General features: G+C 52.5%; 56 protein-coding genes and 1 pseudogene (1 of these 57 only partly in view). 16 read left to right on the forward strand and 41 right to left on the reverse strand.

Annotation, left to right across the window (positions count from 1 at the left end; genetic code table 11):
- Positions 1–288: 288 nt before the first annotated feature.
- The 16 genes from IE099_RS18980 to IE099_RS19055 form a co-directional block, all read right to left on the reverse strand.
- A complete protein-coding gene (locus tag IE099_RS18980; protein WP_189573814.1) occupies positions 289–1,341 on the reverse strand; it encodes a glycosyltransferase family 4 protein in 1,053 nt (350 codons plus the stop codon).
- Between the two features lie 24 nt (positions 1,342–1,365).
- A complete protein-coding gene (locus IE099_RS18985) occupies positions 1,366–2,067 on the reverse strand; it encodes a sulfotransferase family 2 domain-containing protein (protein ID WP_189573817.1) in 702 nt (233 codons plus the stop codon).
- 4 nt (positions 2,068–2,071) lie between these two features.
- Entirely contained in the window at positions 2,072–2,929 is an 858-nt protein-coding gene (locus IE099_RS18990; RefSeq protein WP_268244943.1) for a sulfotransferase domain-containing protein, read from the reverse strand.
- Between the two features lie 54 nt (positions 2,930–2,983).
- Positions 2,984–4,483: a hypothetical protein gene (locus IE099_RS18995; RefSeq protein WP_189573823.1), complete on the reverse strand. Its 1,500-nt coding sequence runs from the start codon at positions 4,481–4,483 to the stop codon at positions 2,984–2,986.
- A gap of 5 nt (positions 4,484–4,488) precedes the next feature.
- Positions 4,489–5,538, reverse strand: a complete 1,050-nt coding sequence (locus tag IE099_RS19000; RefSeq protein WP_189573826.1) for an acyltransferase family protein — start codon at positions 5,536–5,538, stop codon at positions 4,489–4,491.
- Between the two features lie 4 nt (positions 5,539–5,542).
- On the reverse strand, positions 5,543–6,649 hold the full coding sequence (locus IE099_RS19005; protein WP_189573828.1) for a glycosyltransferase family 4 protein: 1,107 nt from the start codon (positions 6,647–6,649) through the stop codon (positions 5,543–5,545).
- A 29-nt stretch (positions 6,650–6,678) separates the two neighbouring features.
- Positions 6,679–7,356 carry an FkbM family methyltransferase gene (locus IE099_RS19010; protein WP_189573830.1) on the reverse strand — a complete coding sequence of 226 codons (678 nt, stop codon included), beginning with the start codon at positions 7,354–7,356 and terminating at the stop codon, positions 6,679–6,681.
- Positions 7,357–7,421: 65 nt separating this feature from the next.
- Complete coding sequence (locus tag IE099_RS19015; protein ID WP_189573833.1) at positions 7,422–8,336, reverse strand: DNA topoisomerase subunit B; 915 nt, start codon at positions 8,334–8,336, stop codon at positions 7,422–7,424.
- 48 nt (positions 8,337–8,384) lie between these two features.
- Positions 8,385–9,164 (reverse strand): hypothetical protein, encoded by a 780-nt coding sequence (locus tag IE099_RS19020; RefSeq protein ID WP_189573835.1) that lies wholly within the window; start codon positions 9,162–9,164, stop codon positions 8,385–8,387.
- A gap of 47 nt (positions 9,165–9,211) precedes the next feature.
- A complete protein-coding gene (locus IE099_RS19025) occupies positions 9,212–9,988 on the reverse strand; it encodes a sulfotransferase family 2 domain-containing protein (RefSeq protein ID WP_189573837.1) in 777 nt (258 codons plus the stop codon).
- Positions 9,989–10,017: 29 nt separating this feature from the next.
- Positions 10,018–11,358: a hypothetical protein gene (locus IE099_RS19030; RefSeq protein WP_189573839.1), complete on the reverse strand. Its 1,341-nt coding sequence runs from the start codon at positions 11,356–11,358 to the stop codon at positions 10,018–10,020.
- A gap of 991 nt (positions 11,359–12,349) precedes the next feature.
- The gene (gene cysN / locus IE099_RS19035; protein WP_189573841.1) at positions 12,350–13,594 is read right to left on the reverse strand and encodes a sulfate adenylyltransferase subunit CysN; all 1,245 of its coding nucleotides are present in this window, start codon (positions 13,592–13,594) and stop codon (positions 12,350–12,352) included.
- Positions 13,595–13,638: 44 nt separating this feature from the next.
- Positions 13,639–14,544: a sulfate adenylyltransferase subunit CysD gene (cysD, locus tag IE099_RS19040; protein ID WP_189573843.1), complete on the reverse strand. Its 906-nt coding sequence runs from the start codon at positions 14,542–14,544 to the stop codon at positions 13,639–13,641.
- An 8-nt stretch (positions 14,545–14,552) separates the two neighbouring features.
- Positions 14,553–15,146: an adenylyl-sulfate kinase gene (gene cysC / locus IE099_RS19045; RefSeq protein WP_189574004.1), complete on the reverse strand. Its 594-nt coding sequence runs from the start codon at positions 15,144–15,146 to the stop codon at positions 14,553–14,555.
- A 9-nt stretch (positions 15,147–15,155) separates the two neighbouring features.
- Complete coding sequence (locus IE099_RS19050; protein WP_189573845.1) at positions 15,156–16,775, reverse strand: WecB/TagA/CpsF family glycosyltransferase; 1,620 nt, start codon at positions 16,773–16,775, stop codon at positions 15,156–15,158.
- Between the two features lie 122 nt (positions 16,776–16,897).
- Positions 16,898–17,890, reverse strand: coding sequence for an NAD-dependent epimerase/dehydratase family protein (locus IE099_RS19055; RefSeq protein ID WP_189573847.1), 993 nt, complete (start codon positions 17,888–17,890; stop codon positions 16,898–16,900).
- Between the two features lie 173 nt (positions 17,891–18,063).
- Between IE099_RS19055 and IE099_RS20890 the strand changes: the two genes are divergently transcribed.
- A complete protein-coding gene (locus IE099_RS20890; RefSeq protein WP_229809595.1) occupies positions 18,064–18,336 on the forward strand; it encodes a hypothetical protein in 273 nt (90 codons plus the stop codon).
- A gap of 36 nt (positions 18,337–18,372) precedes the next feature.
- On the opposite strand, the pseudogene IE099_RS21170 reads toward IE099_RS20890, so the two are convergent.
- The 5 genes and pseudogenes from IE099_RS21170 to recN all read right to left on the reverse strand — a co-directional run.
- A pseudogene (locus IE099_RS21170) lies at positions 18,373–18,630 on the reverse strand (transcription termination/antitermination NusG family protein); the annotation flags it as partial.
- Positions 18,627–19,181 (reverse strand): GbsR/MarR family transcriptional regulator, encoded by a 555-nt coding sequence (locus tag IE099_RS19065; RefSeq protein ID WP_189573851.1) that lies wholly within the window; start codon positions 19,179–19,181, stop codon positions 18,627–18,629. The gene IE099_RS19065 and the pseudogene IE099_RS21170, both read right to left, overlap by 4 nt.
- Positions 19,178–22,708 (reverse strand): DNA polymerase III subunit alpha, encoded by a 3,531-nt coding sequence (gene dnaE, locus IE099_RS19070; protein WP_189573852.1) that lies wholly within the window; start codon positions 22,706–22,708, stop codon positions 19,178–19,180. The genes IE099_RS19065 and dnaE overlap by 4 nt, the downstream gene beginning before the upstream one ends.
- Positions 22,709–23,144: 436 nt before the next feature.
- The gene (locus IE099_RS19075) at positions 23,145–23,693 is read right to left on the reverse strand and encodes an ATP-dependent zinc protease family protein (RefSeq protein ID WP_189573854.1); all 549 of its coding nucleotides are present in this window, start codon (positions 23,691–23,693) and stop codon (positions 23,145–23,147) included.
- A gap of 12 nt (positions 23,694–23,705) precedes the next feature.
- Complete coding sequence (recN, locus tag IE099_RS19080) at positions 23,706–25,358, reverse strand: DNA repair protein RecN (RefSeq protein WP_189573856.1); 1,653 nt, start codon at positions 25,356–25,358, stop codon at positions 23,706–23,708.
- 158 nt (positions 25,359–25,516) lie between these two features.
- Here recN and IE099_RS19085 point away from each other — a divergent pair, with 158 nt between their 5' ends.
- Positions 25,517–25,969, forward strand: coding sequence for a GtrA family protein (locus IE099_RS19085; RefSeq protein WP_189573858.1), 453 nt, complete (start codon positions 25,517–25,519; stop codon positions 25,967–25,969).
- Positions 25,970–25,981: 12 nt separating this feature from the next.
- Here IE099_RS19085 and IE099_RS20895 read toward each other — a convergent pair whose 3' ends face one another.
- The 3 genes from IE099_RS20895 to ruvA form a co-directional block, all read right to left on the reverse strand.
- Positions 25,982–26,260 carry a hypothetical protein gene (locus IE099_RS20895; RefSeq protein ID WP_229809597.1) on the reverse strand — a complete coding sequence of 93 codons (279 nt, stop codon included), beginning with the start codon at positions 26,258–26,260 and terminating at the stop codon, positions 25,982–25,984.
- A gap of 136 nt (positions 26,261–26,396) precedes the next feature.
- Entirely contained in the window at positions 26,397–27,647 is a 1,251-nt protein-coding gene (locus IE099_RS19095) for a hypothetical protein (RefSeq protein ID WP_189573862.1), read from the reverse strand.
- Between the two features lie 31 nt (positions 27,648–27,678).
- A complete protein-coding gene (ruvA, locus tag IE099_RS19100) occupies positions 27,679–28,272 on the reverse strand; it encodes a Holliday junction branch migration protein RuvA (protein ID WP_189573865.1) in 594 nt (197 codons plus the stop codon).
- 182 nt (positions 28,273–28,454) lie between these two features.
- Here ruvA and IE099_RS19105 point away from each other — a divergent pair, with 182 nt between their 5' ends.
- Positions 28,455–28,760 carry a hypothetical protein gene (locus tag IE099_RS19105; RefSeq protein ID WP_189573868.1) on the forward strand — a complete coding sequence of 102 codons (306 nt, stop codon included), beginning with the start codon at positions 28,455–28,457 and terminating at the stop codon, positions 28,758–28,760.
- A gap of 83 nt (positions 28,761–28,843) precedes the next feature.
- Positions 28,844–29,218: an NADH-quinone oxidoreductase subunit A gene (locus IE099_RS19110; protein ID WP_189573871.1), complete on the forward strand. Its 375-nt coding sequence runs from the start codon at positions 28,844–28,846 to the stop codon at positions 29,216–29,218.
- Between the two features lie 18 nt (positions 29,219–29,236).
- Here the strand turns inward: IE099_RS19110 and IE099_RS19115 are convergent, their stop codons facing one another.
- The gene (locus IE099_RS19115) at positions 29,237–30,376 is read right to left on the reverse strand and encodes an alpha/beta hydrolase (protein ID WP_189573874.1); all 1,140 of its coding nucleotides are present in this window, start codon (positions 30,374–30,376) and stop codon (positions 29,237–29,239) included.
- A 143-nt stretch (positions 30,377–30,519) separates the two neighbouring features.
- On the opposite strand from IE099_RS19115, the gene rpmB reads away from it, so the two are divergent.
- Complete coding sequence (gene rpmB, locus IE099_RS19120; RefSeq protein WP_189574006.1) at positions 30,520–30,783, forward strand: 50S ribosomal protein L28; 264 nt, start codon at positions 30,520–30,522, stop codon at positions 30,781–30,783.
- A 431-nt stretch (positions 30,784–31,214) separates the two neighbouring features.
- On the opposite strand, the gene IE099_RS19125 is transcribed toward rpmB, so the two are convergent.
- The 3 genes from IE099_RS19125 to IE099_RS19135 all read right to left on the reverse strand — a co-directional run bounded on the left by IE099_RS19125 (position 31,215) and on the right by IE099_RS19135 (position 33,014).
- Positions 31,215–32,066, reverse strand: coding sequence for an ion transporter (locus tag IE099_RS19125; RefSeq protein ID WP_189573877.1), 852 nt, complete (start codon positions 32,064–32,066; stop codon positions 31,215–31,217).
- A complete protein-coding gene (locus tag IE099_RS19130) occupies positions 32,066–32,692 on the reverse strand; it encodes a hypothetical protein (RefSeq protein ID WP_189573880.1) in 627 nt (208 codons plus the stop codon). Before IE099_RS19130 ends, IE099_RS19125 begins: the two co-directional genes overlap by 1 nt.
- Before the next feature lie 97 nt (positions 32,693–32,789).
- Positions 32,790–33,014, reverse strand: a complete 225-nt coding sequence (locus tag IE099_RS19135; protein ID WP_189573883.1) for a hypothetical protein — start codon at positions 33,012–33,014, stop codon at positions 32,790–32,792.
- Between the two features lie 108 nt (positions 33,015–33,122).
- Here IE099_RS19135 and IE099_RS19140 point away from each other — a divergent pair, with 108 nt between their 5' ends.
- From IE099_RS19140 to IE099_RS19150, 3 genes are all read left to right on the forward strand, one after another.
- The gene (locus tag IE099_RS19140) at positions 33,123–33,668 is read left to right on the forward strand and encodes a rhodanese-like domain-containing protein (RefSeq protein WP_229809598.1); all 546 of its coding nucleotides are present in this window, start codon (positions 33,123–33,125) and stop codon (positions 33,666–33,668) included.
- A gap of 79 nt (positions 33,669–33,747) precedes the next feature.
- On the forward strand, positions 33,748–36,960 hold the full coding sequence (locus IE099_RS19145) for an efflux RND transporter permease subunit (RefSeq protein WP_189573886.1): 3,213 nt from the start codon (positions 33,748–33,750) through the stop codon (positions 36,958–36,960).
- Positions 36,961–36,969: 9 nt separating this feature from the next.
- The gene (locus IE099_RS19150) at positions 36,970–38,109 is read left to right on the forward strand and encodes a hypothetical protein (protein WP_189573889.1); all 1,140 of its coding nucleotides are present in this window, start codon (positions 36,970–36,972) and stop codon (positions 38,107–38,109) included.
- Here IE099_RS19150 and IE099_RS19155 read toward each other — a convergent pair.
- Genes IE099_RS19155 through IE099_RS19165 form a run of 3 tightly spaced genes read right to left on the reverse strand, consistent with a single transcriptional unit; the run spans position 38,106 to position 40,892 of the window.
- Positions 38,106–38,957, reverse strand: coding sequence for an NAD(+)/NADH kinase (locus IE099_RS19155; RefSeq protein WP_189573892.1), 852 nt, complete (start codon positions 38,955–38,957; stop codon positions 38,106–38,108). The two genes, IE099_RS19150 and IE099_RS19155, sit on opposite strands and share 4 nt — an antisense overlap.
- A 28-nt stretch (positions 38,958–38,985) precedes the next feature.
- Positions 38,986–39,708 carry a TlyA family RNA methyltransferase gene (locus IE099_RS19160; protein ID WP_189573895.1) on the reverse strand — a complete coding sequence of 241 codons (723 nt, stop codon included), beginning with the start codon at positions 39,706–39,708 and terminating at the stop codon, positions 38,986–38,988.
- Positions 39,705–40,892: an LOG family protein gene (locus IE099_RS19165; protein ID WP_229809599.1), complete on the reverse strand. Its 1,188-nt coding sequence runs from the start codon at positions 40,890–40,892 to the stop codon at positions 39,705–39,707. The genes IE099_RS19160 and IE099_RS19165 overlap by 4 nt, the downstream gene beginning before the upstream one ends.
- Before the next feature lie 19 nt (positions 40,893–40,911).
- On the opposite strand from IE099_RS19165, the gene selA reads away from it, so the two are divergent.
- Together selA and IE099_RS19180 are read left to right on the forward strand one after the other, a co-directional pair.
- The gene (gene selA / locus IE099_RS19170) at positions 40,912–42,228 is read left to right on the forward strand and encodes an L-seryl-tRNA(Sec) selenium transferase (protein ID WP_229809600.1); all 1,317 of its coding nucleotides are present in this window, start codon (positions 40,912–40,914) and stop codon (positions 42,226–42,228) included.
- Positions 42,229–42,257: 29 nt separating this feature from the next.
- Entirely contained in the window at positions 42,258–43,133 is an 876-nt protein-coding gene (locus IE099_RS19180; RefSeq protein ID WP_267462209.1) for a VPGUxxT family thioredoxin-like (seleno)protein, type 2, read from the forward strand.
- A gap of 55 nt (positions 43,134–43,188) precedes the next feature.
- Here IE099_RS19180 and IE099_RS19185 read toward each other — a convergent pair whose 3' ends face one another.
- From IE099_RS19185 to IE099_RS19215, 7 genes are all read right to left on the reverse strand, one after another.
- Entirely contained in the window at positions 43,189–43,980 is a 792-nt protein-coding gene (locus IE099_RS19185) for a CAAX prenyl protease-related protein (RefSeq protein ID WP_189573908.1), read from the reverse strand.
- A 14-nt stretch (positions 43,981–43,994) separates the two neighbouring features.
- Positions 43,995–45,167, reverse strand: coding sequence for an aminotransferase class I/II-fold pyridoxal phosphate-dependent enzyme (locus IE099_RS19190; RefSeq protein ID WP_189573911.1), 1,173 nt, complete (start codon positions 45,165–45,167; stop codon positions 43,995–43,997).
- Positions 45,164–45,649 carry an Lrp/AsnC family transcriptional regulator gene (locus tag IE099_RS19195; RefSeq protein WP_189573915.1) on the reverse strand — a complete coding sequence of 162 codons (486 nt, stop codon included), beginning with the start codon at positions 45,647–45,649 and terminating at the stop codon, positions 45,164–45,166. The genes IE099_RS19190 and IE099_RS19195 overlap by 4 nt, the downstream gene beginning before the upstream one ends.
- Positions 45,650–45,727: 78 nt before the next feature.
- The gene (locus tag IE099_RS19200; RefSeq protein WP_229809601.1) at positions 45,728–46,582 is read right to left on the reverse strand and encodes a 50S ribosomal protein L11 methyltransferase; all 855 of its coding nucleotides are present in this window, start codon (positions 46,580–46,582) and stop codon (positions 45,728–45,730) included.
- A 57-nt stretch (positions 46,583–46,639) separates the two neighbouring features.
- Complete coding sequence (locus tag IE099_RS19205) at positions 46,640–47,386, reverse strand: biotin--[acetyl-CoA-carboxylase] ligase (RefSeq protein ID WP_189573918.1); 747 nt, start codon at positions 47,384–47,386, stop codon at positions 46,640–46,642.
- Positions 47,387–47,391: 5 nt separating this feature from the next.
- Positions 47,392–48,240 (reverse strand): carboxylating nicotinate-nucleotide diphosphorylase, encoded by an 849-nt coding sequence (gene nadC, locus IE099_RS19210; RefSeq protein WP_189573921.1) that lies wholly within the window; start codon positions 48,238–48,240, stop codon positions 47,392–47,394.
- 65 nt (positions 48,241–48,305) lie between these two features.
- Positions 48,306–49,001: an NAD-dependent deacylase gene (locus tag IE099_RS19215; protein WP_189573924.1), complete on the reverse strand. Its 696-nt coding sequence runs from the start codon at positions 48,999–49,001 to the stop codon at positions 48,306–48,308.
- 114 nt (positions 49,002–49,115) lie between these two features.
- On the opposite strand from IE099_RS19215, the gene prfB reads away from it, so the two are divergent.
- From prfB to IE099_RS19240, 5 genes are all read left to right on the forward strand, one after another.
- Positions 49,116–50,229 (forward strand): peptide chain release factor 2 gene (gene prfB / locus IE099_RS19220; protein ID WP_345778133.1). Its coding sequence is split into 2 segments (ribosomal slippage): positions 49,116–49,202 and positions 49,204–50,229, totalling 1,113 coding nucleotides; the frame shifts between segments, so codons are not numbered across the junction.
- Between the two features lie 56 nt (positions 50,230–50,285).
- On the forward strand, positions 50,286–51,293 hold the full coding sequence (gene bioB, locus IE099_RS19225; RefSeq protein WP_189573927.1) for a biotin synthase BioB: 1,008 nt from the start codon (positions 50,286–50,288) through the stop codon (positions 51,291–51,293).
- A gap of 18 nt (positions 51,294–51,311) precedes the next feature.
- Positions 51,312–51,776: a L,D-transpeptidase gene (locus IE099_RS19230; RefSeq protein WP_189573930.1), complete on the forward strand. Its 465-nt coding sequence runs from the start codon at positions 51,312–51,314 to the stop codon at positions 51,774–51,776.
- Positions 51,773–52,444 (forward strand): HAD-IB family phosphatase, encoded by a 672-nt coding sequence (locus IE099_RS19235; RefSeq protein ID WP_189573932.1) that lies wholly within the window; start codon positions 51,773–51,775, stop codon positions 52,442–52,444. Before IE099_RS19230 ends, IE099_RS19235 begins: the two co-directional genes overlap by 4 nt.
- Positions 52,445–52,495: 51 nt before the next feature.
- Positions 52,496–52,831 carry a transposase gene (locus IE099_RS19240; RefSeq protein WP_189573935.1) on the forward strand — a complete coding sequence of 112 codons (336 nt, stop codon included), beginning with the start codon at positions 52,496–52,498 and terminating at the stop codon, positions 52,829–52,831.
- A gap of 79 nt (positions 52,832–52,910) precedes the next feature.
- On the opposite strand, the gene IE099_RS19245 is transcribed toward IE099_RS19240, so the two are convergent.
- The 3 genes from IE099_RS19245 to IE099_RS19255 form a co-directional block, all read right to left on the reverse strand.
- Entirely contained in the window at positions 52,911–53,693 is a 783-nt protein-coding gene (locus tag IE099_RS19245; protein ID WP_189573938.1) for a D-alanyl-D-alanine carboxypeptidase family protein, read from the reverse strand.
- A 191-nt stretch (positions 53,694–53,884) separates the two neighbouring features.
- Entirely contained in the window at positions 53,885–55,285 is a 1,401-nt protein-coding gene (locus IE099_RS19250) for a glycoside hydrolase family 26 protein (RefSeq protein WP_189573941.1), read from the reverse strand.
- Positions 55,286–55,288: 3 nt separating this feature from the next.
- Positions 55,289–56,296, reverse strand: coding sequence for a hypothetical protein (locus IE099_RS19255; protein ID WP_189573944.1), 1,008 nt, complete (start codon positions 56,294–56,296; stop codon positions 55,289–55,291).
- 188 nt (positions 56,297–56,484) lie between these two features.
- On the opposite strand from IE099_RS19255, the gene IE099_RS19260 reads away from it, so the two are divergent.
- A protein-coding gene (locus IE099_RS19260) for a beta-ketoacyl-ACP synthase III (RefSeq protein WP_229809602.1) crosses the window boundary here: on the forward strand, positions 56,485–56,982 show its 5' end (the start). The gene runs 516 nt beyond the window's last position; 498 of the gene's 1,014 nt are visible here — the first part of the coding sequence; its start codon is at positions 56,485–56,487; the stop codon falls past the right edge of the window.

Genomic DNA, 56,982 nt, shown 5'->3' on the forward strand with positions numbered 1-56,982 from the left:
CTGATAAAGCACGTCCGGCATCTCTGTCGTTTTATTCTTCAAAGCAGCGACAGAGTGCCGGAATTTACTGATTTTGAAAAGCTTCCAATTTGTCCACACGGCCTAGAAGCTTTCAAAATGAATACCCGCTTAAAACCATTAACAGAGAAACCCCAGTGAAAACGCCATATGAAGACCACAAACACAGCCAAATCCCGCACATGATCAAGACCAACAAAATACTTATTAGAAGATGGCTTTATTAAAGGTGAAACCCGCTATAAACATTATTCAGGACACAGGAATCAATCAGGAATCAATCACTTCTCGAAAGTGAGCTAAATGCTGGTCAACCACTCGTTCAACAGTAAAGTCTTTAGCCCTCTCCAACCCCAATCTTTCCCAGTGAACTCTATACTCCTTATCTAGCAAGAGCCTAACAACGACGCTTCCTAGTTTGTCATCGCCTGCCAAAACTCCCGCCTTTCCTCCTTGAAGAACGTCGCCGGAACCTGGGTTCCCACTGGCGACGACTACCGTCCCCGAAGCCATAGCTTCCACGTAAGCCATTCCAAAACCTTCATAACTACTTGGATAAAGGAAAACCCAAGATTCTCGGTAAAGATTCCCCAAAACCTCATCCGTCACACCACAAAAGAGCTTCACCTGAGGATGCTCAGGACAAGAGTCGGCAAGAAACCACAATTCCGCATCCGGCACCTTTGGGAGAACCTCGTTCACAAAGATCTCATAGGCTAACTCTCCCCGCTTTCGTCCTTTCCAATACCCATTATAAAACACCACCGGAACCTCCGACTTCTTACCAGGATAGAATTTATCAGGGGAATACCCATTTCCTATATAGTGAGGACTCCCAAAAATTTCCTGGGTATCACTGCCCACACAAAGCAACCGATCCGCTAACCGAGCTGAAGAGCATTCTAACAAATTCCCAATTAAAAGAAGAGCCTTACGAAGCACATTGTCTGTATGGGCACACTCTCTCTTGGAAGCCCCATGCATCGTTCTCACGACCTTAACTCCTCGACGATTCAAAAAGAACCAATCTTCACCATGAAAATGAATCACATCATAACCTGAGAACTGTTTAAAGTTGAGAATGAGAGGATACAAGAAATAGATTCCCAGACGACTTTTGCACAATCGACTCAGAAACCCCGTCCCCACGGGATACCAAACCTCAAAAACATCATCACCATTACCACCACTCAGACAACCAACAGTCACAGAACAACCCGGCACTTGAGAAAAGCCTTCCGCAAGGCGTTTCACCGTGACCGACACCCCTCCAGCCTTCTTTCCTGCGTCGGGCAAACTATGAACCATTTGAAGAATCTTCATACTCATAAACTAAAGACAGCTTTTCTAGAAAGGCCTTTCAAAGCCAAATAGTTCAACATCTTTCCCGTAATATTTTTCTACGAAGGACATACTAAAATCATCAAAGTATCTCTCCAAAGGAATTTTCTCATCCATATACTCTCCAGTCTCAGGAACTCGACTTTTCGACGGGTTTACCGAATGCTGAAGCTGAATCGAAGGATACCCCAATTCCTCCAACCAAGTCGGCAACTCTTGCATGAAAGATTCAATTCTGAAAACCTTGTCTACGACTAATTCCCCCTCTGCACTGGTGACAAACTGGCTTTGAGGAATGACATGACGATAACTATCATAGCCGAGCAAGTAGTTGTCATGAATGCTCTTCGGAAAGCCAGAAGTGAGAAATTCTTTAAACGTCCATGGTCTCTTTTTAACAAGCCTCCAATAGGCATTTTCCCCCCTCCAATTATATTCTGAAACTAAACGCGCCCAAGGACACCTAACGATTGCAAAACTGGGGAACGAAGGCCACTCCTTCCTTGAGAGGTAACCCTTTTTCAACAGCTCCTGTGCGGTCAAATGGGCTAAGCGTGGAGGTCCTCTCCAAGGCACTCGATTTCTCCCCATTCCATGTTGAGCATTCCTTTTGAATTTATACCGGGAATTTTCAAATGCCTTCTCAATAGCCGTGCCGGCACATTTAGGAATATGCACAAAAACAAGCTTGGGGTCATAGCTAATCATCGTTCTAACCTCTGCCCGCAAGTGAAGAAGAATATCCGCAATCACGGTTCAGCTTTTCCAGCCGAGTCGCCAAGAGATGTTTTGACCCTGAGCCCGCAACTTCATTCCAATCCGCTGGCCTCTCATAACCACCTTTACCTCGTCCAAGAACAGCCGTCGAAGATGGCGAAAATTGAGTCAATCTAATCCATCTTCTTTGCCATTTGCTATGAAGCTTAGGAGGAAGAAGCTCTTTTCTTCCAATCGCTCTCTCACCTAGAAAACGAGCAATCTCATCCAAAACAAAGATCGGATTTTTGGTCAAATCTTCGTAACGAACGCGCATCAATTTTCCGGGATTTCTTTCCCCATAATCAGCCCATTCCGAGTAGTGTCGCTCGTAGGAATCAATGGACTCGCCACCATACATCGCGTCAGCCCCCTGAAGAAACCCGAGCAGGTCGTCGTCATTTCGAGCTGGCAACTCTTGGCGCATGAGCTGATAAGAACAAAGAACCTTCCGAGGATCTCTTACGACATGAATAACCTTCGCCGCCTGCAGTATTTCCCCAACAAGCTCTCTCTCAGTTTCATCAAAGAAGCCTAAGCTTGGTCCACTATGAGTCTTACAAACGGGGTGCTCTGCAAGCACAAGACGTTCGAAAGTACGCTCTACCGTATTGGGCCAAGTTGAGAACCTGCTGATTCGGTCAAGGTCAACGAAAGACAACTCTAGATACTGTCCAGGCCAACGAGGAATACGACATTTCTTAAAATTCCTACGAAGGAAATCAATCATTAGATGAGTTCCTGAGCGCGGAAAGGAAGCCACAATTACTGGGACCACACTTTTTGCCCTGACTTTGTCAATCGCTTCCAACATATATTTTTTCACCCCTAAGTCACCAAGTAGAACTCTTGAAAGTTAATTCGGCGCCTAACCGAGCCCTCGCCCAGCCTTCTGCGCCAGAGAAACGACTTCAGATTGAGCAACCTCAGTTTCACTCCCTTGCGTTTCGTTCACAGGCTCCCCCACGGCATTCTCTCGAGAGTAGACAATCGTCGCAAAGACCACCCCTAGACCTGTCGAAAGTAGGTAAGGCATGGGCTGCGCAAAAATCCCCAGACCTCCTGACAAGGATGCTACTGATATCGCCAAAGTAGTTGGCAATATAAAGCCTGCCAACTTACGATCTGGCCCCTTTTCCATCTTCCAAATCTGGAGGTGAGGATAGAGCATGAAAATAGCTGCTCCGGCTACAACCATGACCAATACCAAGCCCCCAGCATTGATGAGGATCCGAGTAAAAGCATCGTGAGATTTCACATCCGTTCCGCGACCCATTCCGAACAAAGTCCAATTCGATGGGTTCGTCAGTTCCATATACCCCTCCAATCGAGGGTTGAAAGTCGAAATCGAATACGCCTCTCCAAAGGTTGACTTCACAAAGGAATTCATGTGTGTCATGTTATCTCGTAGATACTCGGCCCCAAAAATCATCGCGAGTAGCAAGCCGCTGCAGACCCCGTATAAGAACAGAGTCTTGAACTTGCTGCCAATGAGACAAAGTGGAATAATGGTGATAATCGCGATAGTAATTGCACTTTTAATCGCTGATAGAAGAAGGCAGCTGAAGAAAAGGAGTATCACAGTGATATACACCATTTTTTGCTGGGATTTCACTTGCCCATATTGGTAGTAACAAAAAGCCAATCCGATTGCAAAACCGTAAAACCCTACTCGATTTGATCCGAAACCGAGCGGACGGGGCATATTGTTAGGGTAATCCGCCCATTCCGCGATACCTGAAGCTGTAGCAAGACCGGATTGGTGATAAGCAACTTGAAAATCTGCAAATCCGAAGAAGCGTTGCTTGAGAGCCATTACAGCCCATAGAGACATGAGAAACAGTAGAAGATTCATCAGTTTAACGCGGTCTTCCCGAGTGCGATACATTCCAACAATTAAACCACCCGAACCAAGGTAGACCCCCGAATTGAAAGCCCACTGCCCTCCTCTCAGTCCTCCCCCCATGCTAATGAAGACTGCACTCGCAATAATGGCTCCTACGACGTAAAAAACCCATTCTGTCACAATAAACTTGTCGCGACCAACCGTCACTTGGACCAGTCGACCGGCGAAACAGGCTAAGAGAGCCACCATCACGACCCCCATCACCTCCGCGACCGTCTCGTAGGAGAAGGTCCCGTAATATGTGGCCACCTTCTTGAGGAGGTCGGTTGTCATTGCCTCGATCATGACGATCATCACCCCCAACTTGGGTCTCACGAAGCAGAACACGGCAACCCCCAAGCCAATCCATTTCGTAGCGTTGGATACCGCGCTACTTGAATCAGTCAGGGAACTTTGCATCACCGCCATGGCGGCAACAATTCCGAAGAAAATTACGAGAATGGCTAGAAAGTTTTTTTGCATATCCTTTAATTACGAAAGTTTCCCCTCGGGGCTACCTTCGCTCCCTCTAGCGGTATTTCAACCAGTTTGATAATAATGGCAGACAAGAGGAACAGAGGAATGAGACTTACCCCGAATACGATAAATCCCGCGAATGGTATAGGTAAAGAACGGTACCATTCCTGGCTCACCAACGCCCTCTCAGTCATCAAGCCAAGGGGAATATGTAGCAAATAAATAAGATAGCTATAGCGACCTATTACTTTATCCCACTTTCTCCAGCCACTACTTGGACGCTGGTAATATAGTGCTACCGTCGCCGGAGCGGCTAATACCACCGTCAGATAAAGGAAGACAACCTTAAAATTGTGACCTAGATATTCCAAGACAGCAGCCACAATTGCTGCACCGGTGAGAATTCCACACCAAAGAAGACCTCCACCACCTATGTATCGAATCTTTGTGCGTTCACCAATGTATTCACGCCAATGGTAGCATGCAGCACCCAATGCAAAAGGGAGGGAGCCAGCAGCAATTGAAAAATACAACGCACCCCAGCCAAGGTTAAGAAAAGGAATAAGAAGCTGACCGCAAACAGCAGCCCCCAACCAGATCATTACTCTCGTTTTGGTCTTTGACAGGCCAAAGGCTATCAACGTATACCAAACTAATTCTACAGTCAATGCCCAACTTGGAGGACAAAGCCGCGGATTGACCATCCCCGGCATCACACTGGGATAGAACATTGTTACATTACCAATCCACGAACGCACTCCGCTTGGAAAGCCCAAATTCGCGCGAAAGTCAGTGGCTGCTTCAGAACCAGCAAACCAAATAATTATTGCCGATATCACAATGCAACACCAATAAACTGGAAACAGCCTAAGGAATCTATTCCTTGCAAAATTGACTCGTCCTTCTCGTGTATATCCATACTTCTCCACCATAATGAGAGTCATGAGAAAACCACTCAAAAGGTAGAATGAGAAAACAGCCATTGAGCCGATCCCCCCCACGGAGGTCAGATGAAAGAGCGCAACCCAAAGAGCTAAAAAAGTCCGATATATCCCAAACATAACTTTAAAACATTCGTCGTGCAGAGTCGAAAATTTCTTCTAACCGTTCTGCTCGGGAGTTCCACTGGTGACGACTCATAGAAAATTGCGAATTCTTTTCAAAAATCTCCCGTAAGGTTGACCGTTCTGAGAGCTTAAGAGCCAATCCTTCAGCCATCTCCTCAACTTCAAAAGGCTTTACCAGCACTCCCAATTCGAAATTCTGGATAATTTCGCCATTGCCGCCCACATCAAAACCAGCAACCAAGCATCCACAAGCCATCGCCTCAACCAATGCGTTACTATAATTCTCTGAATTACTAGTATTGAGAAGGACTTCTGACTTTCGATACAATTCAGCCAATTCACTTTGAGTCACACAATCGATGAACTCTACCTTTTCTACAATGGCTAGACTCTGAGCCAAAGATAACAGAGAGTCCCGCTCGGGCCCCTCCCCTACCACGACCAACTTTCGAGCTAGCCCTTGCACTGAAAGCTTCTCAAACACTTCCAGAGCTCGCCCGATTCCTTTTTCCGGAACCTGTCTTCCCACGGCTAACATCAGCCCCTTTTCTTTCTGGCCTAAATCAGGATAGAACAATTCGTGGTCCAAGCCATTTCGCACGGTCAAGGTCTGCTTATCGGTAGTTCCAAACTTGTTAATGAGTTCCTTTCTCGCGTAATCGCTTGGCGTTAGAACAAAGGTAGCAGTTCGCGCAGCTTTGGCTATCATTCTACCCCTCCGAAGCCCTCGCAATTGTCCACTCAGGAGTCGGTCCGTCAATTTCAAACTTTTGAAACCCTGAAGATGGCACTCCATCACAAATGGAATCTTCAATCGATTGCTGCTTTCAAGGAACCGACTATGAATTCCTGAAACACTGTGAATCGTATCAGGAGCCCACTCTTTCAGGATTTCCTCGAACCTTACAAAGTCTTTATTTGTGTAAGAAACTCCCTCGTAAGCAAATAGCCCATTCATTGTCCAATCAGTAGGATCACCGGGGGCGGCCACAATGATTTTGTGACCTCGGTCGACGAGAGCTTTGGCACATTTCCAGATATTGAGCACCCCTCCCCCTTCGCGTTCGATACGACTTCCAGCCCTCGGGATGACTAATATCTTCATTTGCGATAATCGAAAAATAGGAAAACGAACTAGGCCCTGAAAGCAAAAATCTCATGATCTCCGGCAAAGACCTTTGTTTCAAATCCAAGCTGACGTAGTTTCTCAACCAGAGGAGACGGATCATCACGGTGATACTCGAGAGACCACTGACCGATCTTTGCAGCAACCTCGGAAGTCAAATCATCGAGAATCCCCTCCTCAGCACCCTCAATATCCATCTTAAGGTAATCGATGTATCCGAGTTCATATTTCGTGAACAGGTCTCCCAGCGTGACTTGCTCGACTTCATATCGAATCACTTCCGCATCAACCGGAACCAGCTTGTCTTGATTGATGGTCCCCCATTCATTGTAAATCGGCACCCCGTCTTCACGTTCCTCACCGCGAATCTCAGTAAAGGTAATAGTTTCACCAGTCTGCACTCCAGTGAGTGCAGAACATTCCAAGACAACTTGATTCGAATTCAGAGACACGAGCTTCTCCAGATTCGGAATCAACTGCTTTTGACACTCAACCGAAATGATTTTTGGACCATACGATCCAAACATCTGAGTCATCAAGGAGGTAAACTCTCCCAAATTTGCCCCAGCATCAACAATCACAACACCAGGTCTTTGAAGGCGACCTAACATGAGCCGATGATGGAACCCGCTGCCGGTATCAAAGAGAGGGTAATTAAGAGAATTTTTCACCAGCTTTTTAGCCAATAATCGTCTCCGTCTTTTCAAATACCTGCTCCCTCTTGTCTTTAACTGCTGCAACATATTTTAACTCATCTCTTTTTAGGTTCGCTGACTTCGTAGCCCAACTCTCCTAACTCAATACCCACTATTTCGGACAAACGTCTATTTGACTCCGAAAAATACCCATCCAAGTCATCTGCCGCACGCCTTGCCCTTTTTCTGAAGGCCCATCGCGCCAAACTTTTAGGTTCAACCAAATCAAAAAACTTCAACAAGGTAATCAGCTGCTGGCTCCCTTTTACATTGAGGAGCGGTGCGGGAGCGAGATTTGTTCTTCTAAATCGATTTAAAAACCGCAGAAGTCCGAGACGTGTGAGTGAAGGATTCACATTTACGCGCTCATCGGAAAAATTGATCACAATCTCCCGCCCGCAGAAAGTCGCCAGCCTTTTCAAAAAATCATCGAAATCATTCTTGAGGATTTCATAAGGAAGGGCCAAAACATTTCTTTCGCCGTAAATCTCTTGATACCTTTGAACCTGAAGATCATACTCGAAAAAACTAGGTGAAAAATATGGCATCCTCTCGTGATTTGGAGGATTCAAGAAGCGCACAAATGACTCGCAACCTCCGTGCTTCAAATACTCAGGATAGAATGAAGCAAAATGGGAGTATTGCTCTCTGAACACGATCAGAATCTTTGCCTCTGGAAAGATCTCTTTTAGTCGTTGCGCAAGTACCTCCTCATCAAATCCACCTGAAACAGGATTACCTAAAAGGCACTCATGAGAAACAATCGGAATCATTTGATTACTCTCATCCGGCAAAGACATCGCTTCCTTGACTGCGTTATGGTCAAAACTTCGCAATTCTGGAGCGATAATCAGCTTGGAAATATCGCCATAGTCTAGAATATTAAAAAAGGGTTTCTGAGAAAAACAGCACCTTTGCAGAAAGGTGCTTCCTGTCTTCGTATGCCCGATATGAATAAGTGGGATAGACATTTAATTCTTTGCTTCCTGAGCATCGAAAATAACCGAACTCATAAAATTCTAACCGAACAAAGTGCTATAGAGGATCTCGTCCATTGCATTTTTCTCAGCAAATCGATCAAGCACTCTTTGGGAAAGTTTCTTCTTAACAAGTATTCTCCGAACAAATTGCCCGAAATCGCCTCTCAAAAGAGAGCGACTGGCACTCCTGATATTCTGATCCACATTTCGGTTCTCGGCCAACCCCTGCACTTGCCAATTCAAAGCAGAGGCAAACTCCTTGAGCCAATCCGAATTCTCTACATTATAAATATTTTCAAATTTTGCTAGATTGCTGAGCGCCAATTCGACATCAGCTTGCGTCAATTCACGTTCCGTGATTCCTATCTCCGAAAACACTCGGGTGAAATAGTTTTCATAACTCCAAAGGCGAGCACTTTGACTACGCCAGAACTTTTCAGGAGCACGAGGAACTTGTCCTCCCCCACGACAGTAGTGATGCCGATAGGCGGAAAAATATCTTTTCCTTGGGCTTCGTAAACCTGTCACAAGAATAATCTCTTTCCTTTCGACCAAAGACTGAAAATTTGGACTTCCTTGCTCACTTGCCGTAAAAGTTACGCCCCGAGAGATCAATCCGTCTACGAAAGAATTTAACTCATCTTCTCCATATTCCCAAATAGGAAGGTGACGCCCACTCTTATCACACGGGTTCCCGTTTCGATGACGCTCAGGAAAAGTTTCCCCATTCAGCCTAGCGAGTTCAACAACCGTCGATCCAGCACACTTATGAAGATGCTGAAACCAAATGAGTTTATGATTATTTTCACCCTTTATCATTACTTTCGACTAAAAATTTATTATCCGACAAAATGTCTACCTCTAAATTAACGACGAGCAATCACTTTAAGATCCCGTTCTGGAGCCCAAAAACTGTAAAGACAACTTCTCTTTGAATTAATGAAATCTCGCGCAATTGAAGACACTTTGAAACTCTTATCGTCAAATATTCCAGCATTATCAGAGCAGGTCTCATACAAACGAATATCGTCGTGAAAGATTTCTTCGACTTTCGCTCTTGCATCTTGGCTCACTTCAATTCTTTGTGAAGAAGGTGAAACATTTTCCTTTCCTATCGAAATTCTAATACCGAATTCATTCTTAACAAACTCTTCGATCTTCTCAAAATTAGGATACTGAAATAGAGTCATTGCAGGAAGACTTCCTGATTTAAGAGCTAGAGCTGTTGATTGTGTTGGAAAGAAACCGCCTTCAACTCTCCAATCAAGAAAGTCTTCTAAATTTCCAGAGACAGGCATTCCCTCGTAAAACTGAGCAAATTGACCTTTCAGATGAAATCGCAGGCAATGCTTATAATAAGAGGTTACCCATGCAAGAGGTTCTCTAACGACCGCAAATTTCGTCAATTCTGCAAAAATCTCCTCCGGAACTAGCTCCTCAGCAAACGCCATCCCCGCATGGGGATAATTATCAAAATTGAAAGTTTTCCAAGTTCTAGCGTGAGTGCCCACCTTTCTCCTGATTTTGGATAGTATCGAGCGATTCGGTTGGTTCGCAAAATCATGCAGCGCCCCCCTAACACTAGTCCCTCCGGATTTCGGAATGTGCACGTATAAAAACTGACTATTTTTTGATAATAGCATTGAATTTAGAACTAAAACCTCTAACAGATTCAAGCTGAAATTTTCTTTAGATATAAACGGAAGCCACAAAAGGCATTAGCAATCACTACGGGAAGCTTCACCGCTGCAACAAACGCTACAAACCATCCTAATAGCAACGACAATCCAACTAAAGGCACTGTTATAAGCATTCCAATTATTGAAGGCTTGAAATCAATATTATACTCAAAGATACGACCTACCGAGTTTGATGAATAAACAAGAAACTCAGCAATGGAACAAATTGTTAAGACAGCAAGAGGCCAGCCATTCAAGATCCCCTTCGAAAAAGAGAAGTATTTTATTGCAATCGAATAACCCACTAAAAGGATAAGAACACTCACGAAGTAGAGTGATAAACTCAACAGAGCGGTCCGATTTACCGACTTTTGGATTTTATCCCAACGCCCTTGAACATAAAACTTAACCCAGAGGGTAAAATTAGCATTCCATAGAGATTGACCCACCTGAGAACAAGTGGTTAGAAGATATCGAGTAAAGAGATAGTCTCCAACTAGTGCCGGCGAGAAATAAATCGGGAGAAGGTTGACACTTAATCGCTCTACAGAAGTCGCCATTCCTGATGCCAAATTCTTAAGAACCGGTCCTAATAGGTCTTTGAAAATCGCCATAGAAGGCTCCGCTTTCTCCTGAAAAGTGTTCTTCTTTAGGCGAAGAACACTTATCGCAACGCAAACACGAAACAAAGCCTCTCCAGCAACATAGACAATTAAAACTCCGGCAAGACCTCCGCCCATTAACAGCGATAATGTACCGCCTAAGTTTTGGAGTAGAACCCTGAGTAGGTCAATACGATTATTTAAGCTTACTCGTCCTGCGGCCCGTTGGGCTGCTATATAGGAAAAACCGAACGAATTCAAGTAAGGCCGTAACGTTCCAAGAAATATGAGTAAATAGAGATAACCGAGATTTGTACTCAATCCACTCCCAGCAATTTTTATGGTTGCTGCATAATTGAGAAAGGCAACAAAGAGAATCATTACTCCTGCTGCAAAAAACTGCATCCGCTGGAGTGTTTTGAAACAACTCCAGAAAGCTTTCCAATCAGGCTCGTTATTAGGCGAGTTTCTGGAGACCACATCTCTCCTCTTTTCTGAAAGAGAAGCCTGGCCTCCGATAGCAATCGAAAGAGCCCGGGTAAAGATACTTCCGATCCGGCGAACGACTATATTGCAAAATACAGCATTACTTAAATAAAGTAAGAACAAAGTTGACTCCCAAACCTCTAGCTGGATCAAGAGAACCGGCATAAACACCAAGAGATTCAGAGGCTTTGCTGAAAGCGTTGCTAGTTGGGTCGCATTATTGGACTTCCATAATTTTTTAAACATGCCATCAGACATTAATAAACTTGCCAGGTTTTGTTTATTCGATTGATTAATTTAACGCTAATTATTAGTCTAGAGAAGGTCAGACATTTTTTAAAATGTTTGCAGAAGCTGGCTTTTTGAGCCATGAAAACGCTTGCTCGTTTCTTTTACTGGTCTACACGCTAAATCCTGTTTTTTCAAAACTTAGGAGGCTCTGACGCCAACTCTTCACGGTAATCACACTAAAATTATCGCTTAACCTCTGACCTGATTTTCGGAGTCTACCTCATCACACTTTTCCAAGGCAGTTTAAAGAAAGGACAAAGCGGCTGTGGTTTTTCTTCGAGGAATCGTGACGGTGCCACCACTCTCAAAAATATAGTTGCGAAGCTCATCGCTATCGTAGCCTCTGGCCCCGATGACAATCTTGTCGCGAACAATGCCTAGCACTTCACTCGCCGCTTGTTATCCCAACTCGATTGCTTGGAACTAATTTGAGGTTGAGGAACTTTCCTTGAGGGTTTGTCACTGCACCAAGTTTCGAATTCCGGCCTCCTTATGTCTGAGAATTCGGAGAAATGGCAGGCATCCAGGTGAAATTTGATGTAAGTGTCATTAGTGACTTTGTAGCGGTCGCGATTGTATTGGCAAACCCTCTTGTCGAGAAGAGCCCAAAACTAGACCCGTTGGGTCCAACGGGAAAAGAAACGGTGAACGCTGTTTTACTTTCCGTAGTAGCCCGGCAACTGATTTGACGGCGCGCTGGTTATAAGAACTTGCCAAATTCTACTTATAGTTTTGAAAAGCTTTTAATTTGCCTACACGGGCTAAAGCAATTCAATAATAAACAAAGTCAATTAATCTCGAATAAGGGCTTTCGATTGCTTTTCCAAAGATGGGGAAAGTGATAGAACTTCCCCAAGACACTCTCAAATTAACTGCTTTTTCACTTTCGAACTTTCTTTAGTCTTTTTGTTCTAACACGACAGCCAGTAAAGAACCCGATTAGCACTTAGACGATCATGCCTGCACCAACAGTTTCGTTAGTGCCAGGATCAACAAGAATGAAGGAGCCTGTGAGTCGATTCTTACGATAATTGTCGTGAAGAAGAGGCGCAGCTGTTCGGAGAGTCACACGTCCAATCTCATTGAGGTTGAGCGAGATAGCATCCTCAACCTTGTGCAAGGTATTTACATCTACTTGATAGCGCATTTCACGAATAACGGCCTGAGTCTCGTGGCTGGTATGCTTAATGATGTATTTACCTCGCGTCTGCATGGGAGTGCTTGAGAACCAACAAACCATTGCCTCAATGTCCTGCTCGACTTTGGGTTGATTGTTTGGTTTTGCAATCATATCGCCACGCGAGAGGTCAATTTCATCATTAAGGGTGATGCAAATCGACTGAGGTGCAAACGCTTCCTCAATCTCTTTGCCGTCAAGGTAAATCGACTTGATAGAAGTCTTGAATCCGGACGGCAACGCAGCGACCTCATCACCAGGACGGAAAACTCCCCCTGCGACCCGACCGGCAAAACCACGGAAGTCATGCCAATTGTCACTTTGAGGACGGATAACCCATTGGACGGGAAAACGCGCATCAACGTGGTTCTCTTCTCCGCCGATGTAGACATTCTCCAAGTGATAGAGGAAGGTAGGACCTTGATACCAATCCATGTTGGTAGATTTATCAACGACGTTATCTCCATTGAGCGCAGAAATCGGAATGGGCTCAATATCAACGATATTTCCTAAGCGAGAGGCAAAAGACTCGTATTCTGCAACGATCTCGTTGAAGCGCCCTTCCGAATAGTCGACGAGATCCATCTTATTAACAGCAAGGACAACATGCTGAATGCGTAAGAGGTCTGCGATGAAAGAGTGTCGTTTGGTTTGCTCGATAATGCCCTTGCGAGCGTCCACCAAGATGATGGCCAAATTTGCGGTAGAGGCACCAGTCACCATGTTACGCGTGTATTGCACGTGGCCAGGAGTATCGGCGATAATGAATTTCCGCTTAGGAGTGGCAAAATAGCGATAGGCTACGTCAATAGTAATCCCTTGCTCCCGTTCGGCCTTAAGACCGTCGGTAAGGAGCGCAAGATTGACGTGTTCGTCTCCTTTCTTCTTTGAGCTCTCCTCAATGGCTTCGAGTTGATCCTCGAAAATAGACTTGGAGTCGTATAGAAGACGACCAATGAGGGTGGATTTTCCGTCGTCAACGGAACCGGCAGTAGTAAATCTGAGTAGGTCCATGAAAGTGGTATTTTTTTAATAATCTGTGTATGAGAGAGGGACTTCTAAAAATATCCTTCTTTTTTACGGTCTTCCATTGCAGTTTCCGAACGCTTGTCGTCAGCCCGATTTCCACGTTCGGTTTGACGGGCGGCTGCGACTTCATCGATGATTTTTTCGATTGTGTCCGCATCTGACTCAACGGCACCGGTAATGGTCGCGTCACCCATAGTGCGGAAGCGAATACGCATATTCTTCACTTCTTCACCGTCGCGAGGTTGCACAAATTCAGAAACAGCCAAAATAGTGCCGTTGCGAATGACACAATCCCGTTCATGGGCGTAATAGAGACTCGGAAGAACAATACCTTCCCGCTTCATATACATCCAAACATCCATTTCAGTGAAATTGGAAAGAGGAAAAACTCGGAAATTTTCTCCCTGATGCATGCGACCGTTGAAAAGATTCCAAAGCTCAGGGCGCTGATTCTTGGGATCCCATTGCCCGAAGTCATCGCGATGTGAGAAGAAACGCTCTTTAGCACGGGCTTTTTCCTCGTCACGACGGCCTCCACCCAGGGCGGCATCGAACTGATGCTCTTCGATGGTATCCAGTAAGGTAATAATCTGTGCCCGATTACGGGAAGCGTTCACTCCTTTTTCCTCTACGACCCGCCCCTTGTCGATTGACTCTTGGACTGAACCTACAACGAGTCGCGCATTGATTTTCTCAACAAACTCGTCGCGATAGGTCATCGTTTCGGCAAAGTTGTGACCAGTATCCACATGAACCAAGGGGAATGGTAAACGAGAAGGCCAAAAGGCTTTCGCAGCTAGGTGAGCCATTACAATGGAATCTTTTCCTCCCGAAAAAAGGAGAGCGGGATTCTCAAATTGGGCTGCGGTTTCGCGGAGAATAAATATTGCTTCCGCTTCGAGTTGATCTAAGTGACTGAGTGAATAATCAGGCATCGTTCTTTCTATTTGGAGAGTCCGGAAATGAGCGACAGAACTTCTGTGGCGCTTTGTGTAGGACTAAGTTTTTGAGTATCTAAAATAAGTTCGGCTTCCTCGGGCTCTTCGAAGCTGCTGTCTTTGCCGGTAAAGTTGGCCACTTTGCCATCCGCCACTTTGGCGTAAAGACCTTTGGGGTCTCTTCGAGCGCATGTCTCGAAGTCTGCTTTGACATAGATTTCGCGAAAATCTTCGCCCACAATCCCCCGGGCCATTTCGCGAAAGCGCCGCAGTGGGGTAATAACCGAAATCAGAGTTATGACGCCCTGAGAAGCAAAGAGCTTGGCGACCTCGGCGGTGCGGCGAACATTTTCATTACGAGCTTCATTGGTGAAACCCAAGTCTGCATTCAAACCACTACGGAGGTTGTCACCATCGAGAACAACAGTAAAGCGACCTTGGGCCGCAAGTTGTTTTTCAACCTCGGTCGCAATCGTCGATTTCCCGGACCCCGACATTCCGTAAAGCCAGAGAACGATGCCGTTCTGACCCAAAAGTTTTTCTTTACCTTTACGAGAAACGAAACGCTCGAAATCAGGATGAATATTTTCTGCCACAATAAAATTCCGCTAAAAATTTATACGATAGTTTTTAATGTCTGTCATCTGTTGAAAAATTCTCCAAACAAAAGTCGAATTATTTATGGAATACCGTCTAAACAGGCGCCGAGGTTCCATCAGCAGACGAAAGAACCATTCAAGCCCGCTTTTCTGCATCCACCTAGGTGCTTGTGCAAGATGTCCAGTATGAAAATCAAAAGCGGCGCCTACGCCCAACATTACCAGGCGATGTGGCCAATCTGTAGAGAGACTCGGATACCTCTTTAGAAGTTCAAACATAAACTTCTCCTGCTTTGGAGTGCTCAAGCCCACCCAAAGAAAATGCGGCCGAGTTTTGTTCAACTCAGCAACGAAATCAGACAATTCGTCTTCATTGAGTTCACGGAACGGTGGAGTCAGAGCCCCAACTGCTTTCATGTCCGGATACCAACTCTGCAAGCGAGAAGACAATTCTTGGGCTATCCCCTCTTTCCCTCCAAAAAAGAAATGCTTCATCCCTTGTCCAGCTGATTTCTCTACCACTCCAAGCATTAGATCCGGTCCATAGACTCTAGAGATTTGAGCGAACCCATTCCACCTCCCGACCCAAACCATCGGCATTCCATCGGGTGTCGACAGGAAAGAGGAGTTGTGCACTTCTTTTAGATACGGGTCTCGTTGGGACTCCATAACCCCGTGAACTCCAGTGACAGTCACATATTTTCCGCCCCCTGCCTTGTCTAAGGCGCCATCAATTACAGTTTGGATGGCTTCGTCGAGGTTGATCGCACTAATGCCAACTCCGAGGACATTGCTCCTCGGCTTAATTTGCAGTGATGCCGCGCGTCTATTACTAGAGTGTGCTCCGACTTCCAAATGCTCAGATTTCCCATCAAAATTGGTCAGCGTCTCGTCACTTTCCTCGACTATCGTCTGGCAGCCATTCAAACCATCCTGAAACACTTGTTTGCCCAATCTCTGAACAAACATGGAATTAAAGACCAAATAGCGCTCCCACAAACGACTAGGCTCTTGCGTTAATCGATAAAACCAAGTGAGCCCGGCCCGCTGCATCCAGTCTGGGGCATCTTTTTTTGTACCAGCATTGACATCAAAAGCAAATCCTACAGCCAACAAGGCCTTTGCTTTCAATTCAGATTTGAAGCGATTGATCCAATCTTGCTGTTTCGGCGTGCCCAATCCGACCCAAACAACATCGGGGTTGACCGCATTAATATCAGAAAGAATATCATTCTCTTCGCTTGAACCAAAATAACCATTGCGAGATCCAACTACCTTAAAGGCGGGATTCCGCCTATGGATATTTTCCAACAAACGGTCGAGACATTCTTGAGAACCGCCGAGAAAATAGTGAGTCAAATGCTCCGGCGTACTTTCAATCATATGACTCAAGAAACTAGGCCCATAAACACGGTCCTTCATCTTCCCCCCCCGAAGATTCACCGCCCATGTGAGGACGGTGCTATCAGGAACAAAGAGATCAACGGATCCAGTCATTCGACGGAACTCTTCATCTGAATCCCGCATCGCCACAATGTGAACATTGGTAAAGTCTACTGAAAGAGGTTCACTCTGAACCTCTTTGCAGTAGTCTCCCAAATCACAGCCAAGCTTTGCATAGCTTGTCACAGTACAATTTGTACTGATAACTCGCACTAATTGCCCGAAACTATGTGCTTTTGACAACATGAACTGTCTAGCGGCCTTTCAATTCGCCGCTTCTACGCCGGGCACTTCAAGTGCGAAACGAGCTACTGAACCACAGTCTCGCCCAACTTGCGGCGATCATACTGCTCTTTGATCCAGTGATAGGTCTTCTCCATACCCGTGACCAAGTCGATCTCTGGCTCCCAGCCGAGCTTCTGCTTAATCATGGTATTGTCGGAGTTGCGACCGCGCACTCCTTGTGGAGCGTCGAGGTTGTAGTTACGCTTCACCTTCACCCCGGCAATATTCTCAACGATATCAAGAAGACCGTTGATAGTAACCAATTCACTCCGCCCAAGGTTGAGGGGGTCAGTTACGTCGGATGCCATGAGCTTGTCGATTCCGGTCACACAGTCATCGATATACATGAAGGAGCGAGTTTGCTCCCCGTCTCCCCAAATCTCCATCTCAAGCTGACCCTTATCGATGCACTCAATGACCTTGCGGCACATCGCGGCAGGCGCCTTCTCGCGACCACCATCCCATGTTCCGAAGGGTCCATAGACGTTGTGGAAACGGTAAACCTTGGAGATGAAGTTGAAATCTTCTTCGAAATTCTTACAGAGACGCTCGGAGAACAACTTCTCCCAACCATAACCATTCTCAGGCATTGCTGGATAAGCATCCTCCTCCTTAAGAGCGATAACTGCCGCATCAGTTTGCTTGAAATCCGGATAAATGCAGGCGCTGGAGCTGTAGAAATAATCCTTCACGCCCTGCTCCTTGGCAGCCATGAGCATGTGGGTATTAATCAAAACACTGAGCATGCAAAGCGAACGGTTATTCTCGATGAATCCCATCCCCCCCATATTACAAGCAAGATTGTAGACCTCATCACAGCCTTCCATCACCTTGAAGCAGGCGTCCTTCTCCTCCATATTAGCGGAGATGTTCTCGGCGTCTTCATGAAGCTGATACCACTCACTCAAAGGCTTGATGTCAGCGATAACGACTTGGTTGCCGCGTTCGAGATGGCTCTTCGCGAGATGGCCACCGATGAATCCTCCACCGCCGGCGATTAATACTTTCTTACTCATTAGTTGTCTTCTGGGGTAAACTGTCAGTCTTTAAGATTGAACTGTCAGGGGACATTGATTTTACGCATGCGTCCGCCATTGGTCAATCTTCGAAAAAGAGACCTGAGGAAAGCTTTGCCTATCGCGCAGCACGGCTCCCATAAATAACACTGGGGAGATGAGTTCAATAAAAAATGAACCAAGTTAGGTCAGCTGGCTTTTTCCCGGACCAAGAGAGAGTAAATGTCGAGCTCAACGGGCCGGGTTTCTCCCATCATTTCCAGCAAAACCTGAACTCGCTCTTTCGAGGGCAAGACCTCCACCACAACCCCCCCTACCCCACGGAACGCCCCGTCGACGAGCTCGACCTCATCACCGACTCCCAACTTCTTCTCGATTGTCAGAATTGCCTCATCTTGCTCCTCAACGGTAAACTCTTGCCTGAGCTCGCTGACGAACTTTTCTGAAACCGGCGGGAGCACCCTTCCAAATTGCACCGCCCCGCTTACACCGTTCAAATGTAATAAGTCACGCAAATGGGTGGGCACGTCAAACTTAGCCAAAAAATATCCAGGAAAGAGTGGCTCTACCCACCAGATAACCCCGCGACGAGTCGGCTTTTTGAATTTGATCCGTGGACAAAACACTTCGATTTCACTGCCGAAATGATGCCGCACAGTCGTCGCCGCGATATGCTCTCGCTTGGTCTGGGTCCGGAGACAGTACCATTGCGGATTATACTCCGGAAGCTCTTCACTCATTCTCCTAGAAAACGTTGTAGAATTGGCAATACCATTTGGCCCCGTTGAGACCAACGCTCTAGCTTTCCGAGACGCTCTTGCACGAAAGCGCGCTGTTCTGGATCCTCTTCCAGCTCTGCAATCGATTGAAGACCATCTAGTTTCGCTTCGCCGCTCCGAAGATGAGGCCTGACCTGATTTCGAATAAAGCCGCCGACCAGACGCTTGAGATTTAAGTTCGCCTCAAAATAGTTTCGGCGGGAATCAGGTCCTTTCGCCTCGTTGAGAGCTCCCAGAGCTTTCAGCAAACTCAACCCTTGGCTTGCGGAACCCTTGCTAATACCCAGACGCTCAACGAAATCCGCCTGCGATAGTGGCTTCTGCGAGATAAAAAGGAGCCCATAGATTTCGCCGACTGAAGGAGGTAATCCCAAGACACGCACTCCATCGCAAAAATAAGCGATTGTGGCGCTCTCCATTTCGGTGAGACCGGATTCAGAACTAGCAACAGCTTCCGACATGTCCGGACGCTGGCAAAAAGACTTCAAGAGTTCAATATTTTTTGAACTCAACTCGCCCAACGCCCGATTGCAGCCTCCAATTCCGGACCAGCTTTGACCCAATATTCCTCCCCCACTTCGACGGTGGCTCTTTTGCCCGCACCATTGAGAACGTGAAGATAAACAGGGGTGCGCCCAGGATGAAGCGCCAGGACATCCCGAATTTGTTCCAAATCTTTGCGACTGTTTCGAGCAACCCTCACTTGTAGCTCCAAAGCGGCCTTTTTCGCCCCCGCTTTACTCTTTGCAGGCTTCAGCTCCCGGAATTCACTGCCGGTCAGTCGGCGTTGCTCGGTTCGATCGTCAATATTGATGGCGGCCTTGAATTTAATAATCTGGCCCGCCTCCATCAATCCGGCTTCGCGTGCCGGCGAGTAACTCTCCGCCCAGCACATCAACTCCCGGCTCCCGGTGAAATCTTCCACGACGAGAATCCCGAACGGCTTGCCCATCTTGGTGGTGCGGTGCTCGACGCTGCGAATCATTCCGGCGAAAACGAATCGCTTCCGACGGTCGATCTTGCCCCGCCCGTCGGTCAAATCCAATTCGTCAACTAGCCCCAACTGCTCAAACTTGTCGGAGTCAATGAGGCCACGGAATTTATCCAGCGGGTGACCTGTGACGTAGAATCCGAGGAGCTCTTTTTCCTGCTCCAGGCGCTCTTCCTTGGGCCACTCGGCCACCGCCGGCACTCCAGCTTCGGCAGCGGGCTCCGGAGATCCGGCAAAGTCCATGGTGTCGAAAAGCGCGCCCTGTCCTGCCGCCTTGTCCCGTTGGGCGGAACTAGCAGAAGCGACCACCAGCTCGAGACGCCCACACATTCCGGCCCGGGTTTCGCCCGTCCAATCGAGAGCCCCCGCCTTTGCGAGATTTTCCAGAATTCGTTTGTTGACGATCTTGGAGTCCAGGCGATTGGTGAAATCCTCCAAAGAAGCGAAGGGACCGTCCGCCTCGCGGCATTGAATGGAACGCGCCATGGCGGCCTCCCCCACGTTCTTAATCGCGGCCAAACCGTAGCGAATCGCCAGGCGTCCGCCCGCCTCTTCAGGGGCAAAGCGCAATTGGGAGCGATTCAGATCCGGAGGCAAAATCTCAATCCCCATGCGGTGACATTCCGCGACGAAAACCCCGATTTTGTCGGTGTTGTTGATCTCGTTGGAAAGAAGAGCGGCCATGAACTCAACGGGGAAATTCGCCTTCAGATAGGCCGTCCAATAGGAAATGTGCCCGTAACAAGCGGAGTGGGACTTGTTGAAACCGTAACCCGCAAAGCTGGCAATTTTGTCGAAGATTCGGTTGGCCAGCTTAGCATCGATATCATTGACCTCCTTGGCACCCTTCACGAACAAATCTCGCTGCTTGGCCATCTCGGAAGCCTTTTTCTTACCCATCGCCCGCCGCAGAATATCCGCACCACCGAGGGTATAACCCGCGAGGATCTTGGCCGCATTCTGCACCTGCTCCTGATAAATCATGATGCCATAGGTGTCTCCGCAAATGGTCTCCAACAAGGGATGCTCGTAGGCCACTTTTTTGCGCCCTTCCTTCACCTCAATCATCTCATCGATGAACTGCATCGCACCCGGTCGATAGAGCGCGAGAAGGTCAATAATGTCTTCGATCCTGCGTACTCCGTAGCGCTTGCAGGTCTCGGTCATACCACCGGACTCCAGCTGGAAAACCCCCATCGTCTCGCCTCGATCCAAAAGGTCGAAAGTCGGCTGATCCTCGAGAGAAATCGTGCGGATATCGAAATCGGGGGTGTGCTTGTGGATATGCCCCACCGCATCCTGAATCACGGTCAAGTTTTTCAGTCCCAAAAAGTCCATTTTCAGCAGCCCCACCTCGGTGATGGCCCCCATGTCGTATTGGGTAACCACCTCACCCTCGTTGCCTCGGGTCAGCGGCACGTGCTCGTCCAGGTCCCGGTCGCCAATCACCACCCCCGCCGCGTGAATCCCGACGTTTCGGGTCAGGCCTTCGAGCTTCAAGGCGTGGTCCCAGAGCTCGCGATAGGTGCTGCTGCCCTCGATCATCTCCCGCAGCTCCTCCTTGGCCTCATATTCGCCCGCCAACTTGACCCCCGGCTTGGTCTCAATCATCTTGGCCAGTTTGTCACCATCGCCGTAGCTCAGGCCCATCACGCGCGAAATATCCCGCAGGACACTCTTCGCGCCCAAGGTCCCGTAAGTAATGATGTGGGAGACGCAGCGCTCGCCATATTTTTGCCGCACATACTCGATCACCTCGGCCCGGCGGCTTTGGCAAAAGTCAATATCGACATCGGGAGGGCTCACCCGCTCCGGGTTGAGGAATCGTTCGAACAGGAGCCCGAACCGCATCGGACAAATATCCGTAATCGCTAGAGTATAAGCAACCAAGGAACCCGCTGCCGAACCACGGCCTGGTCCCACCGGAATCCCCTGGTCCCGCCCCCATTGAATGAAGTCCGCGGTAATTAGGAAGTAACTGGCGAATCCCAACTGGTTGATAATGCCAATCTCGTAGTCGAGGCGGTCCTCGAGCACCTTTTGCATTTCCTCCGGCGATTTTTCGAGATACTTGGCCAACTGCTCCAAGCGGCCGTCGGCATAGCGCTCCTCCATGCCCTCTACACAAACTTTTCGAAAATACTCCTCCCGGGGCGAACCATCGGGGGCATCGAACTGAGGATACTTTTCGGAACTGGTGGCATCCAGGTGCAGGACCACATTACAGCGCTCCGCAATCTCCAAGGTCGCATCGCAGGCTCCGGGATAATCGGCAAAAAGCTCCCGCATCTCCTCGGCAGTCTTGAAGTAGACCTCAGGCGAATAGCGCATCCGATCGGAGTCGAAGAGCAGCTTGCCGGTGCCGATGCAAATCATCACATCGTGAGACTCATGGTCATCACGATTCATGAAGTGAACGTCATTCGCGGCCACGAGCTTGAGCCCCCGTTCGGCGGCCAGCTTCACCAAGACCGGGCGCACCGTGTTCTGGTCCTCGAGACCGTGATCGTGAATCTCTACGTAAAAATTCTCTTTCCCGAAGATCTCCTCCAGCTCGATCAAGGTCTCGCGCGCCTTGTCCTCCTGCCCCTTCAAGATCCATTCGTTCACCGGTCCGCTGATGCAGCCGCTCAAACAAATGATGCCCTCCGAGAACTCGCGCAGGACATCCCGATCGACCCTCGGCTTGCCGTAGTAGAGCCCATCGAGGTGCCCCCGGGTGACCAACTTGGTGAGATTCTGCCAGCCGGTTTCATTCTCGGCTAAGAGGGTCAAGTGGGTCGCTCGCTTGCGCCCGGGAACCTCCTTTTTGTCCTCTAGGGAAAAGGGAGCCAGATAGATCTCGCAGCCGAAGATGGGCTTCACTCCCGCCTCCTGGCATTTGAGGAAAAAATTGACCGCCCCGTAAAGGTTTCCGTGGTCGGTCATCGCCACCGCGGGCATCCCCAATTCCGCAGCCCGCTGGGCCAAATCCTTGATGCGAACCGCTCCGTCGAGAGTCGAATACTCAGTGTGCAAGTGGAGGTGAACAAAGGAATCGGATGACATTGCGATTGAACTTAGTGAACCCACCCCGCGAGGCAAGCACGAGCCTCGGCTTAAATGATCAAGGAGCACGGGCGTCCCCGCCAGTGAACCCTTGATCAGATGTCGAGGCAGGGCTCTCAAGCTAGAATCAGCTCCTACGAAGCAGGATACCTGCCGCAAAGAGCGGAAAGAGGTCAGTGGCGCACGCCTCCCGGCGAGGGATTGTACCGGGGTCTTTCCAGACTCCGGCACTACAAGAGACTGGAATGTCTCTTGCCCGTTCCCACGTCAGAGATATGCGTTACTTTCGGGGAATTGGTTCGTTGGAGCGAGCTGAAAACTCGTGGTCCGTGCCGGAACGAAGGTAGCGCCATGGAGCCAACTTTTCCGCTGCTCATCGATCGATGGCTTGTCGGTGCTCGACTTGACTGGGGACGCAGATGAACAGGCGAGACGCCTATTCTCCTTGCTGATTTTCTTTGCGCTTTCGCTTCCAGTGCTTGCCAGTGAGATCCCCTTGCGAGCCGAGCAAATGACTTTGTGAGGTGTCGACGACAAAGCGACGACTGAGGGCGCGACGACCGATGAGAAGCGGGAAAGTCATCTCCGAGCGGTCTGCCAGGCTCACCAAGACCGGCCACTCCAATCCCCGTGGAGTGCGAAACTTCGTGCGGAGAAAGTAGCGCTCCCGAGCCTCCCCGTTCGAACTCTTCACTCTTTTGCGAAAGGCCACTTCGCACTGACAGGCCACCTCCCGTCCATCCTGGGAGTGGGTGATGAAGCGGACCCACTCCTCATCTTCCCTCATGAAGGCCTCCACTTGTTCAGCGTGGAGACTGGAACGGTAGGCTCCGGTATCGATTTTCCCGTGCAGGGCCGAAACTCCGAGCTGCGGGAGGCCGATCCATTCACGACGACCGATGACCAACATTTCCTTGGGCGAACGGTCCTTTCCCCACACCGCCTCAGCCTGTTTTTCGATTCGGGCAATTCGATAGTCTTTCATCGCGGTCAGTTTCTACGGTTTTTCCAAAAGTTTGCGAGCCATGGATTTGGCCTCTTTGCCTCCGCTGCCCAGCATGCGCACCAACTCGTTGACCCGCTCATCGCCCGTGACCTCGCGCAAACGGGAAAAGGTCCGGCCTTTCTCCACCACTTTTTCAACGAGGTAGTGATTGGCTGCCACCGCCGCCACCTGCGGAAAGTGCGTGATACTGACGACTTGGTGCGCCTCACCCAGCCCGGCCATCTTACGACCAACTGCCGCCGCGACCTCGCCACCCACATTGGCATCGATTTCGTCGAAGACCATGAGGGGGGTATTGTCTTTCTCAGCCAACGAACTCTTCACCGCCAACATCACGCGGGCGAGCTCGCCGCTGGAACCCACCTTGCGCAGGGGCTTGAGGGGTTCGCCGGGGTTGGGGCCAAATTGAAATTCCACTTCCTCCAAGCCGTGAGGGCCAGCCTCCTTGCGCTTCTGCAACACAGCCTCGAACTCAGCCTGCTTGAACCCCAAGTCGCGCAAGTGGACCTTCACTTCCTTGGACAAGCGGGGTGCCCCCCTTTTCCGCAAGCGGCTGAGCTCCCGGCCTGCCGACTGAACCTTCACCTGCGCCTCATCCATGGCTTGACGCAGCTCGGCAAGACGTTCGCCTCGATTCTCCATGGTATCCAGCTTGGCCGCAGCCGCGTCCCCTGTCGCAACCACGTCTTCCAGGGTGGGACCATACTTTCGCTTCAAAGACTCAAGAAGGTCGACTCTCTCTTCCAACTCGCGGGCCTCGGCAGGATCGATCTCCAAATCCTCCAAATAATCCCTGACACTTCCTTCCAATTCCTCGAGTTCAACCAAAGCGGTTTCCAAGCCCGCGAAGCGTTCTTCGTTGCTCACATCCAATCGCTCAAGCTCGCGGGCCAATCGCTGCAGTTCGCCCAATTGCCCGACTACCCCACTATCGCCCGACAACAGCGCCACCGCTTCCCCCGACAACTCCGCCAAGCGCGCACCGTTGGAGACCTGCTGATAGCGCTCTTCCAACCCCTCCATTTCTTCCAAATTAATTTCCGCGCTTTCGATCTCGCCCAACTTGTGGCGAAGGAGCTCCAACTCGGAGTCACCCGCTTCCTCGGAGCTTCGCAGTTCCTCAAAGCTCTCCCTTGCATCGACGAACTCCCGCCACGCCGCGCGGTATTTGCGCAAGGCCTTATCGCCATCGGCATAAGCATCCAGCATTCCCAACTGTCGCTCGACCGAGTGCAGGCTCTGTTGCTCCCCCGGTCCATGCAGGTCCACCAGCCGATCCGCGAGCAACTTGAGAAGGTTCAAAGTGGCTGGCGAGTCGTTCACAAACTGGCGATTGCCTCTTTCCCCCACAACCCGGCGCACAATGAGCTGGCCGTCCTCACAAGGAGCCATTCCCGCGTCTTCCAGAAGGGCATCAATCGCGCTTGTATCAGCCAGATCGAAAACCGCCTCGACCGTGCATGCCGTTTCCCCGGTCCGAATCAACCCCTTGTCTGCCCGCTCGCCCAACACCAGCTTCAAAGCCCCGACAATCACCGACTTCCCTGCTCCCGTCTCACCGGTCACCCCCACCAGCCCCCGACCGACTTCCCACACCAATTGATCGACCAAGGCGAGATTTTGAATTCTTAAAATAGCTAGCATAGCGTTGCGAAATGATTCCGAGCGGGACTATTTCACCTCGCCTGACACTAGGCAACCCCTCGTAACGACTGTTCAAAAGAAAACCTATCGCAAGCCATACTTTTGAAGCCATTTTAGCCTTTGGCAGCAGGACGCGGCGAGATAGCGTCCCTCCGCCCATGTTCCCTGCGAAGAAGCTTCTCTCATCAACCCCACCTTTTGCCCTTCAATTTGGGAAGTACCTGATCTGCGGAGGGACAGCTTTCACAGTCCACTGGACAATTGTGAATATTCTAGGCCACACCCTCAGCCCCGCGTTCGACGAAAGCCTGGGAGACGAACTTCGCTTCCGACGCTCGGCCATCAATAATACGGTGGCCTTCTTTTTCTCCAACACCGTTGCCTATTTCCTCAACGTCCGCTTTGTCTTTCAAAGTGGTCGCTTCAACCGCAAGACGGAGGTCGGCCTTTTTTTTCTGGCTTCGGCCATTGGATTCTTTCCCGCCCTGTATTCGCTCGACCTCATCATTCGGACTTTCTCTCTGAACACCCACATCGCCAACATCGGATTCCCGGCGGTGGCTGCGATTGGGAATTTCTTTGCGAGAAAGCTGCTCATCTTTCGCCGTTAGGCGAGAACCCCTTTACTGTAGGGTCCGCTGGAGAGCGTCGTCGGCATCTCTGGATTCCTCTTCATCGGGTTGCGGAACATCGCCCTCTTTAGCTCTCCCCGCAATTTCCATCTCTCCTCCATCCCGAAGGCCGCCTTGCTCCAGCGACGTCGAATTTGCTTCTGATTCACGCGAATCCAGCTCTTCAACAACGAACGGAAGGATCAAAGAACCAACCACGCCGACCAGAGATATGACTCCCAGTAGAGTCCACCTGCTGCCCATGAAATTCTTTGAATCTTCCTCTGCCATCCTGAGTCTCTTTCGACCTGTTAGAATGGCATTATGTCACATAAATTTCAATACCCCTATCTTTTGTAGTATTTTTTTCGACATGATAGAGTTTCGACTATCCCGCCTCGCGCGAAAAAACGAGGAAATCCAAGGCTTATTGCGGCTCTTTCAACGCCACGGGGACCAAGATGGCGTCTTGCATTCCGTGAATCTTTTTCTTATCCGCCGGGACAATCGTCGCCAAGCAGCCTCCCAACTTAACTCCTTCTCCAGTAACAAAATAGTAAGGACACAAGCGGGCGCGACCTGCCATGATCTTTACCTCTCCCGAATCGGAGTCAAAGTAGGGATGCTCAATCTGCTTCGCCTCGCGAAACTCCTGCATCATCCACGGCTGACTGGTGAAATCCTCGGTCGCTTGCTTGATCAAGCCTGCCCATCGCTCTCCAGGCTCGTCGTGACCCACGTGAACTCCACGGCTCCCCCACGCCAGTTCACTGAACCCAGAGACCTTGAGCACCAGTTGGCGCTCCTTCTGACTCATGGCTCCCACCTCCGCCCATGAGTTGACCTCCAATCTCGGCAAAGCGGCCTGGGGAGGCAACGGCTCTGGATCGAGCACCCAGCCCATTGGAATCCACTTTTTCAGCTGCTCGAAGTGCTTTCCTCGTAATTCCTGCTGCCAAATTGCTTTCAAGCCCGGGGTGTGGAGCAATGCCAGCCACAGCTTCTCTTCGAAGAGTGGCTTCACCGGGGGCGACAGGTCCCGTTTACCGGAATTCTCCTTCAGGCCGGGAATCGACTCCCAGTCAAACAGCTCAAAGAAGCGATAACCAGCTTCCCCCGCCCACTCTTCCGCGCGATGGACCGAAGCCTTGCCCATTCTGTCGGCCAACCACTTCATTTCAGGGCGATAGTCGCCGGACTCATCGGACACCCAAATTTTTCCAGACTCCGGCAAGATGGCTTCCAGCCCTTCCAGCATGCCGTTCTCCCCGCCAAGCACCTCCTTGTAAAGCCCACCCAACCACGCAGTGACCCCCATACCACCCGGCACGGAATCCAGCTCGGTGATTGCGAAACCGTCTTCGGTCAGGAGCAGGTCCGGCCGAATCACCCGCGGCACCACCTCAGCCTGCTCTCCCTCACGCTGCCAAGCAGTCATCCACTCCGGCTTCCCCCGGTCGAGAAGGTCCGCTACCCATGGTGCCACTCGACCCTTCGCACTACGGCGATAGATTCGGTCCTGGGCTTCCTGGAAGCTCGCCAGAACCGCTCCCATTCGTTCCAGCTCGCGAACCTCCTTGCTTTCGAGAAAGAGCGGTTCAGGCGAAAGGTGCCAGCTTTTATCGGCGAATAGACCTTCTTCAGGCCAGACTTCTTTGATTTGAGAAAGAGAAACCATAGAGCGTGTGTCGATGAAAAGACTTCGCACCTTAACTCAGACCGCGCAAGGCCTCGCGAATCAAATCATCCACTTCAGCTCCCGGATTGGCCTTACTAGCCGCCGTAATCGATTTGCGCGCCTCAGCTTGCTTGTAACCCAAGGCGATAAGCGCCAGCTCGGCATCACGCGAAGCATTGGCGACAGCCCCCTCATCGGCAACATTCCAGCTCTCCACCACTCCGACCTTGTCCTTCAACTCCAGGATAATCCGCTCGGCGGTCTTTTTTCCCAACCCTTTGATCCGGGAAAGCTCTGCCACGTCCGCTCCCACTACGTAGCGTTTAAAATCTTCCACCGGCATCCCGGAGAGAATTGCCATCGCGATGGAGGGGCCAATCCCGCTGACTCGCTCGATAAGTAGCAAAAACAAGTCCCGCTCTTCGTCGGTGGCGAACCCGTAAAGATTTTGAATATTCTCTCTTACATACATGTAAGTTTTTAAGAAAACTTCAGAACCTTTGAACGGATTGAGCCGATCGAATGTCGAAATCGGCACATGCACCAGATACCCCACGCCACCACAACCTACCACCAACCGGTTCGGGAGAGCATCCCAAACCTCCCCCTTCAATGCTGCAATCATTTAAGTAAGCTAAAACATTATTCGGTGACGCTCCAAGATTGAATCCCAGTAATGACAACGATTTTTCAAAATCAACTTAAGAAACCTTAAATATTTACTTGATTAACTAATTCTAAAAAATAGGCTAAGTCTCTTTTTTGAGTCGCTTTTGCCACAAAAATAAACTATAATTCAACTCCACTATGGCAACTACGAAACGAACCCGATTCTCCCGTCGACTCCCTGACCACGTTACTGACGAACTCGTCACGGTTCTCTCTGCTGATAAGAAATTCTTTGGTTTCAATGAACTTTTTGAAAAGGTCTTCGATCGCTTGAAAGCCCGCAACGCAGTAAGCGGTGGCGAAGAAATGCTTCGTCTCCGTGCATATGAGAAATTGCAAAATCTTGTGACTCGCGGCCTCGTTGAAAAGGACGGCAAAGAGTACAAGGGTCTCGACAAGGTCATGGACGCTCACAGCGACAACCTTGCCAACCAGCAGGCGTAAGTTCTCAACTTTCTTTCTGGCGATCTTCCGCCAATCTTTTACAAAACCCGCGTTGCCCAACGCGGGTTTTTTCTTTTCAAGCCATGCTCTCCGATTTTTTCCCAGTATTCCTTCAGATTCTCCTCGCTGTCGGCTTCGCCGTAATCGCATTGGTGATGAGCCTTTACTTGGGCAAACGCGGCAAGGCCCAAGGAGTCAAGAACGACGCCTACGAGTGTGGTATGCTCCCCGTTGGCGATGGTGCTCCCCGCTTCTCGGTAAAGTTTTACCTCGTAGCCATGCTTTTCGTCATCTTCGATATTGAAGCCGTATTCAGCTACGTTTGGGCCGTGGTGTTCAAGGACCTGATCCTGGAAGGACACACCATGGTTCTGTGGTCTATGCTCACATTCCTCTCGGTGTTGACTCTCGCCTACCTCTATGCGCTGAAGAAAGGCGCTCTGAGCTGGAAGTCGTAAAGGACAAAGCAGCCCCCATCACCGCACCAAGGGGTTACCGGGAATACGACGTTTCTCTTCAGGCAGCTCCGGCTTGACCTCGTCGGCTTGAGCGCGCTCTTCCAAGTCGCCGTATTGCTTCTTGGCCAGATCGAGGATCTCGGACACTCGCTCATAGTCCTTGGTTGCGACCACCCCTTGGGGAGAATCCCCTGCAGACTCTGCGATACGGGCGTAACCAATCGTGATTTCTTCGAGATCCTTGAGCGACTTTTTACCGATTTCCCGAACCAGTAAACGACGGCTTTCTTTCAAGATCCGAGCTTCTCGCGCAATCTTGGGATCCTTTTCCGCTGCAATGCGGTGAGCTTCGACCTTCTCCTTCCAACCTTCCTTCGCTCTTACCGCAGGACTCTCCGCCAGCTCGCGGAGACGCCACCACTTCTCGAAACCGTCTTCCATAGCCAATAGGCTTTTCAAACGTTCCTCGAGCTCATCATCCGAAGAAACCTGCCCCAATTGCAAGGAGAGCCATTCCATCAAACCGCGGGAACCCGCCTTGGGAAACTTGTGCCCGATACCCCGCCACTCTTCAAAATCGACCTCCGCACCCAACTGACGATAAAAAACCAACGCCCGGAGACCAAAGGGGTAGTTGCGATCGTAGCGCCCCACGCCGACGAACACCGGAGTTCCTTTCTTCAACGGTCTGGGGACACTTTCCACCGAAGTCATGTGACCAGCCCCCAAGATGGCGGCCCCGGCCAGAGTGCTCTCGGACTGCAAAAGCAAACCACTGACCCATCCCCCCTTACTAAAGCCGGAGAGATAGATTCGGGAGGGGTCGAGATTGGCACGATCTATCAGGCGGGCTCGAACCTCCTTGAGGACTTTCACCTCATCCGCCAGACCAGCCGGCGTCTGCACGAAGGTTCCCCGCTTGGCATATCCCATCCCCACTACAATCCAATCATCCTCGCCAGTGTGAGCTCGAATCAACGAAGTATCGGGACGTCCGTTGGTTCCGTGGTAGTAGAAAACCGCAGGCCAACTCTTGGCCGCATCATGATTTCCAGGCAATGACACCAATATCTCGTCCTCAACCCCTGCCACCTTCAGGGTAAATTCTTCTCCCGTGACCGCTGTGAGGGTCAATAACCAGAGTAACCACCTTTTCATCCTGTTAAAAAACCACGCTTCGTCCAGTTTGGCGACGAGATTGCTCTGGAAAGTCAGGGAGGACAAAATCACAGCGTCGAAAAATCTTGACCCGTCGCCCGAAAAACCCTTTTCTCCCCGCCCCGCAACACGGGGGAAATTTTATGTCGAGAGTTTGCAGCATCCGAGGTTCGAAGGTTCGCGTTGGTCGTAGGATCCACCGTTCTGGTTTGGCGAAGAAAAAGGGCGGTATCGGACGCCACGTTACTCAGGTCAACAAGCGGTTGGTTACCCCCAACCTGCACGTTAAGCGCATTTGGGTTCCCGAGCTTGATAAGTTCGTCAAAGTCAAGCTGACCGCCAAAGCACTCCGCACCATCAACAAGAACGGTGCGTACGTGACCTTGAAAAAGGCAGGCTTGATTTAAGCCCCAACCTTACCAATCACTTTTAAAAAGAAGGCGACCTGCAAGAGGTCGTCTTTTTTCGTGTCCAGCTCCCTGCTCCCAAAGATTGGCGCTTTGCGTCTATGCGCTCACACGCTTACCGCTCTTTCCAACAAGCGACTCGCACCCCATATCACCAGGGCCAAGCAAATCAAGCTGACCCAAATGGCCACTCGAGAGCCAACGACACTCTCTTTACGACCAAGCTCAACAATGCCACGAATGATCACCCACCCGAAGGGAATAGCCGAGAATACCAGATAGACGGACGGAAGCAGAAGCAATGGGTGCATCGCTCCCGGTTTGTGAGCGAGAGGGGTGAGATAGAGGAGGAAAGAGACGATCACTAGACCTCCATGGACTAGCAGAATTCGAAGGGACTGCGGAACGCTCTTCATTTGCTTAAGCCATCCTCAACCTTCCAGCTTCTCGCCGCACTTCCGGCAAAAACGGGCGTCGGGGAGGTGTCCACTGGAGCCGCAACCCGGGCAAGCTACGGTGTATTCCTCCTCCTTTTCGATCGCGTTCGCTACTTCCGAAACAAAAATTCCGGTTGGAACGGCAATAACCGCAAATCCGGATAATGAAGTGAAGACAGTCAAAAACTTCCCCATCGTGGTCACCGGCGTGATGTCACCATATCCCAGGGTGGTCATCGTCACGACCGCCCAGTAGATGCCTGCGGGAATACTATCGATTCCCCCACCCTGCCCCTTCTCCAAGATGTAGGCCAGGGTGCCCACGATTGCCGCAAAGATCGCCATCGCCATCAGGAACACGGTGATCTTGGCCCGGCTCGCATAAATAGAGCGGCCCAAGAGATTGGCTCCATGAACGTGGCTCACCATCTTGAGAACCCTGAACATCCGCAAAAGACGCAAGATCCGAATGACCAGCAGGGACTGCACCCCCGCCCCCGGAAACAAAAGAGTGAGATAAGTGGGCAAGCACGAGAGCAGGTCCACCACCCCGTAAAAACTCAAAGCATAACGCAGCTTCCGCCGCACCAACCACAGCCTCACAAGATACTCCGCCGTGAAGAGAATCGTGAAAACCCACTCCAAGGTAAAAAAAAGCGAGCGATGGGACGCTTGAATCGTCTCGACGCTCTCCAGCATGACGACCACCACACTGACCGCAATCAACCACAGCAGGGCGACGTCAAAGAACTTTCCCGCCGGAGTCTCGGCCTCAAAGACGATCTCCCAAATCTTCTGTTTCAGCCCGTTTGCCCCTTCGGCGGACTCCTCTTCGGGTAATCTCATCACTCGTCCCGACCCAGGAGGCGCTTGCTGTCATTCAGAGACATCTTCTCATAATCCTCGTTGTCCATCTTGAGCGGTTGTTGAAAGACCTCACGACGAATATCGGTTTGGACGTTGTTGGACTTCGACATACGGTAGCCACTCTGCTCGGAGGCGCTCCCCGTACGATAGTTGGAAGTGGCGTAGGCCTTTCCATTCTCAAAGGAAGACGAAGCCTCCTGTGCCTGTTTTTGCAAAAACCATTCCTGGTCATCCCAACGGTTTGAGGACTTGCCTGAGAATTGAGAACGGTCGAACCCCTTGGTGCCTTGCCAACTCTTCTTCGCGTAGCGACTGGCAGCGTATTCCTTTCCTGCCCAACCTCCGCCGATCGTCGTCAGCTGCTTGCCTTCGAAATTGCTTCGCTTGGAGTCTTTGCCTACGCGCCCGTCCTTATCCAGGACGACATCGTTTTTGTAGTCGGCATACTTTTTCTCCATCGCCATTTGGCCAGCCGCCTCATCATTGTAGTCGACAATCCGACCGGCGCTCTCGCTGGCAGTAGGAGCCTTCTTTGAACTCCCACAGGAAGACACGCACAGGGCACCCAAAAGAACCACCAATCGCCATCCCTTCAAGCTTCGCATGAGGTCTTCTAGCACAATCGCCCAGCTCTCCCAAACTTGAAAATTCGCCGCATTTTGGAACAGCTCTACGCAGCCAACCAGGCCTCAGGCGCACGCCCTATCGCCAAGTCCGCGTCACAACCCGCCACCCAAGACGACCGACAAAAGCAGCCAAAAGAGAAATCGGCACCAACAGCCCTCCAGCACTCGCCAGAAGGCCAGAAACGGAATCCCCCTCATCCCCCAACAGGGACAGGAGATCAGTCCGCCCCTTCTGGATCATGGTGAGCCCCAGACTAATCAAGCCGGTTGCCAACAATACCCAATCCAATCGCCAACTCATCGTCCTCATCAGTTTATCCTCTTTCACTTGCAATATGGAGCGCTAATTTTGGCTTTTCAAAAATCCACATTGGACCTTTCCAAGGCTTGCCACGATAGTTCCAAACAAATGAACGCCACTCTTCCCGATCCCAATCGCCCCATGCGAGAGCTCTTGGACGAATTTCCCTCCGCCCGCCGCTCCCTTTTCGCGGCATTCCACATCGGTGGCTGCCAGTCCTGCGCCTTTTCGGAGGACGACTCCCTCGCTGAGGTCTGCCGTCAACACGATCTGGACCTGCAGACCGTTTCCCAGACCATACTGCAGAGTCACGAGGAGGAGAAAGAACTCCTCCTCTCCCCCCTCGACCTCAAGGGGAAGCTCGACTCAGGAGAAAGCCTGACCCTGGTCGACACCAGAACCCGGGAGGAGCACGACGCGGTCAAGATCACGCCTTCTCTCCTGATGACCGAGAATACCTTGGCTACCCTCTCCGCAGAGAATCCAGATCAGCACATCGTTCTCTACGACCATTCGGGCAAATCTGTTCTGGATCATGTCTCCTGGTTTCGGGGACACGGCCTCAAGAACACTCACGCCCTAGCTGGAGGAATCGACGCCTACGCCCGGGAGGCGGACCAATCCGTGCCAAGATACCGATTGGAGATGGACTAAAACCCGCTCCCTGTGTCTTTTTTTCTCCACTTGATAGCGATCGGCCATCCGCCACGTTTCATTTAGCCAACGCACGCCTATGATCTCCTTTTTCGCCCGGAACGACATCGCCACCAATATCCTGATGGTGGCGATTCTGATCGTGGCAGGCTGGTTTGCGTTGGAGAAGATTCCTTACGAGATACAACCCAACGAAGTCTTTCAAGAGGTTCGAGTCAACATCAGCTACCGTGGAGGCAGCCCGGCGGATGTGGAGCGGGATGTCGCCATCCCCGTCGAGCAGGCCCTGGAGGGCTTGGCAGGAGTGAAAAGGTTGCGAACCGAGAGCAATCGGGGCGGCTGCGAAATTGAGGTGGAAGCCAAGGACGGCGTCGATCCCAAAGAGCTCCTCGAGGAGGTGAAAGCCCGCGTCGATCAGGTCAACACCTTCCCCTCCGAGATCGAGCGCCCCCGCTATCGCGTGCCTGCCACGGAAGAATGGCGTGAAGTCATCACCATCGCAGTTGTCGGCGACCTCAGTGAACACGATTTGCTTGAAGCCAGCAGACTGGTCCGGGATCAAGTCGCGGCCCTGCCCGGGGTCTCGAATGCCAAGATTGCCGGCAATTCCCCGGCGGAAATTTCCATCGAGGCCAAGCCGGACCGGCTGCTTCACTTTGGCCTTTCTCTCAGCAATATCACCGATGCCATCCGCCGCTCCTCCATCGACCTGCCCGCCGGTCAAGTCCAGACTCCGGGTGGCAGTGTCCTGATTCGCACCACTGGCCAAGCCTACTCCCGCGAACAATTCGAAGACATCGTGCTCCGTTCCCGGGACGGAGCGGAGATTCGATTGGGCGATGTCGCCACCGTGAAAGACGGCTTTGAAGAGAATCAAAAAATCGTCCGCTTCAACGGCGTCCCCTGCCTGCTGGTAGAGGTCTATCGCATCGGGGATCAGAATGCGCTGGAAATTGCGGACGTTGTCAAAGGTTACGTCAAATCCTCCGCCTCCCGCCTTCCGTCCGGAGTGCACCTGTCCATCTGGGACGACGACTCACAAGCTTTGCGCGGCAGACTTTCCACCCTCATCAAGTCTCTCGTTCAAGGCGCCCTGTTGGTCTTGGTTGTATTGGGGCTGTTCCTCCGCCCCACGTTGGCTCTCTGGATTCTTTTAGGTATTCCGGTTGCCTTTGCCGGCGGTCTCATCTTCATGCCCATTCTCGGCACCACCATCAACATGATGTCCCTCTTCGGTTTCATCATCGTCTTGGGAATTGTCGTCGACGATGCGATCGTGACTGGAGAAAATATCTACACCAAGCTTCGCGAGGGGTTGGAACCGACCGACGCGGCCATTATGGGGACCAAGGAGGTCTCGACGCCCGTCACCTTTGGCATCATCACCACTATTGTCGCCTTCATCCCTCTAATGTTCATGCCGGATTCCTGGGCCTCCTACACCAAGCCCATTTTGCCGGTAGTCGCTCCTGTTCTGCTCTTTTCCCTCATCGAGTCCAAGCTGATCCTCCCGAGTCACCTGAAGCACCTGAAGACCAACCGAAACACAACGCGGCTCAATTGGTTCGAGCGTTTTCAGCAAAAGATTTCCCGTAGTCTGGAGTTCTTCGTGGAGAAGGTGTTTCAACCCATCCTCAATCTCTGCCTCCACTACCGCTATGCCGCTGTTTCCCTCTTTGCGGCCATTGCCATTGCCTTCGTCGGTTACTGGAAAGGCGGACATTTGGGCTTCGTGAGCCTTCCTTCCATCGACCGGGATATGATCAATGCCTGGGTTGAACTCCCCCGCGACACCCCAATCGAAGAGACCGACAAAATGGTGGCCCGCATGTATCAGGCCGCCCTCCAGCTCCAGGAGGAATACTCCGATCCCACCACCGGCCAATCGCTCATCACCAACATCATCACCTCTACGGGAGGTTGGCATTCCCGCCCGAACAACGATCCTCAGCAAGGCTCGATTGCCTTTGAGCTTCTCCCTCCGGAAAAACGAGCCGAGCAATTTTCCAAGCTCCGAAATTCTGATATCTCCGACCGTTATCGGGAAATCATGGGCCCCATTGATGATGAAGTGAGACGCTTCAATATCTTTGGCGAAATGGGTGGCGGTCGCTTTGGTGAAGACTCGGGCCGCTCGATCGAAGTTCAGGTCCGCGGTCCCCATTCCCCGGAAAAAATCGCTGCCATGGACCAAATCGAAGAACTCTTCGACAGCTACCGAGACCGCGGCATCACTTCCACTTGGCATGACGCCGAACGAGGCCGCGAAGAAATTCAGCTCACTCTCAAGCCTCGAGCAACCGAGCTAGGCCTCACTCAACGTGAACTCGCCTCTCAAGTCCGGGCCGCATTCTTCGGCGAACAAGCCCAACGTATTCAAAGAGAAAGGGATGACATTCGAGTAATGGTGCGTCTGCCGGAAGAGGATCGCGCCTCGCTCGACACCTTGGACAACTTGGTGCTGCGAGCCCCCAATGGCGCGGAAATCCCCTTCTCTGCGGCCGCCGACATCAAGTTCACCCGCTCCCCGGGCCGTTTGAAGCGCATCAATGGCCTGCAAGTCAATGAGCTGACCGCCCAAGTGAGAGACGACGAAATCGACGTGATTGGAATCGCGAGGGACGCGGCTCCGCAGATCGATAAACTCTTGGCCTCCACCAACCTCTCATGGGCCTACACCGGATTCGTCGCTGACGATGGCGAGACCTTGCGACGCACTTCTTTGGGAGGAATACTTCTTCTTCTCACCCTCTACGCTCTCCTGGCCATTCCCTTCAAATCGCTCGTGCAGCCCATCTTCGTTCTCCTTGCGATTCCGTTCGGTATCATCGGCGCTATGCTCGGGCACATCATCATGGACCAGACTCCTTCCTGGCTTTCAGTCTTCGGAATCCTCGCCCTCACTGGGGTGGTCGTGAATGACTCGCTGGTATTGGTCGACTTCATCAATCGGCGAAGAGAAAGCGATATGAGCCTTCACGAAGCTGTTCTGCAGGCTGGGTCACGCCGCTTCCGCCCCATTCTGCTCACATCCCTCACGACCTTTGCGGGCCTCATGCCGCTCATCTCGGAACGCTCTTTGCAGGCTCAATTCCTCAAACCGATGGCCATCTCGCTGGCATTCGGTATTCTCTTTGCAACCTTTATTACGCTGCTACTCATTCCCACGGCCTATCTCATCACGGAGGATATCAAGAGGGCCTTCGGCAGCTTTTACCGTTGGTATCGCAAACCGTTTCAAGAGAATCGCTCTCCGACAAAGGTTGCCTCCGAGGAATCATCAGCTCAGTAAAAGCCCTCAATGAAACCCCTTCCCCTTCTCATCGCCCTGTGCGGTCTCGCTCTCGTGGGCGGCATCATCCTCGTTCAGACTCGGCCTACCCCACCCGAGCAAGCTATGGATTCCGCGCCCCAGGCGCCTTTGCCGTCCAACTTTGAGGAACTTGATGAGCCTCTTCCTCCCATTCCCCGCCCTCCTCTTCTGGAAGAAGACCTCGTCCCCGATCCCCAGCTGGTGGCACTGGTGGAGGAACACTTGGGAATGAGCTTCACCGAGTCGCCGGTCTTTGAGCCAGTCGATGCCGAAACCATCATCAAAGTCGTCAGTGAGGGCGTAACCGCGACTCTCAGTTCGGAAGGGAAAGACACGCTGAATACCATTTGCCAACGTATCGGCGCATTGCCCTCCTTTCAACCTCTCGACCAAACCGTCATCACAATTCTAGCTGGCGAGGTGCGTGGAGTCATCACTCCTACGCGTAACCTCATCATGCACGACTTCCAGAGCAGCTCCCCTCCCGAGCAGGCTGCTCTCGTTAATCTTCTCGCCCAGCGTTTGCTTTCCCAGCGCTTTCCAGCACCCGCCTCCTCCGCAAGCGTTGATCAAATTCTAGCCCGGCACTTCGCGGTCCAAACTCTCGCTCTTTCAGTGGAAAAGGAATTTCGGAAAACGTTGCCCGCCTACCCTCCGTCTCTCAATGAGAACATTCGCGAAAGCATTCTGTTAGGTCTTCCCGCATTCTTCCACGAACTCTCCACCTTCGGTGAATTCCACCTGTTAGACCAGCTCACCGGCACAAAGGTCGCGGAAGCTTACTCCGCAGTCAGGAGTGAGTCCTCGACCCCGTCGCGCGCCCTCCTGGCCTTTCCCTTCACCCAACCTGTATCCGAGGGTCCCAGCGATCTCGGAGCGATTCCACTGTATCTCCTTCTCCTCGAAGGCTCGGACCCAACCAGCGCCCGAACTCTATCGAAAAACCTCGTGGGCGACGAGGCCAGGCTCGCCGAAGGAGCGCTCACCTGGACTCTCCGCTTCAGTAGCGAGCAGAGCCCGCCCCGCGTCGCTGAAGCCTTGCGCAGCTACTTCTCCCTTCGCGACCCCGAACGCAAGGTGTCCATCGAGGTTCGCGGGGAAGAGATTATTCTCGTCGTCCGCCCCTAGAGGCCCCCGCCGCTCCACAAGAGCTTTTTGCGAAGGGTTTCGTAAAAGGAGTGACCGGGCAAGCGCACCACACGCAGTGGATTCGGAGCCTTGTCCACCACCACGACGCTATCCGGTGCAACCCGTAAGATATCGCGTCCATCCACAGTGAAAAGAATTGGCTCGGGGCTATCTCCACTCGGCGACAACTCGACTACCGAATCATCCCCAATGACCAGAGCCCGCCCGCTCAAGGTGTGGGGGCAAATTGGAGTCATCACCATCACCTCCGCCCGGGGCCCAACCAAAGGTCCTCCTGCAGCCAGTGAATAGGCCGTCGAACCTGTCGGAGTCGCGACAATCAGTCCATCGGCGCGATACTCATTCAAAATCTCCCCATCCACCTTGGCCTCCAGGGAAACCAAACGCCCGGTTTCTCCCCGCATCAGAACCACCTCATTGAGGGCGAGAAACTCGTGCTCTTTGCCACCCTCCTCCCGCATCCGAACCCGCAACATACTGCGCTCGACCTGCAGATGGAGTCCTCCGGTGACCACTTCCGCCAACTGATCCACATCCTCATCCTGACAAGCCGTCAGAAAGCCCAAATGCCCGATATTTACCCCCGCCACCGGAACCGGAGCGCCGCCCATGCGGTGAAGGGTCTCGAGAAAGGTGCCGTCTCCACCGATGGAAATCACCAAATCCGCCCCCTCCCAGAATCTCTTCACCCCAGGTCGTCCGACCACCGCCCCTCCTTCCTCATCGAGGGTGACTGTCCACCCACGCTTCTCAAAGGCAGCGCAAACCCGCCCAAATGCATCCGCCACATCAGGCTTCCGCGGATTCACAAATACCCCTAAATTCATCGAACTTCGATTGTGCCCTAAATTTGTCTTAAAACCACCCCAAGAATTCGACATTTCCGTCTGTTCCCTGAATTGGACTTTCCATCACTCCACGCCACTCGCGGCCAGACTCTTCCACCACGAAGTTGCGAATCTTATCAACCGCCTTCTGACGAAGGCTTTCCTCTCTAACAATTCCACCCTTGGACACTTCATCACGGGACAACTCGAACTGCGGTTTGATCAATGCCACAACCTGACCTCCCTCTTTCAAAACCGAAAACACCGCCGGCAACACCTTGGTCATCGAGATAAATGAGAGGTCCAGAACCGCGATATCGACCCGCTCCCCGAGATCACTTTCGGTCAGGTAACGAGAGTTGAACTTCTCCTTCACCACGACTCTCGGGTCCGTTCGCAGTTTGTAAACGAGCTGATTGGTACCCACGTCCACCGCATGGACCCGCGACGCCCCACGCTGCAAGAGGCAATCGGTAAAGCCCCCCGTGGAGGAGCCGGTATCGAGACAAACGAAATCTGTCACATCGATTCCAAAATGCTCGAGCGCGCCCTCCAACTTGAGCCCACCCCGACCGACGAACTTGGGTTTCTCCCTGATGCTCAGATCCGCATCAGGGGCGACTTTACTGGACGCCTTGCTCACCCGCTCCGTGCCGAGAAACACTTCTCCGGCCATCACCAGGCGCTTGGCGACCTCCCGCGACTCACACAGCCCACGGGAAACTAACAAACTATCCACTCGTTCTTTCACGCTTCGTTGATGGCATTGATGAGCAGGCGCAAGCGCCCGAAACTGCCGCGACGATGGCGGAAAACCAGCCGGGGCAGACCCAGCAACTCGGGCTCGTCTTCCTCATCGGGCAAAGAACCACACAGCTCCATCGACCCCGACTTCACGATATCGGCAAACTCCAGCTGCAAGCGCGAGAGATACTCTTCGCCCAGATCCTGCCGGAGGCGAATCACCAGCTTGTCTCCCACATACCGGTAGGAATGAAAGACCCGGTAGAAGCCCGTGATCTCCGCCACTGCCACCTCCACATCATCAGTAACTTTAAAAAGGGCGAAATCGTGATCGGAGATCAGCTTCAGACGTTGGAGATGCTCTTGGATAAACTGGTTCCAGAACTTCCAATAAGTTCCTCCCGGCGCATCTAACAATACAATGGGATAGACAGTAGCCTTGCCCGTTTGGATTAAGGTCAAAGCTTCGAAAATCTCGTCCATGGTGCCAAAACCACCGGGACACCCCACCGCGGCATCGACTTCTTTGACGAAAGCCAGTTTGCGGGTGAAAAAGTAATTGTAATCGATGAGCTTCGGGTCACCGGCAATGAACTCATTCGCGCAGGCTTCGAAGGGCAGAGTGATATTTAGACCAAAGGAATCATCCCTGCCCGCACCCTCATTACCCGCCGCCATGATCCCCGGACCTGCTCCGGTCACCGACATGAAGCCCTCCTCCCTCATCCGCCGCGCGAATTGCACCGCAGTCTGGTATTCCGGCTCCTCAGGCTTGGTCCGGGCCGACCCGTAGATGGCAACTTTGCGACAATTGCGATAGGGATGAAAAACTTCCTCGGACACCCTCATCTCTTTCAGAGCACGGTTCATGAGCTTGAAGTTCGACTCGCTCACCCGACCCCTTGCGATGCGAACCGCAGTCGTAATCATCTCGGCTAACAAACAGGGATTGCCGTCATCCTCGATCTCATTGGCCAGGGCCATAATCTTGTCGTCAAGCGTTCGCTCTCCAGTGGTCCCCACGAACGAACAAGACATCGAACGGGTCATTCCCGCCGTAAAGTCTCGTTCAGCAGGAATCTTGCTCGGCTGTACATGCTGTGCCATGGAAAGAACAATGAAGGGCAGGCGAATTTCGGCAAGGGTCTTGTGAGTATTTGCCCAACCACCGCTTCCAAGCTTTCCCTTCATCTAGGGTGGATCTTTCCTCATGCTCGGTCATGTTAGGGACATGAATCTGGCCGCGCTTCCTTCGGTTGAAAAGCTTTCGCAACGACTTGCCCAGCAATCCCAGCTGCCCAAATCCCTCGTCACCGGCTTTATCAAACGCCAGCTCAGCCCTTTTCGAGAAAGACTAATGGCAGGTGAAGAGCTCACGCGCGAAGAAATAGAAAGCGGGATCACGGATGCTTTGGAAACCTTCGAAAGCTCGCGCCTGCAACCCGTCCTGAACGGGACCGGCATCCTGATTCACACCAATCTCGGTCGCGCCCCCCTCGGCCACCGTGCGGCCCAGGCAGTCTACGATGTCGCCACCAACTACTGTAATCTCGAGATTGACCTCACAACCGGCAAACGCGGGAAAAGAGGCGCCTTTCTCGAAGAAGCCCTCGCCATTCTCGTCGATGCCGAAGCCGCAACCGTGGTGAACAATTGCGCGGCCTCCCTCGTCCTCACCCTGCGCGCCCTGATTGCGGAAGGTAAAAACGAAGTCATTGTTTCACGAGGCGAACTCGTGGAAATCGGTGGCGGCTTCCGCATCCCGGACATCCTCGAGACCTCGGGAGCCAAACTTGTCGAAGTAGGTGCCACCAACAAGACCCACCTGCGCGATTACGAACAGGCAATCACGGACAGAACCGCCCTCATCCTGAAGGTTCATCGCTCCAACTTCTTCCTCGGTGGTTTCACCGGCGAACCCGAGCTGGAGGAGCTCTTCGACTTGGCTAAAACCCACCACATTCCCCTCGTGGAAGACTTGGGATCCGGCGCGCTCATGAACACGGACCAACTCGCCCCCATCGAGCACGAACCCCGCCCGCAAGAGCAGCTGGGCAAAGGAATCGAACTCGTGCTTTTTTCGGGAGACAAGCTTCTTGGAGGCCCCCAGGCGGGCATCATTGCAGGCCGCGCGGACTTGGTTGAGAAAATCAAGCGCGAGCCCTTCTATCGCGCGGTCCGCCCCGACAAGATGATTCTTACCGCTCTTCAGGAGGTCGTGATCGACTACCTCACTATCAAGGATGACCCCACCCGCATCGACTTGGTTCCCGTGCTTCAAATGCTCAACGAAAGTCCCGAAGACCTCCGGAGGAAAGCGGCAGATCTGCAGCAACGAATCAGCGAACCCTCGGAGATCGTGGAGACCACGGGCGCTACCGGAGGAGGAACAATGCCAAAGAGCCAATTCCCCTCGGTGGCGGTGCGCACTGCCAAGAAGCCGGACCTGCCGCACCTCTTTACGCGGGTGGAAGATGACCAGCATCACATCGACCCGCGGACTCTCCGGCAACCCGAGCGGGAATAGTTTCCCGCCTCCACTCGTCTGATTTCGAGATGAAGCTTCTCCTCCCCTTTCTATTTTCCACCCTCGTGGCTTGTTCGACTCCCAACCCTCCCACCCCGCCCGAAATTGGGGCTGTCCGTTGGCAAACGGATCATGACAAGGCTCTCGCCGAAGCTTCCAGAACAGGGAAACCCGTCTTTCTCCTCTTTCAAGAAGTCCCGGGATGAGGCCCTTGCAAAGTCTTCGGGTCCGAAGTCCTCAGCCATCCCTTGGTAGTCGAATCCATCGAAACGGATTTCATTCCCCTCCTCGTTCGCAATAACAAGCCCGGCCGAGAGGCTGAACTGTTGGAAAAGTATCACGAGCCCTCCTGGAACTTTCCCGTCGTCCGTTTTCTCAATGGCGAAGGAAGCGACCTCCTGCCCCGGCGCGACAAACTTTTCAAAGTTCCCCAGCTGCTTCCCCGCATGACAGAAGCCCTCGCGCTCTCGAAAAAGACTTCGCAAATTCTGCCCCTGGTCCAACCCGGGACCATTCGCCCCGGTCTCATCGCTCTGTCACAACATTGTTTCTGGACGGGCGAATTGGAAATTGGAGGCATCGAGGGAGTCGTAGAGACCGAAGCCGGATGGCTCAAGGGCTCGGAGGTGACCTTGGTCTATTTCGATAAAGACAAAATCACGGAAGAGAGTTTGGTAAAAATGGCCAAGGAAGATTCGTGTGCGGATGAAGTCTTTCGAGGTGCCGCTCTAAAAGGCTATCGCCCGGCGAAAGAAGCGGATCAGAAGCGACAGCTGCAAGGGACCGCTTTCGCCAAGTTGACTGACTTGACGGCCTATCAAAAGACGAAGCTCAACGCCTTTGCTCGCAGCGAGCCCGAGAAGGCGAAGCGCTATCTGACGCCCAGACAGCGGGAGAAGCTTTGAACGGTGCCGTGTTACCGAAGAAACTCTCCCGCGAGTTTCCAAGCGAGGCATCCTTCTACCAGAGACCGAGCTTTCCAGTCGCGACCGCATACCAGCCCATCAGGAAGTTCGCGACGCCGTGCATCACGATGCAAGCTCCCAAACTCTTGGTCCAAATCGCGACCAGATACATCGTGGTCCCAAACGCGATGGCTCCAGCGTAATCGATGGGAGCATGCGCGACCATAAAGGCCAAGGTGGTCACCCCATAGGTCAACCAGCTCGGCTTGCCGAAAGGCACTTTCCAATAATGCCCCTCGGGTTTGAGCAACCAGCGCATCAGGAAGCCACGCCAGAAAATCTCCTCCACCAGCGACACCACCACCACCGCACGGAAGAAGCGCAAAGTCAGCGAAGTCCAATCCGCAGCGGAATCGAAAGCGAGTGGATTGGCACCGAACATTCGGGCATCGAATCCATCCAGTCTCTCCTGCACCCCCAGCTTCTTCATCCATCCCGGAACTTCCGAGTCCGAGGCAAACCCCATCCACTCGTAGGTCTGAGTGGGCAGCAGCCAAAAGCCAATACCAACCGCCCCCATCACCGCGCCAATCGCGATTCCTTTGATCGACCAATTGAAGTCGTAGTGTTTCCACCAAAAGATCAAGAGACCCAGGCAAAGCAAAGTCTGGGCAGGATAGATCCACTGGTCGGGATCACGGCGCCACCAGGACAGGTCGGAATGGTCGCGGAAAAAATCGTCGAACATCCCGACGACAAATCCCATGCCACCCATAAAGATCAGAAAGGCCATCAAGGGCACCACGTGCGCGAGATTCTTATCCTCTCTGATCTTCTTGAAATCCATTCCGACAGGGTCTCCTAAAGTCGTCCTACGAAGGCTTCCATCTTATCCATCGCCAATTCCAGTTGGTCAAAGGCGGTGGCATAGCAGCAACGGAGGAAACCTTCCCCTCCTTCGCCAAAGGCATTGCCAGGGACGGCGGCGACGTTCTCTTCCTCCAGAAGCTTCATCGCAAAGTCCTTACTGCTGAGGCCAAACTTGGTGATATCGGGAAAGACATAGAAGGCTCCCCCGGGCGAGTGACACTCCAGCCCCATTTCATTGAGACGGCGAACCATAAAGTCGCGGCGGCGTTTGTAGTCCAGACGCATCTTTTCTACGACTTCCATAGTAGCTGGATTTTCCAACGCTTCCAGCGCGGCAGCCTGACTGGTGATGGGCGCGCAGAGCATGGAATACTGGTGAATCTTCATCATGGCCTCGGTCAACGGCGCAGGCGCACAGGAGTAACCGAGACGGAATCCAGTCATCGCAAAGGCCTTGGAAAAACCATGCAACAGAATCGTCCGCTCGCGCATGCCGGGTAGGCTGGCGATGCTGACGTGCTTCTCGTCGTCGTAGCGAAGCTCGGAATAAATCTCGTCGGTCAAGACAATGAGGTCATGCTCGATGGCCACCTTCGCAATGCCTTCCAACTGCTCGCGAGAGCAGACCGCACCGGTCGGGTTGGTGGGAAAGTTCAGCATCAGCACCCGCGAGCGATCGGTTACCGCCGCCTTCACCGCTTCGGGAGTTAGCGCAAATCCGTCTTCCTTGCGGGTGGTTACCTCCACCGCCTTGCCATGCGCCATCACCACGCTGGGCGAGTAAGAGACATAACAAGGAGCATGATAAATCACTTCGTCCCCGGGATTGAGCAAAGCACGCAAGGCCAAGTCGAGAGCCTCACTCACCCCCACGGTGATCAGCACCTCACTCGCCGCGTCGTAGTCGACGTCGAAGAAGTTGGAGCAATACTTGGAGATCGCCTTGCGCAGACTCAGCAAACCGAGATTGGAGGTGTAGCTGGTCTGGCCTTTTTCCAAAGAATAGATAGCGGCCTCGCGAATATTCCAAGGGGTCGGGAAGTCGGGCTCCCCCACTCCCAGGGAGATGACATCGTCGCGCCCGATCACGAGCTCGAAGAAATCACGGATACCCGAGCGCGGGACCTTGCCAACTTGGTCGGAAATTTTTTCAGCGTAATTCATGGTGTTACGGGCAGGCGTTCCCCTTCGGTCTCGCTGGTAAACAGAAAGCCGTTTTCTTTGTAAGTTTTCAATCGGAAGTGGGTCGCGGTCGAGAGAACCCCTTCCATCGAGCTGAGCTTTTCGCTGACGAAGCGAGCCACCGACATCAGGTCGGCACCGCTCACCAGCACCATGAGATCATATCCCCCACTGGCCAAATAGCAGCTTTCCACCTGTTCGAACTTGGCAATACGGCTGGCCAAGCGGTCGAAACCACCACCGCGCTCGGGGGTCAGCTTCACTTCGATGAAGGCAGAGACTCCTGCATCAGCCGCTTTTTCGGTATTCACGACTGCCTGGTAGCCCAGAATGAGACCATCCGCCTCCCATGCCGCCACCTTGGCGCGCACATCGGATTCGGAGATAGAAAACCTTTCCGCCAGGGTCGCCAATGATTGACGGCCCTCGCGCCTCAATACTTCCAGCATCGGGTCAAGCGACATGGCTGGCAAATAGACCGCCTCAACCGACAAGTCGAGCCCCAACAATGGCTTGCGATTTAGATAACCCGGCGAAAAAGCCTAGCCGTGGCGACCTTGTGCCGTAGTCCACTTGCCACGCTGCACGGGCTCTCCGAAAACCAAGCCTTCTTTCTCTCCGGCTTCGCGCACGGCCGGCCACTGGGCATTGAGAATTCCGGAAACAATCAAGGTCCCCTCCGCTTGCAGCCACTTGGCAATCCGGGGCATGGCCGCGATAAGCACATCGGAAAAAAGATTGGCAATGAGCACCTCGGCCTGACGGGCGGGCTCCCACTCGAAGACATCCCCCACCTCGACCTTGACGCTCTCATCCTCCAGTGAGAGACCATTGCGTTCACAATTTCGGCGCGCGACAAGGATGGCGGCTTCGTCGTAATCGACCGCATCAATCGCAAGCGCCCCCAGATGTCTCGCGGCGATGGCAAGTAGTCCGGAACCTGTCCCGAGATCGAGAAAGTTCCAGTCCGTGCCTTTCCGGCGATGGGCCTCATCCACCAGAAGTCGCAGACAATTGGCGGTAGTCGGATGGTCGCCGGTACCAAAGGCCATTTCGGGCGGCACGGAGATGACCAATCGGTCGGAAAAGTCTTTGCGAAGCTGATCCAGTTTAGGTCCATCGCCTTCCATGGTCACCACGATTTCACTACGGATCTTCAGGGGCGGCTTCACCACCGCGGACTTGGCCACCCAATTCTCTTGAGCAATTTTGCGGACCGAACCTCCCCAGTATTCACGCAGCTTTTCAGCCTCTTCCTGGGTCTCGTTGTAAACCTCCACGCGCAAATTGGCCCCGCCCTTCATCAAGGTAATGACCGCATTCTGATTTCCATAGAAGCGTTCTTCCCAAGCATCCATCCACTTGACCGACGATAGCTTTGACCAAACCCAAATCATTCCCTCACCCTAACCTTAGGAAAGAGTCAGGACGAATTCAAAATTCACTCTCTTCGTTTAAAGAAGAGGTCGGATCTGGTCCGCGGCGAAATACCGTTCCACCTTCCCGCCATTCCTCACCAACAATTCTCCGCCGTCCCCGATTCCTTGGCAAAAGCCTTCCCGTCTGTCTTGGCCAACCAGGAACTCGATCTTCTTTCCCTCCAGAGCACAGCGCTCCCGCAGCATCTCGACCAAATAGGGGAAGTCGGTTGCGATCAAACGCGCGTAGTTCACGAAAGCCGCTTCAACCCCGAGCAAGTATGTCTCTCTTGCCAGTTCGCCCGCCCCCTCGGTTTCCAGCGAAGTCGCCACCTCCCTTAGCTCCTGGGGTAAGTCTGCCTGTCCCACATTGAAACCAATCCCGACCACGGCGAAATCCTTCTCCGCCTCCATCAGAATGCCGCAAACTTTTCGCCCCCCAATAAGGACATCATTGGGCCACTTGACCTCAGGAAAGAGACCCGCAGCCTCGATAGCCTTTGCCACCGCCAGTCCAGCCACCAAAGACAAACGGGGCCAAAGGGCACGCTCAAACTGAGGCCTCAATAGCATGGAAAAAGCCAAACCCTTGCCCTCGCCACAGAACCAGGAAGCTCCCCTCCTTCCCCGCCCGGCAAGCTGCCGCTCGGCTACGATGACAGAGCCGTCAATCGCTCCAGACTGCCCCAAACGCAGAGCCTCTTCGTTGGTCGAGCCGATTTCTTCAAAGTAGTGAAGCCTCTCCCCCAACTGCCCGCGCAGCACTGCCAAGTCGTAGGACATGACCGCTACTTCTCCTCGACGAAGTCCAAGCCCAGATCAAGCCCAACTGCGGAATGAGTAACCGCCCCCACTGAAATGTAGTCGACTCCAGTCTCGGCAATTCCCCGCACGGTGGTGAGATTGACACCTCCACTGGCTTCCAGCGAAGGACTGGCCCCTTTCCGCATTTGCACGGCCTCTCTCAACTCCCCCAGGGTCATATTATCTAGCAAAATGTAATCAACTCCGGTGAGTGAGAGAAAGTCCTTCACCTGCTCCAGGTGGTCCGCTTCCAACTCAACCCCGACGCCCGGATGGTCCTTCTTGAGAGCCACAATCGCCTGCTGGAGATATTCCAGCTTCCCTTCCGCCACGAGGTGATTGTCCTTCACCATCGCCCGGTCATACAGCCCCATCCGATGATTCGTTCCTCCGCCCGCCAGCACCGCGGCTTTTTCCAACAAACGCCAGCCCGGGGTAGTCTTTCGCGTATCCAGGATGCGGGCATCGGTCCCGCTCACCGCCTTCACAAATCGGCTCGTCAACGTGGCCACCCCACTCAAGCGCTGCAGAAAATTGAGCGCGGTTCGTTCTGCGGTCAAGATTGCACGGGAAGGACCGGAGACCTCAATCACGAGCGCCCCATGGGAGACCTTCGAACCATCCTCCAGCATCACCCGAACCTCAATCTCGTCGCTCACGCGGCGAAAGACCTCGGCCGCCACTTCCGTGCCAGCCAAAACCCCATCTTCGCGCGCATTGATATAGGCCCGGGATCGCCGATCGGCGGGCACGAAATAGGTCGAAGTGACATCACCCGGGCCGATGTCTTCGGCGAGAGCAAGATCGATCAATTGAGAAACGGCAGCGTCCATGCCCCTTCATTTGAGCGGAAGGAAGGGAAAGCTCCAAGCCCGAATCCCTCTCGAATGCTCATAAGTTAATCAGCGAGGATCTCCTCAACCCATTCCCCCACCTTCACGCTCGCGGGTCCCTCGCGGACTTCGTCGAAATTTCCCGAGTTATCGGTCCGGACCAGATTCAATTCCAAAGTTCTCGCTCCGGACAATCGGGCAAGGTTCACGAAATTTCCCGCAGGATAAACCGCCCCTGAAGTCCCGATCGCCACAAACAGATCACAATCCGAGAGCACTCCATCTATCTTTTCCAAAAAATAAGGCATTTCCCCGAACCAGACGATATCAGGCCTCATCCCGCCTGTTTGCTCGCACTCGCTACAACGGTCGTCTTGGCTCAAATCCTCGCTGCAATCCGAAACCGCCCCACACCACTCACAACGCTTCTTCAACAACTGCCCATGCATATGCCAAACCGAAGGACAGCCTCCCCGCTCGTGCAAATCATCCACATTCTGAGTCACGATCGTAACCTCGTGAAGGGACGAGGCCATCAATGCCCCCAAAGCCCGATGGGCCGCGTTTGGCGCGACCTCGGCCAGATCGCGTCTTCGCTGGTTGTAGAATTGATGAACCAAAGATGCATTGCGACCAAAGGCCTCGGGAGTCGCCACGTCCTCCACGCGATGCCCTTCCCATAGTCCACCATCATCACGAAAAGTCTTCAACCCGGACTCCGCTGAAATACCGGCACCAGTCAGAATCACAATCTTGGCCATCCGCCTTTGATATCACTGGAATTTGACTTGGCAAGAACCACGCCGATTCTTCCATTCCCAGCTACAATTCAACCTTGAACGGAGTGCGCTCCTCACCTACCACCTGCCCGCACCATGTCCGAAACTCATTCCATCGCTGACCTCCTGGCGTTTGACATCGACTCCCTCACGGAGCGCTTGTCGGAACTCAGGAGGTATCTTTGACATCCCAACTTTACAAGACCAGCTCGCCAATCTCGAACAGCGAATGGCAGAGCCCGAGTTCTGGGACAATCAGGCCGAAGCCCAAAGCACCATCACGGAAAAGAACGGCGTAGCCGGCAAGGTCGAGCCCTTCCTCAAACTCGAATCCCGCTTGGAAGACTTGGCCGCATCCATCGAATTGGCCAAGGAGTTTGAAGACCTTGATTCCGCGAGAGAAGCAGCTGACGAATTCATCGCGATCGGCAAGGGACTGGACTCTTTTGAACTCATCACCCTTCTCGATCAACCCGCCGATCCTAATAATGCTTACCTGAACATTCAGGCAGGCGCTGGTGGAACCGAAGCCTGCGACTGGGCCTCCATGCTCCTGCGAATGTATACCCGCTGGGCGGAGGACAAGGGCTTCAAGGTAACGACTCTGGACTACCAGGAAGGTGATGGAGCCGGCATCTCGGGCGTCTCTCTTCTGATTGAAGGTCAATATGCTTATGGCTACTTGAAGCAAGAGCGCGGCGTGCATCGGCTCGTCCGCATTTCCCCCTTCGACGCCGCAGGCAAACGCCACACCTCCTTCGCCGCCGTTGACGTCACCCCCGAGGTGGACATGACGATCGAGATTGATATTCCGGATTCCGATGTTGAAATTTCGACCGCGCGCTCCGGCGGCAAAGGAGGTCAAAATGTGAACAAGGTGGAGACCGCAGTGATTCTAAAACACCTGCCCACCGGCATCATGATCCGCTCCACTCAAGAGCGCTCCCAGCTACGCAACCGCGAGCTGGCCTGGCAAATCCTCAAGGCCAAGCTCTACCAAATCGAAGAAGAGAAACAAATGGCCGAGGCCGACCGGACTTACTCCGAAAAAGGCGAAATCGGATGGGGGAGCCAAATCCGCTCCTATGTCTTCCAACCCTATCAAATGGTCAAAGACCTGCGCACTGGATATGAGACTGGCAATATCCAATCCGTCATGGATGGCGACCTCAACGGCTTCATCGAAGCCATGCTCAGACACCAGAGTTAGACCAATAATACCTCTCCACAGTTTCCTTTTTTTGCACTAGTCTCCCCTATCCACTCATGACCTACGACGAGCTCAACGCCCTCTATCAGCTTCCTCTTTTCGAACTTCTCAAGAAATCCCGTGAAGTTCACGAAGCCAACTGGCCCGAAAACGAAGTTCAGCTTTGCACCCTGCTTTCCATTAAGACAGGTGGTTGTTCGGAAGACTGCTCCTACTGCGCGCAATCAGCTCGCTACAAATCCGGAGTCGATGCCGATCGGCTGATGGAATGTGATGATGTGATGGCCAGAGCCCGTGCTGCCCGAGAGAGTGGCTCTACCCGCTTCTGTATGGGAGCGGCTTGGCGCGGAGTTCGCAGTGGCACCAAGCGCTTCGAGCAAGTGCTCGACATCGTGCGCAACGTTTCCGAACTGGGCATGGAGGTTTGCGTCACGCTCGGCCAACTTGGCCCTGAGGAAGCGGCCGCCTTGAAGGAAGCCGGAGTCACCGCCTACAATCACAACATCGACACTTCTCCAGAGCACTACCCGGAGATTGTCACCACGCACACCTTTGACGACCGCCTTCAAACCATCCGCAACGTGCAGGATGCCGGCATGTCAGTCTGCTGCGGAGGAATCCTGGGCTTGGGAGAAACCACCGAAGACCGCTTGAAGATGATTGAAGTCATCTCGTCCTTCAATCCTCCCCCCGAATCCATCCCCATCAACAAGTTGATGCCCATGCCCGGCACTCCAATGGCGGAAAATCAAGGGGTGGACGTCTTTGAACTCGTCCGCATTATCGCAGTTACCCGCATCGCGGTCCCAGCAGGCAAGGTCCGTCTTTCCGCCGGCCGCACTCATCTTTCCGAGGAAGCTCAAGCCCTCTGCTTCTTCGCCGGGGCCAATTCGATCTTCTACGGCGACAAGCTTCTCACCGCCGCCAACCCGGCAGTGGAAAAGGACCTGAACCTGATATCCAAGCTCGGTCTTTCCACCCAACAGCCGAATCGGGACCGGCCCGCGCCCTCCGCGAAAGAGGATGCCCCCCTCCAGCCAGCGCTCGCACCCGCGTCCCAGTAGCTCATTCCTCACCCGACGATGAAGTCCCTGCATGTCTCCGTGCCCGATCAACGGGTTCGGCTATTCAATGACGGACAGATGATTCTGGAGCTTCCAGTGTCTACCTCCAGGTTTGGATTGGGCACCGAGGAAGGCTCCAATCGCACCCCCCTGGGCAGCTTTCGCATTTGTGAAAAATACGGAGCCCGCGCTCCGGAAGGAACAATCTTCAAAGGTCGAAAGCCAATCGGCTACTGGTCAGCGGATGAGGAATCCGAAGAAGACCTGGTCCTCACCCGCATCTTCCGTCTGGAGAGCGACGACCCCGAGACCAGCAATACCTATCAGCGATACATCTACTTCCATGGCACCAATCAGGAGCAGAAGATTGGCTCCCCCGCTTCCCACGGTTGCATTAGGCTCAGCAATCGTGCCATCGCAGACCTCTATCCTCTCGTGCCGGTAGGCACCCCTGTTTATATCTCGAACAATCCATTCTCATGAACAAACTTCTCTTTCTCGATTGTGACTCAACCCTTTGCGCAATCGAAGGCGTCGACGAACTCGCAGCCCTCCGCGGCCCCCAGGCTGAAAACGAGGTCATCAAATTGACAAATCAGGCAATGGACGGAACCGTTCCAATCGACGAAGTTTTCGGGAGGCGCTTGGATCTCATTTTACCCAGCCGGGAGATGTGCAAACAGGTGGGAGAACTATATATCAAAAGACTTTCCCCTGGTGTAGTTAACGCATTGACCCTCCTAAGAGAACGAGGATGGGAGCCTATTATCATTTCGGGAGGTTTTACCCCTGTCATTGAGCCTGTAGCTGACCTATTGAACATCTCAAAGATTTATGCGGTCGACCTCTATTTCAATGAAGACGGCAGCTACCGCGGATTCAACGCGGAAGCGCCTACTGCCCGCAACGGTGGCAAACCAGATATCATCCGGGACCTCGTCAGCGATATCACCCCCTCTCAAACTGTCATGTTGGGAGATGGCATTTCAGATTTAGAAACAAATAGTGTGGTAGATTTGTTTATTGGATATGGTGGAGTAATCAGCAGGGAAGCTGTCAAAAAGCAAGCAACTGCCTTTATTAAGTCGTTCGATGAGCTTCCATCCACCATCGAAAACTATCTTTCGGAGACCCCGTCAAGTTGCGAATAGATAATTTCTCCTTGCACTATAGTCAAATCGGCCGTTTACTTCCCGCCCCACATGGCAAAGAAGAAAACAACTAAAGGAAAGCGTTACACCGCAGAAGAAAAGCAGGAAGTCATCGACTATGTTGCTTCTGTAGACGCAGAGAAGGGTCGCGGAGGCGTTGCCGCCGCTGCTCGTAAATTCGGAATTACTCCACTAACCATTACAGCTTGGAAAAAGCGTGCTGGCGGCTCTTCAGCCCCCTCCGCTGCCAAAGGCGGTTCTCGTGGAGCTACTGCTCAATCACGTGTTCTGCACCGTCTTGGCGAAATCCTCGACGAGATTGAAGCTGGCAAAGCGAAGATTGCTGCTCTTGAAAAGGAGTACGCGAAGCTAAAGAAGAAGGTTTAATCCCCTTCCAACAAAGCAACACTATTTGAGAACAGGCAGTCCAGAATTGGTCTGCCTGTTTTCACGTCTAGCGATCAGCTTAGCGCTCCAGGCTCCACCGCAGAAGAGCCTCAGACTCCTTGTAGAGCGTGGATTCGTTGCTTGCTCCCAAGACGACGACTATCGTCAAGCGGCCGTCCAATTCACCGCTGGAGACCAAACAGCGTCCAGAAGCATTGGTTGTTCCAGTCTTCATTCCGGTGCAGTAAGAGACTTTACTCAGTAACTGATTAGTATTCGTCAAGGTCTTGCTGTCACCGCTCGGGCGAGTAAAAGTATAACTCTTCGTCCGCACGAAATCGCGTAAAACCGATGACTGATATGCCTCCCGCGCAAGAATTCCGATGTCTCTGGCGGAGGAATACTGCCCTTCCTCGGTCAATCCGTGTGGATTCATAAAGAACGAGTTACGCATCCCAAGGGATACCGCCTTGGTGTTCATTCGGGAGACAAACGCCGCCTCACTCCCCGCCACGTCACGCGCGAGAGCCTTGGCGACATCATTGCCGCTCTTGACCATCAGGGCCTTGACGAGAGCGGCACGGGTGTAGGTCTCGTTGGGGCGAATGTAGACCTTGGAGGGCTCCACCTGGGTATCTGACAGCTCGACCGTCACCGGATCGCTGAGGGGCCCGCTCTCCAGCGTCACCAGAGCGGTCAGAAGCTTCTGAGTGGAAGCAACCGCGCGCCGCTCGTCGGGATTCTTTGCTGCCAAAATTCGGCCCGTCACCCCGTCCATGACCAATGCCGCCTTGGCAGTAATGGGAGGAACCGGCTTGGAAGGCAAAAGATTGACCGGAGGGTCGACCGCCGGAGCTAGCACGGGCGCGGGTGAAGGAGATATTTGTCCTTGTCGGACTTGCGGAGGATAGCTTGCAGGCACGGGGGCACATGCATTCAGTCCCATTAAACCAACCAATCCCAATATTGCTATCTGCCTCTGCATCGCCGCGGAACCTCTCATTACCTGACTCTGACGGAAAGCGCGAAAAGAGTCTTCAATCGATTTGCGCCCTAGTCGGACTCCCCACCTGCCTCCGAAAGACTCTCTAAATACGCCTTGGCCGCCCGGGGGTGAATCTGATCTTTGATTGGGTAAAAAGGCGACTCCGAGGGATAAAGACTCATCAAAGGTCGACCCTCACGTGAACTGTTCCAGTAATGTGGAAGTATGGTGTGATCAACGGTATCCCCCTCGCCCCCGTTGTAAAACTCGAACAGACAAGCGTAGGCCACCTCATTTTCACGAAACCAGTCGATAGCTCCGGCAATGAAATAGGGATTATCATCACCTCCGTAACCGATGGACTTCAGCTTGGTTCCATCTTCGGAATTTCGCTGGAGGACAAAATTTGCCCACGGCCCCCACTCGCTAACCGCCAGTGGCAGCCTCTTGCTATCGGCAAATTCCTTGAAAAAACGCAGCCCGTAGGTTCGGGACTCCCCTTCTTTTGCAAGGTGTCCCCGCCCTTCGAATACTTTTTTCTGAAGAGCCAGAAAGGCCCTCTTTTGCTTCTCAGGATGCAGATTCCAATAACTGACCATCGATTCACGCTCAATTTCGATATCTTCATCCGACCGATAGTAGCACTCTCCATCGGCATCATAGAGGTCGACACTCATGAACTCCGCCAAAATTTTATCCTTCTGATCAGCAGGGTCGGCAAAGTTGAGGTCCGGATATTCAGGAAAGGCCTTGCTCGGATCAAAGTGGTCAAAACCCAAAGTGCAATTCCACACCCAGGTGAACCTTGGATTGACCTCCTCCATCGTCAGGTAGACAAATTTCCAGCAGTCCTTGAACTCCTCTGCGGTGCCTGCGTTTGAGCCCTCGGGCTCAATCCCCCACGGGAACCAGTCTCCGGTTAATTCCCACCCCAAGCGCAATCGCGCATCCGCCAATCCCGCCTCGACCAAAGCCTTGGCCAAGGCTCGAAAGGCTTGCTTGGCCTCGGTGTGATGACGATTTGCCTCCTCGCCCATCTGCCACCGGTCCTCCACTAGAGAGGCTCCCCGCAAATCTCCTTCCGTCCCCTCCATTCGATTTGGAAAAAGAGGAATCGCCATCTCAACCACATAGTCGGAGAGCGAGCCCCGCGGCCCTCCCACATACTCCTCCTCCCCCTCGCTACTTTCCAAGACCCCATTCCCGTCAAAAGCATTGCCCCACCGCTTCAGCTGCTGGGCAATGGCTCCCTTGGGCTCTTCGTCTTTCCATGAAAGAGCCTCTCGATACACCGACCATGTCTCTGCGGAAAGGTTGTCTCCGATCACCCCCGCCTGTTGGTCGGTGAACTTTTCCCACTCTACCAGAACCGCAAAGTTCGATGGATTCACGTTGGGCCCATGCAAGGGATCAGCAACAGCAGGAACCAAGCTGGCCACCCAACCAAGCGCTAGTAGAGCTCGCTTCATACTTCAGGAAAAAGCGCACAACAGGCAGGTCTCCAGCACCAACGTCTCCTGCGCATTGGTTTCCTGCAGAGCCACCAAGTCCTTGAGCGCATCGGTGCGGCGCAACAGAGAGGGCAAATCCTGGCTCCCGCCGAAGCTCTTGGTGAACTCTTTCTGCCGGGGCAAGTCAAAGCGGTCACCCCCGAATTTGGAACGAACGGCATCTCCCATCCAAGCAGTCAACCACTGCACCAAGGCAGTCTTGGCTTCCACCAGTTCTCCCGCCAGCTCGGCTTTCATCGCTTCCTCGCGCTCTTCGAGCCACTTGCCCTCACTCGAATTCTTGTAGTGCGCAACTTCAGCCTTCAGCTCGTCGGCGAAGACCTTCTCGCGCTCCTTTTTCCAAGCGGCCAAAATGTCTTCAAAGACCGCCTTAATCCCCAACGCCCCCCAGACGCTCGGTCCGTGGCTTGCGATCCCTGCCAGGGCACGCTCCAGCTCGTGAGTCCGCTCCGCCAAACGCTCCTCCATTCCCCGTCGATTGGTCAGAGAGATCTCCACGCAGCGGGAAAGAATCGTCGGCAAGAGCCGTGCCGGAGAGGCGGTGAGCAGGAGCAAAAGACAATCCGGCGGAGGCTCTTCCAAAGTTTTCAGGAAGGCGTTCGCCGCCTCTTCTCCCATCCGGTCGGCATCGACCACCACCCCGACCTTCCAGGTTCCCTCCGGAGCGGCAAGGTGAAAGGGTTTTTCGATTTCCCGCATCTGCTCAACCTTGATTCGTCGCGAGCGGGACTTTGGACGCACAATCCGAACAAATTCCCCCTCCAGCTGGTCCAAAGTCTTCTGCTCCTCCACCACCGGTTCTCCCCAGAGATCCGCTCCAGCGTCCGCTGGCTTGTTCAGATGCTGAATCAAGTTTGCCGCCAACTCCGCCTTCCCACTGCCCGCAGGACCACTCAGTATCAAGGCATGCGCCAACCGACCCCGCTCGTGGGCGGATTCCAGGAGTCCTTGCGCGTCCTCTAACTTCATCGGCATGGTCAGAAGATTGGCCAAAGCCGCAGTCGATTCAATTTTTCTTTCAGAATCAAAAGCGATTGCCGGGAGACCCTCCCACTTGCGCTTCAAAACAAAGCCACCCTCATTTCACAAATCCGGATTCTCTGGCGGACTCCCCTCTTGCCAGATCGACCATCAAGGCCGAAGCTCTCGCCACACACATGAGCAAAACGACCAGTAAACCCGAGTCCCAGGTCCCCGTGATGATCGCTGGCACGGGGAGTTACCTTCCGGAAAAAATTCTCACCAACGCTGATCTTGAATCTCTGGTAGACACTTCAGATGAATGGATTACCAGCCGCACCGGCATCAAGGAGCGCCGAATCGCGGCAGAGGGCGAATTCACGTCCCACATGGCGACCAAGGCGGCGGAAAAGGCCCTCGAACAGGCGAAGATCGACCCCTCGGACCTCGACCTCATCATCGTCGCAACAATCACCCCCGACACCTTGACCCCAGCCACCGCCTGCTATGTGCAGCAGAACCTGGGGAGCCGCAAGGCCGTGGCATTTGACATCTCGGCCGCTTGCTCAGGCTTTCTTTACGCCATGAAGATTGCCAAACGACTAATCTCGGACGGCGCTTTCCAGAACGCTCTCATCATCGGGGCTGAGAAACTCTCTTCATTCGTCAACTGGGAAGACCGCAACACCTGTATT

The organism is Roseibacillus persicicus (assembly GCF_014651675.1).
Classification (GTDB): Bacteria; Verrucomicrobiota; Verrucomicrobiia; order Verrucomicrobiales; family Akkermansiaceae; genus Roseibacillus; species Roseibacillus persicicus.

Coding starts and splice junctions, on each gene's coding strand:
- IE099_RS19055 (WP_189573847.1), bottom strand. CDS start 17,890: ATGAGTAAGAAAGTATTAATCGCCGGCGGTGGAGGATTCATCGGTGGC.
- IE099_RS19105 (WP_189573868.1), top strand. CDS start 28,455: ATGGCAACTACGAAACGAACCCGATTCTCCCGTCGACTCCCTGACCAC.
- IE099_RS19235 (WP_189573932.1), top strand. CDS start 51,773: ATGAACAAACTTCTCTTTCTCGATTGTGACTCAACCCTTTGCGCAATC.
- IE099_RS19000 (WP_189573826.1), bottom strand. CDS start 5,538: ATGTTTGGGATATATCGGACTTTTTTAGCTCTTTGGGTTGCGCTCTTT.
- IE099_RS19155 (WP_189573892.1), bottom strand. CDS start 38,957: ATGAATTTAGGGGTATTTGTGAATCCGCGGAAGCCTGATGTGGCGGAT.
- IE099_RS19185 (WP_189573908.1), bottom strand. CDS start 43,980: ATGGATTTCAAGAAGATCAGAGAGGATAAGAATCTCGCGCACGTGGTG.
- IE099_RS19020 (WP_189573835.1), bottom strand. CDS start 9,164: ATGATAAAGGGTGAAAATAATCATAAACTCATTTGGTTTCAGCATCTT.
- IE099_RS18985 (WP_189573817.1), bottom strand. CDS start 2,067: ATGATTAGCTATGACCCCAAGCTTGTTTTTGTGCATATTCCTAAATGT.
- selA (WP_229809600.1), top strand. CDS start 40,912: ATGCTCGGTCATGTTAGGGACATGAATCTGGCCGCGCTTCCTTCGGTT.
- IE099_RS19015 (WP_189573833.1), bottom strand. CDS start 8,336: ATGTCTATCCCACTTATTCATATCGGGCATACGAAGACAGGAAGCACC.
- IE099_RS18980 (WP_189573814.1), bottom strand. CDS start 1,341: ATGAAGATTCTTCAAATGGTTCATAGTTTGCCCGACGCAGGAAAGAAG.
- IE099_RS19205 (WP_189573918.1), bottom strand. CDS start 47,386: ATGTCCTACGACTTGGCAGTGCTGCGCGGGCAGTTGGGGGAGAGGCTT.
- IE099_RS19195 (WP_189573915.1), bottom strand. CDS start 45,649: ATGTCGCTTGACCCGATGCTGGAAGTATTGAGGCGCGAGGGCCGTCAA.
- IE099_RS19250 (WP_189573941.1), bottom strand. CDS start 55,285: ATGAAGCGAGCTCTACTAGCGCTTGGTTGGGTGGCCAGCTTGGTTCCT.
- IE099_RS19075 (WP_189573854.1), bottom strand. CDS start 23,693: ATGAAAGACTATCGAATTGCCCGAATCGAAAAACAGGCTGAGGCGGTG.
- IE099_RS19255 (WP_189573944.1), bottom strand. CDS start 56,296: ATGAAGTTAGAGGACGCGCAAGGACTCCTGGAATCCGCCCACGAGCGG.
- dnaE (WP_189573852.1), bottom strand. CDS start 22,708: ATGTCATCCGATTCCTTTGTTCACCTCCACTTGCACACTGAGTATTCG.
- recN (WP_189573856.1), bottom strand. CDS start 25,358: ATGCTAGCTATTTTAAGAATTCAAAATCTCGCCTTGGTCGATCAATTG.
- rpmB (WP_189574006.1), top strand. CDS start 30,520: ATGTCGAGAGTTTGCAGCATCCGAGGTTCGAAGGTTCGCGTTGGTCGT.
- IE099_RS19135 (WP_189573883.1), bottom strand. CDS start 33,014: ATGAGTTGGCGATTGGATTGGGTATTGTTGGCAACCGGCTTGATTAGT.
- IE099_RS19085 (WP_189573858.1), top strand. CDS start 25,517: ATGTTCCCTGCGAAGAAGCTTCTCTCATCAACCCCACCTTTTGCCCTT.
- IE099_RS19125 (WP_189573877.1), bottom strand. CDS start 32,066: ATGAGATTACCCGAAGAGGAGTCCGCCGAAGGGGCAAACGGGCTGAAA.
- cysD (WP_189573843.1), bottom strand. CDS start 14,544: ATGCCTGATTATTCACTCAGTCACTTAGATCAACTCGAAGCGGAAGCA.
- ruvA (WP_189573865.1), bottom strand. CDS start 28,272: ATGATTGCAGCATTGAAGGGGGAGGTTTGGGATGCTCTCCCGAACCGG.
- bioB (WP_189573927.1), top strand. CDS start 50,286: ATGACCTACGACGAGCTCAACGCCCTCTATCAGCTTCCTCTTTTCGAA.
- IE099_RS19140 (WP_229809598.1), top strand. CDS start 33,123: ATGAACGCCACTCTTCCCGATCCCAATCGCCCCATGCGAGAGCTCTTG.
- cysN (WP_189573841.1), bottom strand. CDS start 13,594: ATGGACCTACTCAGATTTACTACTGCCGGTTCCGTTGACGACGGAAAA.
- IE099_RS19165 (WP_229809599.1), bottom strand. CDS start 40,892: ATGAAGGGAAAGCTTGGAAGCGGTGGTTGGGCAAATACTCACAAGACC.
- IE099_RS20895 (WP_229809597.1), bottom strand. CDS start 26,260: ATGGCAGAGGAAGATTCAAAGAATTTCATGGGCAGCAGGTGGACTCTA.
- IE099_RS19240 (WP_189573935.1), top strand. CDS start 52,496: ATGGCAAAGAAGAAAACAACTAAAGGAAAGCGTTACACCGCAGAAGAA.
- IE099_RS19150 (WP_189573889.1), top strand. CDS start 36,970: ATGAAACCCCTTCCCCTTCTCATCGCCCTGTGCGGTCTCGCTCTCGTG.
- IE099_RS19025 (WP_189573837.1), bottom strand. CDS start 9,988: ATGCTATTATCAAAAAATAGTCAGTTTTTATACGTGCACATTCCGAAA.
- IE099_RS19115 (WP_189573874.1), bottom strand. CDS start 30,376: ATGAAAAGGTGGTTACTCTGGTTATTGACCCTCACAGCGGTCACGGGA.
- nadC (WP_189573921.1), bottom strand. CDS start 48,240: ATGGACGCTGCCGTTTCTCAATTGATCGATCTTGCTCTCGCCGAAGAC.
- IE099_RS19005 (WP_189573828.1), bottom strand. CDS start 6,649: ATGAAGATATTAGTCATCCCGAGGGCTGGAAGTCGTATCGAACGCGAA.
- IE099_RS19215 (WP_189573924.1), bottom strand. CDS start 49,001: ATGGCCAAGATTGTGATTCTGACTGGTGCCGGTATTTCAGCGGAGTCC.
- IE099_RS19095 (WP_189573862.1), bottom strand. CDS start 27,647: ATGGTTTCTCTTTCTCAAATCAAAGAAGTCTGGCCTGAAGAAGGTCTA.
- IE099_RS18995 (WP_189573823.1), bottom strand. CDS start 4,483: ATGCAAAAAAACTTTCTAGCCATTCTCGTAATTTTCTTCGGAATTGTT.
- IE099_RS19190 (WP_189573911.1), bottom strand. CDS start 45,167: ATGAATTACGCTGAAAAAATTTCCGACCAAGTTGGCAAGGTCCCGCGC.
- IE099_RS20890 (WP_229809595.1), top strand. CDS start 18,064: ATGAACCAAGTTAGGTCAGCTGGCTTTTTCCCGGACCAAGAGAGAGTA.
- IE099_RS19130 (WP_189573880.1), bottom strand. CDS start 32,692: ATGCGAAGCTTGAAGGGATGGCGATTGGTGGTTCTTTTGGGTGCCCTG.
- IE099_RS19110 (WP_189573871.1), top strand. CDS start 28,844: ATGCTCTCCGATTTTTTCCCAGTATTCCTTCAGATTCTCCTCGCTGTC.
- IE099_RS19200 (WP_229809601.1), bottom strand. CDS start 46,582: ATGATTTGGGTTTGGTCAAAGCTATCGTCGGTCAAGTGGATGGATGCT.
- IE099_RS19030 (WP_189573839.1), bottom strand. CDS start 11,358: ATGTTTAAAAAATTATGGAAGTCCAATAATGCGACCCAACTAGCAACG.
- IE099_RS18990 (WP_268244943.1), bottom strand. CDS start 2,929: ATGTTGGAAGCGATTGACAAAGTCAGGGCAAAAAGTGTGGTCCCAGTA.
- IE099_RS19145 (WP_189573886.1), top strand. CDS start 33,748: ATGATCTCCTTTTTCGCCCGGAACGACATCGCCACCAATATCCTGATG.
- IE099_RS19230 (WP_189573930.1), top strand. CDS start 51,312: ATGAAGTCCCTGCATGTCTCCGTGCCCGATCAACGGGTTCGGCTATTC.